The 57311-nt window shown below is 62.3% G+C and carries 52 protein-coding genes (1 of these 52 running past the window's edge); 31 read left to right on the forward strand and 21 right to left on the reverse strand.

Annotated features, from left to right (window positions below; all coding sequences use genetic code 11):
* Positions 1-281 precede the first annotated feature (281 nt).
* A complete protein-coding gene (gene hisB / locus ENJ54_01565; GenBank protein ID HFC08531.1) occupies positions 282-884 on the forward strand; it encodes an imidazoleglycerol-phosphate dehydratase HisB in 603 nt (200 codons plus the stop codon).
* Between the two features lies 1 nt (position 885).
* On the forward strand, positions 886-1335 hold the full coding sequence (locus ENJ54_01570; GenBank protein HFC08532.1) for a hypothetical protein: 450 nt from the start codon (positions 886-888) through the stop codon (positions 1333-1335).
* Here the strand turns inward: ENJ54_01570 and ENJ54_01575 are convergent.
* Positions 1303-2259 carry a DMT family transporter gene (locus ENJ54_01575; GenBank protein ID HFC08533.1) on the reverse strand — a complete coding sequence of 319 codons (957 nt, stop codon included), beginning with the start codon at positions 2257-2259 and terminating at the stop codon, positions 1303-1305. The genes ENJ54_01570 and ENJ54_01575 overlap by 33 nt on opposite strands.
* 104 nt (positions 2260-2363) lie before the next feature.
* Between ENJ54_01575 and ENJ54_01580 the strand changes: the two genes are divergently transcribed.
* The 12 genes from ENJ54_01580 to hisA all read left to right on the forward strand — a co-directional run bounded on the left by ENJ54_01580 (position 2364) and on the right by hisA (position 14588).
* A complete protein-coding gene (locus tag ENJ54_01580) occupies positions 2364-2969 on the forward strand; it encodes a class I SAM-dependent methyltransferase (protein HFC08534.1) in 606 nt (201 codons plus the stop codon).
* Entirely contained in the window at positions 2962-3588 is a 627-nt protein-coding gene (gene hisH / locus ENJ54_01585) for an imidazole glycerol phosphate synthase subunit HisH (GenBank protein ID HFC08535.1), read from the forward strand. The genes ENJ54_01580 and hisH overlap by 8 nt, the downstream gene beginning before the upstream one ends.
* A 27-nt stretch (positions 3589-3615) precedes the next feature.
* Positions 3616-4119, forward strand: a complete 504-nt coding sequence (locus ENJ54_01590) for a methylglyoxal synthase (GenBank protein HFC08536.1) — start codon at positions 3616-3618, stop codon at positions 4117-4119.
* Between the two features lie 148 nt (positions 4120-4267).
* Entirely contained in the window at positions 4268-6070 is a 1803-nt protein-coding gene (locus ENJ54_01595) for a hypothetical protein (GenBank protein HFC08537.1), read from the forward strand.
* Between the two features lies 1 nt (position 6071).
* Positions 6072-7187 (forward strand): CDP-alcohol phosphatidyltransferase family protein, encoded by a 1116-nt coding sequence (locus tag ENJ54_01600; GenBank protein ID HFC08538.1) that lies wholly within the window; start codon positions 6072-6074, stop codon positions 7185-7187.
* A 152-nt stretch (positions 7188-7339) separates the two neighbouring features.
* Positions 7340-8389, forward strand: a complete 1050-nt coding sequence (msrA, locus tag ENJ54_01605) for a peptide-methionine (S)-S-oxide reductase (protein ID HFC08539.1) — start codon at positions 7340-7342, stop codon at positions 8387-8389.
* Positions 8238-10106: a GTP cyclohydrolase II gene (gene ribA / locus ENJ54_01610; protein HFC08540.1), complete on the forward strand. Its 1869-nt coding sequence runs from the start codon at positions 8238-8240 to the stop codon at positions 10104-10106. The genes msrA and ribA overlap by 152 nt, the downstream gene beginning before the upstream one ends.
* Entirely contained in the window at positions 10096-10851 is a 756-nt protein-coding gene (locus ENJ54_01615) for a RibD family protein (protein ID HFC08541.1), read from the forward strand. The genes ribA and ENJ54_01615 overlap by 11 nt, the downstream gene beginning before the upstream one ends.
* A 51-nt stretch (positions 10852-10902) precedes the next feature.
* Positions 10903-11931: a zinc-binding alcohol dehydrogenase gene (locus ENJ54_01620; GenBank protein HFC08542.1), complete on the forward strand. Its 1029-nt coding sequence runs from the start codon at positions 10903-10905 to the stop codon at positions 11929-11931.
* 150 nt (positions 11932-12081) lie between these two features.
* Positions 12082-12468, forward strand: a complete 387-nt coding sequence (locus ENJ54_01625; GenBank protein HFC08543.1) for a 6-carboxytetrahydropterin synthase — start codon at positions 12082-12084, stop codon at positions 12466-12468.
* 259 nt (positions 12469-12727) lie between these two features.
* Complete coding sequence (locus tag ENJ54_01630; GenBank protein HFC08544.1) at positions 12728-13822, forward strand: glycosyltransferase family 1 protein; 1095 nt, start codon at positions 12728-12730, stop codon at positions 13820-13822.
* A gap of 31 nt (positions 13823-13853) precedes the next feature.
* Positions 13854-14588, forward strand: coding sequence for a 1-(5-phosphoribosyl)-5-[(5-phosphoribosylamino)methylideneamino]imidazole-4-carboxamide isomerase (gene hisA / locus ENJ54_01635; GenBank protein ID HFC08545.1), 735 nt, complete (start codon positions 13854-13856; stop codon positions 14586-14588).
* 15 nt (positions 14589-14603) lie between these two features.
* On the opposite strand, the gene ENJ54_01640 is transcribed toward hisA, so the two are convergent.
* The 3 genes from ENJ54_01640 to ENJ54_01650 form a co-directional block, all read right to left on the reverse strand.
* Positions 14604-15446 carry an SDR family oxidoreductase gene (locus ENJ54_01640; GenBank protein ID HFC08546.1) on the reverse strand — a complete coding sequence of 281 codons (843 nt, stop codon included), beginning with the start codon at positions 15444-15446 and terminating at the stop codon, positions 14604-14606.
* Positions 15447-15478: 32 nt separating this feature from the next.
* Entirely contained in the window at positions 15479-18061 is a 2583-nt protein-coding gene (locus ENJ54_01645; protein HFC08547.1) for a penicillin acylase family protein, read from the reverse strand.
* A gap of 134 nt (positions 18062-18195) precedes the next feature.
* On the reverse strand, positions 18196-19269 hold the full coding sequence (locus tag ENJ54_01650) for a hypothetical protein (GenBank protein ID HFC08548.1): 1074 nt from the start codon (positions 19267-19269) through the stop codon (positions 18196-18198).
* Here ENJ54_01650 and ENJ54_01655 point away from each other — a divergent pair.
* Positions 18914-19867: a TetR/AcrR family transcriptional regulator gene (locus tag ENJ54_01655; GenBank protein HFC08549.1), complete on the forward strand. Its 954-nt coding sequence runs from the start codon at positions 18914-18916 to the stop codon at positions 19865-19867. The two genes, ENJ54_01650 and ENJ54_01655, sit on opposite strands and share 356 nt — an antisense overlap.
* Positions 19868-19903: 36 nt before the next feature.
* Positions 19904-20896: an NAD(P)-dependent oxidoreductase gene (locus ENJ54_01660; protein ID HFC08550.1), complete on the forward strand. Its 993-nt coding sequence runs from the start codon at positions 19904-19906 to the stop codon at positions 20894-20896.
* Positions 20897-20951: 55 nt separating this feature from the next.
* Here the strand turns inward: ENJ54_01660 and ENJ54_01665 are convergent, their stop codons facing one another.
* The gene (locus ENJ54_01665) at positions 20952-23696 is read right to left on the reverse strand and encodes a pyruvate, phosphate dikinase (protein ID HFC08551.1); all 2745 of its coding nucleotides are present in this window, start codon (positions 23694-23696) and stop codon (positions 20952-20954) included.
* Between ENJ54_01665 and ENJ54_01670 the strand changes: the two genes are divergently transcribed.
* The 4 genes from ENJ54_01670 to murI all read left to right on the forward strand — a co-directional run bounded on the left by ENJ54_01670 (position 23695) and on the right by murI (position 26010).
* Complete coding sequence (locus tag ENJ54_01670; protein ID HFC08552.1) at positions 23695-23934, forward strand: hypothetical protein; 240 nt, start codon at positions 23695-23697, stop codon at positions 23932-23934. The two genes, ENJ54_01665 and ENJ54_01670, sit on opposite strands and share 2 nt — an antisense overlap.
* Before the next feature lie 25 nt (positions 23935-23959).
* Positions 23960-24328, forward strand: coding sequence for a 50S ribosomal protein L19 (locus tag ENJ54_01675; GenBank protein ID HFC08553.1), 369 nt, complete (start codon positions 23960-23962; stop codon positions 24326-24328).
* Positions 24329-24442: 114 nt separating this feature from the next.
* Positions 24443-25177: a gamma-glutamyl-gamma-aminobutyrate hydrolase family protein gene (locus ENJ54_01680; protein HFC08554.1), complete on the forward strand. Its 735-nt coding sequence runs from the start codon at positions 24443-24445 to the stop codon at positions 25175-25177.
* Positions 25027-26010 carry a glutamate racemase gene (gene murI, locus ENJ54_01685; protein HFC08555.1) on the forward strand — a complete coding sequence of 328 codons (984 nt, stop codon included), beginning with the start codon at positions 25027-25029 and terminating at the stop codon, positions 26008-26010. The genes ENJ54_01680 and murI overlap by 151 nt, the downstream gene beginning before the upstream one ends.
* A 149-nt stretch (positions 26011-26159) precedes the next feature.
* Here the strand turns inward: murI and ENJ54_01690 are convergent, their stop codons facing one another.
* The 4 genes from ENJ54_01690 to ENJ54_01705 all read right to left on the reverse strand — a co-directional run bounded on the left by ENJ54_01690 (position 26160) and on the right by ENJ54_01705 (position 31173).
* A complete protein-coding gene (locus ENJ54_01690) occupies positions 26160-27923 on the reverse strand; it encodes an AMP-dependent synthetase (protein HFC08556.1) in 1764 nt (587 codons plus the stop codon).
* 374 nt (positions 27924-28297) lie between these two features.
* Positions 28298-28666 carry a hypothetical protein gene (locus ENJ54_01695; GenBank protein ID HFC08557.1) on the reverse strand — a complete coding sequence of 123 codons (369 nt, stop codon included), beginning with the start codon at positions 28664-28666 and terminating at the stop codon, positions 28298-28300.
* A 115-nt stretch (positions 28667-28781) separates the two neighbouring features.
* Entirely contained in the window at positions 28782-29600 is an 819-nt protein-coding gene (locus tag ENJ54_01700; protein ID HFC08558.1) for a response regulator transcription factor, read from the reverse strand.
* Positions 29548-31173 carry a response regulator gene (locus tag ENJ54_01705; GenBank protein HFC08559.1) on the reverse strand — a complete coding sequence of 542 codons (1626 nt, stop codon included), beginning with the start codon at positions 31171-31173 and terminating at the stop codon, positions 29548-29550. Before ENJ54_01705 ends, ENJ54_01700 begins: the two co-directional genes overlap by 53 nt.
* On the opposite strand from ENJ54_01705, the gene ENJ54_01710 reads away from it, so the two are divergent.
* Positions 31172-31432 (forward strand): hypothetical protein, encoded by a 261-nt coding sequence (locus tag ENJ54_01710; protein ID HFC08560.1) that lies wholly within the window; start codon positions 31172-31174, stop codon positions 31430-31432. The genes ENJ54_01705 and ENJ54_01710 overlap by 2 nt on opposite strands.
* Before the next feature lie 64 nt (positions 31433-31496).
* On the opposite strand, the gene ENJ54_01715 is transcribed toward ENJ54_01710, so the two are convergent.
* The gene (locus ENJ54_01715) at positions 31497-34565 is read right to left on the reverse strand and encodes a GAF domain-containing sensor histidine kinase (protein HFC08561.1); all 3069 of its coding nucleotides are present in this window, start codon (positions 34563-34565) and stop codon (positions 31497-31499) included.
* A 96-nt stretch (positions 34566-34661) separates the two neighbouring features.
* Between ENJ54_01715 and recG the strand changes: the two genes are divergently transcribed.
* Positions 34662-37208: an ATP-dependent DNA helicase RecG gene (recG, locus tag ENJ54_01720; GenBank protein ID HFC08562.1), complete on the forward strand. Its 2547-nt coding sequence runs from the start codon at positions 34662-34664 to the stop codon at positions 37206-37208.
* Positions 37209-37210: 2 nt separating this feature from the next.
* Positions 37211-37735 (forward strand): pantetheine-phosphate adenylyltransferase, encoded by a 525-nt coding sequence (locus tag ENJ54_01725; GenBank protein HFC08563.1) that lies wholly within the window; start codon positions 37211-37213, stop codon positions 37733-37735.
* Positions 37736-37827: 92 nt separating this feature from the next.
* Here ENJ54_01725 and ENJ54_01730 read toward each other — a convergent pair whose 3' ends face one another.
* Both ENJ54_01730 and ENJ54_01735 read right to left on the reverse strand, forming a co-directional pair.
* Entirely contained in the window at positions 37828-39351 is a 1524-nt protein-coding gene (locus tag ENJ54_01730) for a hypothetical protein (protein HFC08564.1), read from the reverse strand.
* A 46-nt stretch (positions 39352-39397) separates the two neighbouring features.
* Complete coding sequence (locus ENJ54_01735; GenBank protein ID HFC08565.1) at positions 39398-40531, reverse strand: N-acetyltransferase; 1134 nt, start codon at positions 40529-40531, stop codon at positions 39398-39400.
* 177 nt (positions 40532-40708) lie between these two features.
* Between ENJ54_01735 and ENJ54_01740 the strand changes: the two genes are divergently transcribed.
* The 3 genes from ENJ54_01740 to ENJ54_01750 are packed head-to-tail and all read left to right on the forward strand — an operon-like array spanning position 40709 to position 42985.
* Entirely contained in the window at positions 40709-41263 is a 555-nt protein-coding gene (locus ENJ54_01740; GenBank protein HFC08566.1) for a cob(I)yrinic acid a,c-diamide adenosyltransferase, read from the forward strand.
* A 1-nt stretch (position 41264) separates the two neighbouring features.
* Entirely contained in the window at positions 41265-41996 is a 732-nt protein-coding gene (locus tag ENJ54_01745) for a DUF554 domain-containing protein (GenBank protein HFC08567.1), read from the forward strand.
* Positions 41939-42985, forward strand: coding sequence for a peptidoglycan bridge formation glycyltransferase FemA/FemB family protein (locus tag ENJ54_01750; protein HFC08568.1), 1047 nt, complete (start codon positions 41939-41941; stop codon positions 42983-42985). Before ENJ54_01745 ends, ENJ54_01750 begins: the two co-directional genes overlap by 58 nt.
* Positions 42986-43002: 17 nt before the next feature.
* Here the strand turns inward: ENJ54_01750 and ENJ54_01755 are convergent, their stop codons facing one another.
* The 9 genes from ENJ54_01755 to ENJ54_01795 all read right to left on the reverse strand — a co-directional run bounded on the left by ENJ54_01755 (position 43003) and on the right by ENJ54_01795 (position 51983).
* Positions 43003-43131 (reverse strand): pilus assembly protein, encoded by a 129-nt coding sequence (locus ENJ54_01755; protein ID HFC08569.1) that lies wholly within the window; start codon positions 43129-43131, stop codon positions 43003-43005.
* A 101-nt stretch (positions 43132-43232) separates the two neighbouring features.
* Positions 43233-44954 carry a GTP-binding protein gene (locus ENJ54_01760; GenBank protein HFC08570.1) on the reverse strand — a complete coding sequence of 574 codons (1722 nt, stop codon included), beginning with the start codon at positions 44952-44954 and terminating at the stop codon, positions 43233-43235.
* A gap of 48 nt (positions 44955-45002) precedes the next feature.
* Positions 45003-46685: a PHP domain-containing protein gene (locus ENJ54_01765; GenBank protein ID HFC08571.1), complete on the reverse strand. Its 1683-nt coding sequence runs from the start codon at positions 46683-46685 to the stop codon at positions 45003-45005.
* A 63-nt stretch (positions 46686-46748) separates the two neighbouring features.
* Entirely contained in the window at positions 46749-48329 is a 1581-nt protein-coding gene (locus ENJ54_01770; protein ID HFC08572.1) for an NAD(P)H-hydrate dehydratase, read from the reverse strand.
* 92 nt (positions 48330-48421) lie between these two features.
* On the reverse strand, positions 48422-49558 hold the full coding sequence (locus ENJ54_01775) for a phosphotransferase family protein (protein HFC08573.1): 1137 nt from the start codon (positions 49556-49558) through the stop codon (positions 48422-48424).
* Positions 49555-50778, reverse strand: coding sequence for an acyl-CoA dehydrogenase (locus ENJ54_01780; GenBank protein ID HFC08574.1), 1224 nt, complete (start codon positions 50776-50778; stop codon positions 49555-49557). Before ENJ54_01780 ends, ENJ54_01775 begins: the two co-directional genes overlap by 4 nt.
* Before the next feature lie 178 nt (positions 50779-50956).
* Complete coding sequence (locus tag ENJ54_01785) at positions 50957-51331, reverse strand: hypothetical protein (GenBank protein ID HFC08575.1); 375 nt, start codon at positions 51329-51331, stop codon at positions 50957-50959.
* 26 nt (positions 51332-51357) lie between these two features.
* Entirely contained in the window at positions 51358-51636 is a 279-nt protein-coding gene (locus tag ENJ54_01790; GenBank protein ID HFC08576.1) for a hypothetical protein, read from the reverse strand.
* Entirely contained in the window at positions 51633-51983 is a 351-nt protein-coding gene (locus ENJ54_01795; protein HFC08577.1) for a MarR family transcriptional regulator, read from the reverse strand. Before ENJ54_01795 ends, ENJ54_01790 begins: the two co-directional genes overlap by 4 nt.
* On the opposite strand from ENJ54_01795, the gene ENJ54_01800 reads away from it, so the two are divergent.
* The 5 genes from ENJ54_01800 to lysW all read left to right on the forward strand — a co-directional run.
* Entirely contained in the window at positions 51970-53094 is a 1125-nt protein-coding gene (locus tag ENJ54_01800) for a decaprenyl-phosphate phosphoribosyltransferase (GenBank protein ID HFC08578.1), read from the forward strand. The two genes, ENJ54_01795 and ENJ54_01800, sit on opposite strands and share 14 nt — an antisense overlap.
* On the forward strand, positions 53055-54077 hold the full coding sequence (gene mvk / locus ENJ54_01805) for a mevalonate kinase (GenBank protein ID HFC08579.1): 1023 nt from the start codon (positions 53055-53057) through the stop codon (positions 54075-54077). The genes ENJ54_01800 and mvk overlap by 40 nt, the downstream gene beginning before the upstream one ends.
* 259 nt (positions 54078-54336) lie before the next feature.
* Positions 54337-55605 (forward strand): argininosuccinate synthase, encoded by a 1269-nt coding sequence (locus tag ENJ54_01810; GenBank protein HFC08580.1) that lies wholly within the window; start codon positions 54337-54339, stop codon positions 55603-55605.
* 94 nt (positions 55606-55699) lie between these two features.
* Positions 55700-57094 carry an argininosuccinate lyase gene (gene argH / locus ENJ54_01815; GenBank protein HFC08581.1) on the forward strand — a complete coding sequence of 465 codons (1395 nt, stop codon included), beginning with the start codon at positions 55700-55702 and terminating at the stop codon, positions 57092-57094.
* A 131-nt stretch (positions 57095-57225) separates the two neighbouring features.
* Positions 57226-57311 carry the start of a lysine biosynthesis protein LysW gene (gene lysW, locus ENJ54_01820; protein ID HFC08582.1) on the forward strand. It continues 88 nt past the right edge of the window, so 86 of the gene's 174 nt are visible here — the first part of the coding sequence; the start codon lies at positions 57226-57228; the stop codon falls past the right edge of the window.

A 57311-nucleotide genomic window follows, 5' to 3' on the forward strand; every position in this document is an offset into this window, starting at 1 on the left:
ACACGAAAATAGTCCGGGCTGGCTGGTTTTGTGTTAGGATTTCTGCGCATGGCGTAACCTCGCTAAAGTGGTTTTGGGACACCCTTTTTAGCAGGTTACGCCTTCTTTTTCAACTCCTTTCCGATTTTTCGGATAGAGTCTAAGTCTTTTAGGGGTAGTTGTCAAGCAAGGCAACTGGCAGGGGAGCACTCAGATGTTGTATTTTGAATGCTTCCCCTTCCAAGCGGGCAAGCAACGGCCCCCGCTTTTCTGTTATACTCAGCCCACGCCAATCTTCCTCAATGATGAGGTGCCCTATGCGCCAATCTACCCTCCAACGCCAGACCAGCGAAACCACCATCGCCGTCACCCTGAACCTGGACGGCACAGGTCAGCACGCCATTGCCACCGGGCTGCCCTTCCTCGACCACATGCTGCGCCATGTGGCCGTGCACGGGCTGTTCGACCTCACCGTCGAGGCCCAGGGCGACCTGGAAATCGACCCCCATCACACCGTGGAAGACATCGCCCTCACCCTGGGCGCGGCTTTCGACCAAGCCCTGGGCGACCGCCGGGGCATCGTGCGCACGGGCCACGCCTACGTGCCCATGGACGAAGCCTTAGCCTTCGTGGCCGTGGATCTTTCCGGGCGGCCTTACCCTGTGGTGCGGGCCAAATGGCACGCGCCCGCAGTCGGCGGCATTCCCAACAGTTTGTGGCGGCATTTTCTGGAATCCTTCGCCGTAACCGCCCGCTGCAACCTGCACGCCCGCGTGCTCTATGGCCGGGATGACCACCATCAGGCCGAAGCCCTGTTCAAAGCCCTGGCCCGCGCGCTCGACGCCGCCACTATGATGGACCCTCGCCGGGGAGGAGCCATCCCTTCTACTAAAGGTGTGTTGTAAAATGCCCCCAAGCGCGTGGCTGTTTTGGCTGGCAGGCCTGTTGATTTTGGCGGTGATATTCCCCATCGTCATCTCTTTCCTTGCCCCCTTTTCCGGTTGGGAACGGTTGGCCAACCGCTACCCTTTAACCGGCGCCTTCCCCAAAGGGGGGCACCGCTTTCAAAGCATGTGGCTCAACAACATCGCCTACCGCCGTGTTCTGCGAATGGTCGAGACGCCAGAGGGGGTTTACATTGTGCCGATGAGCCTCTTTCGCCTTAACCATCCACCCTTGTTCATCCCCTGGCACGCGATTCAGGTAGAAGAACACCCCACGTGGTGGGGGTGGTACCGGGGACACATTCAATCCACTCCCAGGGAAGAATTCCACATTCCCGCCGGGGTGAAAAAACGATGGGCCTCTTTCTTGAAAAACGCCTCATCCTTGCCTCTGGAGCCAAAGGTACCCTGACACCGTCGCCAGCACGAGGAACGCCCCCAGCCATTGCAACGGCGTGGTCAGGCGTTCCCCCAAAAGCCACCACCCCAAGGCAATGGCCGAAACCAATCGCAAAGGCATCATGCTGGTAATCAGGGCGGCATTGGCACCGCTAAGGGCTGTGATCTGCACGAAATTTCCCAAAGCAAAAATGCCGCCAACCACCCACGCGATGACCAGCCATCCTTCCCAAGAAACATGCAGCCATGCGCCCCAATCCTCGCCAGCGAACACACTAATGACGGCATAAGTCACCGTCATCGCCAGGCCCTGTTGAAACATGATCAGCCCTCGCCCTGCATTCTGCCGGCTGCTACGGCGCACCACCTGAAAATAAACCGCCAGCGAAAGCATAGAAAGCCCCGCCACACCCAGGCCAACGAAATCCCGCGTCGAAAATCCCGCTAAAACATCTGACCAATCGGTCACCAAGGTGAGCACAGCCCCCAACGTCGAAAGCGCCAGGGCTTCATAGGTGTATCGTGGCGCTGGCTCCCCAAAAAGCCCTACACCCAACAATGCCACCATAAAAGGGGTCATCAAATAAACCAGTTGCACCCACGTCGCCCGGGTAAGCGAAATCGCAGAGATGTTGGTCACCGAGCGCAGCACGACGAAAAAGGCCAACGCCCAAAGCGCCTTCTCATGCCACAAAAACGCGACGACCTCCCGGGCCGAACGCTGCTCTTCCCGCCACATAACCCCTAAACCCACCAGGGTGGTGGCAGCCGTAGCAAACAACAACAAAGAAAACTTGGGCACTTCCATCAAAGCCCGCTTAGCCATCGGCGGGTAACTCCCCCAAATCAACTGGCCCAACAATCCCAGGCCCACATACCACGAGATTGCAGGCCGCCGCTTGAGTGTTCTCAATTTGGTTGCCATGCCCCCCATCATAGCATACCCTCCCCCAAAATACGGAGAGCAAAGGCGGCATCTCTCTCATCTCGCCTGACTTTGCAGTACAATGGAGACACCCATCCCGGCCACGGAGAAAAACCATGCTTTCGCTCAAACCCCTTTTTGCCCGTCTACCCATGGCGCGCTCTACCAAGGCCTACGCTTTCGGCCTGGAGCGCCTGCCCCCCCTGAGCGCCGGTCCGGTTCTGGAAATCGGCACCGGTCAAGGCTTTAGCACCGCCTTCCTCAGCCGCGCCCTGCCCAGCCGCCAGATAGTAGGCATCGACATCACCTACCAGTGCTTCAAACCCGAGCGGCTGACCTTTGGGCCACGCCGCCCCTGGTTTGTGCAGGCCAGTGCGCCCGCGTTGCCCTTCAGCACCAACACATTTGCTCTGGCCACGCTGGTCATGACGTTCCACTGCCTGCCCAAACCTCAGCAGGTTTTCCGGGAAATCTTCCGCGTGCTCAAGCCCGGGGGGGTGCTGCTCATGGCCGACGTGGACGGTCATCATCGCATTGCGCCGTGGTTTGAGCGCGTCGAGCACTGGGGTGGCATCAGCCCCATTACGCGAGCCTATACTCCCGAGGAAGTCACCGCCCTGGGGGCTGCGGCTGGTTTCTCGCCGCCGCGCACCTTCTACCGCAAACCCAACGGTTTCATGATTTGGTATCTCTTCCAAAAGGAGCCAGCAAACCATGAGTGACGTGGTGCTCATCGACGCCGGAACAGGCAATTTGCGCTCGGTGCATAAAGCGTTGGAAGCCGTCGGCGCGCGGGTGACGCGCACGGATGATCCTGCGAAGGTGCGCCAGGGCAAGCGACTGGTGCTGCCCGGCGTAGGCGCCTTTGGCGACTTCATGGCAGGGCTGCGGCAACGCGGCCTGGAAGACGCCCTGTTGGAAGCCGTTGGCGGCGGGGCGCTCTTGCTGGGCATCTGCGTGGGCATGCAGGCGCTCTTCGACATCGGCGAAGAAATGGGGCAGCACCAGGGGCTGGGATTGCTGCCAGGACGCGTGGTAGCCTTCCCGGAAAACCTGCGTGCCGAGGGGCTGAAAATTCCCCACACGGGGTGGAACTTTGTGGAATGGGCTCACCCCAACCCCTTGCGCGCAGGGCTGGAAAGCGGCGGCTATGCCTATTTCAATCACTCTTTCTACTGCCTTCCCGAAAACGCACATGATATCATTGGCTATACCGATTACGGCCTTCGCTTCGCCAGCGCCGTATGGCGCGATAATTTACTCGGCGTGCAATTCCACCCCGAAAAAAGCCAGCGCGTTGGCCTGCAAGTGCTGGCAAATTTCCTTTCCTGGCAGCCCTGAGCGACTGCTCCCTCCCCCGAGGAAGCCATGAACGATTATATTAAAATCCCCCTTCGCGCGCACAAACACATCGGGCTGGTTGCCCACGACGGACGCAAACGCGACCTGCTCGAATGGATTGCCTTCAACAAGGGCACCTTGAGCCGCCATCGCCTCTACGCCACCGGCACGACCGGTCTCCTCATTCAGAAGGAAACCGGGCTGCGGGTGATTCGCCTGAAAAGCGGCCCCTTCGGCGGCGACCAGCAAATGGGCGCACTCATTGCCGATGGGGAAATCGACATCCTGATTTTCTTCTGGGACCCGCTGGAACCCCAGCCCCACGACCCCGACGTCAAAGCCCTGCTGCGAATTGCCGTGCTCTACAACATCCCCACAGCCTCAAACCGGGCGACTGCCGATTTCCTCATCTCGTCTCCCCTCCTCGATGAGCCTTATGCGCGGCTGATTCCCAACTACCGGCAGCGCATCAAACGCGCACCTTTCATCGAAGCCGCCTTGCGTGAAACCTCTCACGACGAGCAGCCCTAAACGAACCGTTTGAACAAGCGCGTGGCGGCAGCCTCGCTGCTTTGGAGCCGCGCGTGGCGCCTGCGCGCCCGGGGCGCTACGACGCCATCGCGCCGAACTTTGCCCAAACTCTTGGTCAGAAAAGTAAAAGCGGGTATAATCACCGCCGATGAAATATTTATCATCGCTACAAAACAAGAATAATTTCATTTTCTGGCTGGCGTTTTTAGGGGGCAACCTGGTGCTGTTCGCGCCCATGTATATCCTGACCGCGCAAGGCAGCGCCTTCTTCCCCAGCCTGCACAGTTGGGCTGCGCTACAAGCGCGGGAAAACTACGACCTCTGGCGGCTGGGGCTGGAATGGGTGCTTCTCTTTGCCGTGTGGGTTGCCTTCCCTCGTTTGTGGACGGTGCGCGGACGGCGGGCTTTCCGGTGGGCAGCGTTTGCCCTGTTGCTGGTTTTCCTCATCTACCAGATTTACGAGGCCGTTGACGTTGCGCTCTACCACAACACGCCCAATTTTTATAACGACTGGGCTTTCCTGGGCGGTGGCATTGGGTTTGTCCTCGATAGCCTGACCCTGCCCTGGTGGGCCTATCCCGCTGGCGTGGTTGGGCTGATCGTTGCCGTGTGGCTCATTTATCAGATTGCCACCACACCGTTTACTCGCGTGGTTCCCAACCGACTGCACCCCCTCACGCGTGGGGGCATCCTCGTGTTGGCCGCAGCGGCGCTGGCTTTCACCGTGGCTTTCCCCGCAGAAGCCGCTACCCCCGAAGGCGAAGTTGCCAGCCTGAGCCTTAAACTCGCTGCGAACATCCGGCAAGCGCGCCTCACGCAAGAGCGCGTGCAAGCGATGCAACAGGTTTCGCCTTACAAAGTGTATGACTACCGCCGCTACACTCTTGCAGAGCACCCCAACGTTTACCTCTTTTTCCTGGAATCCTATGGCAGCGTGCTGATCAACGACCCGGTCTTCCACTCGCGCTATGAAGCGCTCATGGACGCGGTGCAGCAGGAACTAAGCGCCGCTGGCTGGCACATGGCTTCAGGATTGAGCCGCTCGCCGGTATGGGGCGGGGGTTCCTGGATGGCCTACACCAGCGCCCTGTGCGGCGTGCGAATTGCCCAACAACCGCAATACCTCACCTTGAAATACAGTTTCCAAAATACGCCCTACCCCAACCTGGGGCGCTACATGCAAAGCCAGGGCTATCGGTTCACCTGGGTGGTTCCCATTGACCGCGAACTTTCTGCATACCTCTGGAAAACCAACCGCCGCTTTTACGGCCCCGATGTCTGGCTCACTTTTTCCGACCTGAACTACCACGGGCCGGAATACAGTTGGGGGCCCTCGCCGCCCGACCAGTACACGCTGGGTTTCCTGCGCGCCTGGCTTGCCAAGCAGCCCCCCAAACCCAACTTCGTCTTCTTCCTCACGCAAAACACCCACTACCCCTTTGCCCCTGTGCCGCCCATCGTGAAAGACTGGCGGGAACTCAACGACCCCAACATCGACCACCCAGACGCCCGGCCCAAGCCTCGCGCCGTCGAAGCCTATATGGAAGCCGTCACGTACGATTGGCAAGTGCTGGCCGACTTCATCCGCACAGCCGGGAAGAACGACGTCTTCATTCTGGTCGGCGACCACCAACCCCCGGCCGTTTCCGGCCCGTGGGATGGTTACGAGACCATCATGCACGTCATCGCGCGCGACCCTGCCTTCGTCGAAAGCTTCACAACCTACGGTCTGGTGCCCGGCATGCTGCCCGACCCCCATGCCGCGCCGCTGCACCACGAAGGGCTGTATTCGTTGCTGGTACGTCAGTTAGTCGCTCGGTGGGGCACCAACCCTAACGACCTGCCAGCCTACCATCCGCAGGGCATTCGCATTCCGGGCATTCTGCCCAAAGTGCGTTCCATTTACCACAAAGCCCAAAAATTCAAACCCCACGCGACGGAGCAGCCCTGAAATGGTCAAAGCGCCACGCGATTTCATCGGCTGGTTGGGCCTTAGTGTGGCCGCCTTAGGTGCGGGATTCCTCTGGCAACGCGCCTACGCCCCTTCGGGGGCATGGTGCTGGTTAGCCCTGAGCGGGGCTGGGGTTGCCTATGTTGCCTTTTATGCCTGGCGGCACCTGGGCGAGAACCGCCCAACCCTCGAAGCCTCGCCCTACCCCTCTTTAGGCCCTGCCAACATGCTGACGCTCACCCGCGGCCTGGCGGTGGCGTTGATGCTGGGCTTCTTCTGCCCCCACACGGCCACAGGGTGGGGGCCGGGGCTGCTTTACACTTTCGTGGCGCTGACCGACTGGTGGGACGGGCTTCTGGCGCGCCTCACCGGCCACACCTCCCTCCTGGGACAACGCCTGGACATGCTGGTAGACAGCGTGGGGGTGCTCGCTGCGTCGGGGCTGGCCGTAGCCCTTGGCCGCCTGCCGTGGTGGTACCTCAGTGTAGGCCTGGCCCGCTACGCCTTCCTGGGGTGGGAAGCCCTGCTACGCGCGCGCGGACGCACCCCGCGGCCTATCCCTCCCGACCCGCAGCGGCGGGCCAACGCCGGCTTGATGATGAGTTTCCTGGCCGCGGCCTTGTGGCCGCTTTTCTCACCGCGTGCCCTTGCCCTGGTCGGCGTCTGGTTTCTCATTCCCTTCCTGGCGCTTTTCCTGCGCGACGGCGCCTGGGAAGCCGGGCTTGGCAAGGCCCCCTCTCCCACCACCGACGCCACGCAGCGCGGCTGGCATAAAGCCCAAGCGCTCCTCCGCCTGCTGGCAGCCCTTGTTTTCCTCATCACCCTGCAACACCCCACGGTAGAGCCTGCCGCCCGCTGGGCGGGCACGCTACTGGCCGCGCTTCTGGTGCTGGGCATCCTCCCCCGCCTGGCCGCGCTGGGCAGCCTGCTGACACTGGGCGCTGCATGGACGGGGGGGCTTCCCCTGGAAGCCGCTGGCATGCTGAGCGCGGCCATGCTCACTACGGTAGCGTTTTACGGCGGCGGCGCGGCCTGCCTCTGGGCCCCCGACGACCGCATTTTCCTCACCCATGTAGGGCCGCGCGCCTCGACGGCGCCACCACAAACGACCGACTGATACCCCCCACCCTTTGAGATTACCCTCTAAGAAGAAGTAAAATACTTATGCCCTCCTCAACCCGCCGCGTTTTCACGGCCCTTGCACTTCTCACCCTCATCGTCGGCGCCGCGCTGTTCTTGCTCAAACCCGCCTCTTCTGGAGACACTGCCATGCTGCCCCCCACCTCTGCTGCTGAGCCCAATTACACCCCCGAAACCATCTGCGAAGCCATCTTCGCCGGGGGCTGCTTCTGGTGCATGGAAGCCCACTTCGAAGCACTGCCCGGCGTGCTGGAAGTGACTTCCGGCTACACCGGCGGCGACGTGCCTAACCCCACCTACGAACAGGTTTCCACCGGCACCACAGGACACTTCGAGGCCGTGCGGGTGCGCTACGACCCCAACCGCATCACCTACCGCCGCCTGCTGGAAGCCTTTTGGCAACCCATTGACCCTACCGACCCCGGCGGGCAATTCTACGACCGCGGCCCTCAATACCGCACCGCTATTTTCTACCTCGACGACGAGCAAAAACGTCTGGCCGAGGAATCCAAGCAGGCCCTGGAAGCCTCAGGCATCTTCAAAAAGCCCATCGCCACCCTCATTCTGCCAGCCAAACCCTTTTACCCTGCCGAAAACTATCACCAGGGCTACTACAAAAAGAACCCCGCGCATTACCAGCGTTATGTCATGGCCTCGGGCAAGGAAACCTTTGCCGAACTCACCTGGCGAGACTACCCAAATTTCGACTTCTTTCCCAACGAAAACAAGCCCTGGAAACACTTTCAAAAGCCCTCAGACGCGGTGCTGCGCCGCAAGTTAACGCCGCTGCAATACGAAGTGACCCAGCAAAACGGCACCGAACTGCCTTTCGACAACCCGTACTGGAACCAGCAACACCCCGGCATCTACGTCGACCTCCTTTCCGGGGAACCGCTGTTCAGCACCCTCGACCAATACGATTCGGGCACCGGTTGGCCCAGTTTTACCCGCCCGCTGGAACCCGACAACTTAGTCGAGCGCCTCGACACCAGCCACGGGATGCAACGCATTGAAGTTCGCAGCCGTTATGCAGATTCTCATCTCGGGCATCTCTTCTTCGATGGGCCACCACCCACTCACTTGCACTATTGCATTGACTCAGCCGCGCTGCGCTTCATTCCCGTGGAAGACCTCCAACGGGAAGGCTACGGCGAATATCTGCCCTTGTTCCAGAAATAGGTTCGCAACGGCTGGGCACGCCAGCCCTCTCTCGCCACACACAGTGGCTGCCTTTCGGCCGATGAGATCCTTTCTCAAAACCCTCAGCTGGCTGCTCCTGGCGGCATTGCTGGGCTGGGCAGCCACTAAAGTGCCGTGGAGCGCAACCTGGGCCACGCTGCGACGCTTTCCCGTAAGCACGCTGCTGGGGCTCATTGCACTCAACGTGCTCATTCTGTGGCTGTTTGCCCTTCGGTGGTGGTGGCTGCTGCGGGTGGCGGGGCATCCCGTCCCGTGGGGGCACCTCACGGCCTACCGGGTTGCCGCTTTCAGCGTCAGTTATTTCACCCCCGGCTCGCAGTTCGGCGGCGAACCGTTGCAGGTTTGGGCGCTCTGGCGGCAAGAAAACGTTCCCACCGCCACAGCATTAGCCAGCGTAGGGCTGGATAAACTGCTCGAACTCGTGGGCAATTTCGGCTTCCTACTGGTCGGCGCGGCAGCCCTTGCTCACCTTGGTCTGCTCTCGCCCGCAATGCGGCGCAGCCTGCCGCTGGGGGCTGGCGGGCTGGCCTTGCTCACCGTGCTCTACCTCGTAGTGGTCTGCCGCGGGGTCAGCCCCCTTCAGCGGCTATCTTCCCACCTACCGCGTTTCCTGCGCCGGGCCGCCCACCACGGGGCAGCCGCCGAAGCCACCGCAGCCAGTCTCTGCCGCCGCCGCCCCGCCCTGGCGCTGATCGGTCTGGCCCTCGCGCTCCCTACCTGGGTCGCTCTGTGGGGCGAATATGCCCTGATGACCCACGGCCTGGGCATGCACCTGACCTTCGCTCAAACCCTGGTGCTGATGACCGCCGCCCGACTGGCTTTCCTGCTGCCCCTCTTGCCCGGAGGGTTGGGGGCGCTGGAAGCCGGGCTGGTCCTGACCCTCGGCACGCTGGGCTATGGGCCTTCCTACGGATTAGCCCTCGCTCTCATCATCCGCCTGCGCGATCTAACCGTCGGCGCGGTGGGGCTGTTCATTGCTCATCGGCTTGGTGTTCAAACCCTGGGCTCCCCCCCACCGCCTTCCTCACCCCAAAAAACCAACACCTCGGAGGTTCCTATGAAAGTCAAAGTTCAACGCATGGTCTGCGCTCGCATTCCCACCCAGGAAGGCACCTTCCAACTCTGCCTCTACCACAACAACAAAGACCAGAAAGAGCATCTCGCCCTGGTGGTCGGCGACGTGGCCGGAGAAGGCGTGCTGGTGCGCATCCATTCCGAATGCTTCACCGGCGACGTGCTCGGCTCGCGGCGCTGCGACTGCGGTGAGCAACTGCACCTCGCCATGCAACACATCGCCGAAAAAGGCCGTGGCGTGGTCGTCTACCTGCGGCAGGAAGGCCGCGGCATCGGCCTGCTGGAAAAACTCAAGGCTTACAACCTGCAAGACCAGGGCTACGACACCGTCGAAGCCAACCTCGCGCTGGGGCATCAGGCCGACGAGCGGGAATACGATGTCGGCGTCGCCATTTTGCGCGACCTTGGAGTGCAATCGGTGCGTCTGCTGACCAACAACCCCAAGAAAATCGAATCGCTGGAAGCCTTGGGCATGCCGGTGGTGGAACGCGTGCCGGTGGTGGCTACCATCCATGACGACAACCGCGCCTACCTCGAAACCAAAGCCCGCCGAATGCACCATCTGCTGGACATGGGTTCCCTGACCTTGCACGCGCAGGAAAAGCCGACCGATGAATCCTGAAAGCGGTGCTGCGCCAGACCCGGTAGCAGACATTCGGGGCACCGTCAAGGCCATTTGCGCCTCGGGGCGGCCGCTGGTGACGCTGACCTACGCCCAGAGCCTGGACGGCAGCATCAGCCATCGCCCCGAGGCGCCATTGGCGCTGAGCGGCCCCGAGACCAAATACCTCACCCACCGCTTACGGGCCGCCCACGATGCCATTCTGGTCGGCGTGGGCACCGTGCTGGCCGACGACCCCAAACTGACAGCCCGGCAGGTGGGCGGCCCCCACCCGCGCCCCGTCGTGTTAGACTCGCGGCTGCGCACCCCGCCCACCGCGCGGGTGCTGCAACACCCCCGCGGCTGCATCATTGCGGCTGCCGAAGACGCCCCCCAAGAACGCGAGGCCGTTTTAGCCACCGCCGGGGCCCACGTGGTGCGTCTGCCGCGAGGAGCCACCGGCGTTTCCCTACCTGCTTTGCTTTCATGGCTATACGAAGCGCAGGTGTGCAGCCTGATGGTCGAAGGCGGACGGCAAGTACTCACCGCTTTCCTTCAGGCGGGGCTGGTCGATTGGGTCTTGCTGACCATTGTGCCTTACTTCGTCGGCGGCGTGCCCGCCCTGGCCCCGCTTTTGCCCCGCTCGCCCCAGCCGGACAGCGTGGAAGCCTTCCCCGGCCTGGCCCCGGGCTGGCAAGTGATGCGCCTGGGCCGCGACCTGGTGCTCTGGGGGCAGATGCCGCCTGCCAACCCGGCCAGCCGCTGACCGCCCTCTCATTACCGCACCGCTTCTTCCTTCCCCCTCCTCACTCCCACCATGCAAAATCTCGCGCTCTATTTCACCGCTCCCCGCCAAGTTGAACTGCGCACCGAAGCCTGCCCGTCCCCCGGCCCCGGCCAGGTGCGCGTGCACACGCGGATTTCGGCCATCAGCCCCGGCACCGAAATGCTCATCTACCGTGGGCAAATGCCCCAGGGGCTGGCCGCCGACGAAGCACTGGAATCCCTCGCCGGGGCGTTAGCCTACCCCCTCAAATACGGCTACGCCGCCGTGGGGCAGGTCACCGACCTGGGCCCGGGGGTGGATGCCGGCTGGAAGCACCGGCTGGTTTTCGCCTTCCAACCCCACCAGCGGTGCTTCGTAACCAGCGTGGAAAGCCTGTTGCCCGTGCCGGACGGCCTCCCGCCGGAGCGCGCGGCCTTTTTGCCCAACATGGAAACCGCGGTCAACTTCCTGATGGACGGCGCGCCCCTCATCGGCGAACAAGTGGCCGTGCTGGGGCAAGGCGTGGTGGGGCTGCTTACCACGGCGCTGCTGAGCCGCTTTCCGCTGGCCGCGCTGGCGGTCTTCGACCGTTACCCCCGGCGGCGAGAGGCCGCCCAACGCCTGGGCGCCACCTTAGCCCTCGACCCCGCCACGCCCGACGCGCTGGAAGCCGCCCGCGCCCATCTTCACGCTCGCGACCTTTACGACGGCGTTGACCTGGCCTTCGAACTTTCTGGCAACCCCGCAGCCCTCGATTTCGCCCTGGCCCTGACAGGCTTCGCCGGGCGGGTGGTCATCGGCTCATGGTACGGCAGCAAACGCGCCCCCCTCGATTTGGGCGGGCGCTTCCACCGCAGCCGCATCCGCCTGCTGAGCAGCCAGGTCAGCACCCTGGCGCCCGAACACGCCGCCCGGTGGAATAAAGCCCGCCGCCTGCGCACGGCCTGGGATATGCTCCGCACTTTCCCAGCAGAGCGCCTGATCACCCACCGCTTTGCCTTTGCCCAGGCCGCCGAAGCCTATCGGCTGCTGGATGAGCGTGCAGGGGAAGCAATACAGGTGATTTTCACCTACGAATGAGCGGGTTGCGAATAGTGACTTGCGAATGGCAATTTGCGATTAGCAATTAGCGGCGCAACCACACGCATGGAACCACCAGGCAACCAGCCAACCCGGTAACCAGGCAGCCAGGCAACCAAGTAACCACTCCCCCCTCACGAGGTAACCACCATGTACCAACTCACCGTCATCCGCGATTTCATCGCCCAACACTATCTCATCGGCGGCGACTGGGGCGCCGAAAACAACCCCCACAGCCACCACTACCGCGCCGAAGTGCAACTGGAAGGCGAAAGCCTGGATCAGCACGGCTATCTGGTCGATATTGTGGCCGTAGAAGCCGCCTTAGAGCGCCTCATCGCCCGCTACCGCGACCACACCCTCAACGACCTGCCCGAATTTGCCGGGCTGAACCCCAGCCTGGAGCACTTCGCCCGCATTTTCGCGCAGGCGTTAGCGCCCGACATCGCCGCGCCCAACCTCACCCGCCTCACCGTGCGCTTGTGGGAACACGAAACCGCCTGGGCAGCATACACCCTGCCGCTGAACGCGGCCTGAAGGCGCCTTCGCAGCGGTTGCGGTCATCTGAGCACACGCAAAACGTGCAGAAACGCAACCGTGCTTACGGAAAGCGCCCTCACCCCTCAAGCCGTCCCCTTCGACTCCGCTCAGGGAGCGGCTTTCTCCCCTCTCCCAGTGGGAGAGGGGAGAAATGGCGAGCGAAGCGAGCCAAAGTAGGGTGAGGGCGGAGCACCGCTTCAACAACTTTTGCTTGCCCTCAGCCTCCCCTTTCCTTGTCCTCGGCTATACGAAATCCATGTTCCCTTCGCTTCGCATCGGCCTTGTCATCTACGGCTCGTTAGACACCCTCTCCGGCGGCTATCTTTACGACCGCCTGCTGGTGCACCACCTGGAAGCCCACGGCCATCGTGTCACCGTGCTCTCCCTGCCGTGGCGCGACTACCCGCGCCACTTGGCCGACAACTTTTCAACCAGCCTCGCCCGGCGCATCCTGACCACGCCGGTTGACCTCTGGCTGCAGGACGAACTCAACCACCCTTCGCTCTTCTGGCTCAACCGCCGGGCGCGGCCTGCCGTTCCCATCGTGAGCATCGTCCACCACCTGCGCAGCGACGAGCGCCATCCACGCCCCTGGCTTCCGCTATATCGCGCCGTGGAACGCGCTTACCTGCGCAGCGCGGATGCCTTCATCTTCAACAGCCGCACCACCCAGGCCGCGGTCGCCAGCCTGCGGGGCGAACCGCTGCCGCCCCACATCGTGGCCTACCCCGGCGGCGACCGCCTGCACCCCCAGGCCGATGCCGCCCTCATCTGCACCCGCGCCCACGAACCCGGGCCCCTGCGCGTCCTCTTCCTGGGCAACCTCATCCCGCGCAAGGGGCTGCACGTGCTCTTGCAGGCCCTCGCCCGCCTGAACCCCGCCAAAGCCGTGCTGGACGTGGTGGGCGGCGAAACTTTCGCCCCCGCCTACGCCCGCCAGATGCGCCGCCTGGCACAACGCCCCGGCCTGCAGGGGCGGGTGCGTTTCCACGGCAGGCAGGACGATGAAGCCCTGCGCCGCCTGCTCAGCCGCGCCCACGTGTTGACCGTGCCTTCCCGCTATGAAGGTTTTGGCATCGTGTATCTGGAAGCCATGGGCTTCGGCCTGCCGGTGATCGCCGGCGAGCGCGGCGCGGCGTGGGAATTCGTAACGCCCGGGGAAAACGGCTTCCTGCTGCCCGCCAACGAAACCGCCGCCATTGCAGCGTTAGCGAAGCACCTGCGCGCCCTGCATCGGGACCGGGAGCGGCTGGCTGCCATGGGGCTGGCCGCCCGGCAACGTTACGAGCAACACCCCACCTGGGAAGCCAGCATGGCGCGCATTCGGGGTTTCCTGGAAAGCCTGCTCTGACCACTTCCTTACCCCCACTTTCAGGAAGGCGCTGATGTTCACCCTTTACCCTGCCATCGACCTCCACCAGGGGCAAGTGGTGCGCCTGAAGCAAGGCGACCTTGCCCGCCAAACCCGCTACGCCACCAACCCGGCTGTCGTTGCCCGCCGATGGCTCGCCGAAGGCGCCCAGTGGCTGCACGTGGTCAACCTCGATGGCGCATTCGGCCAGGACGACGCGGCCAACCGCGCCGCATTGCAAGCCATTCTGCAAGAAGCCGCCACCCATCAGGCCCGCGTCCAGTTCGGCGGCGGCCTGCGCAGCCTGAAAGCCGTAGGCGAGGCCCTGCGGCTGGGCGTCAGCCGGGTCGTGCTGGGCACCTTAGCCGCCCGCCAGCCTGAAGCCGTGGCCGAAGCCCTGCGCCGCTGGGGGCCGGAACGCGTTGCCGTGGGCATCGACGCCCGCGGGAGGCGCGTGCAGGTGAGCGGCTGGGCCGAAGCCACCGACCTGGAAGCCACCACCTTCGCCCGCCGTCTGGCCGCAATGGGGCTGCGCACCGTGATTTTCACCGATATTGCCCGCGACGGCCTGCAAACCGGCCTGGCGCTGGAAGCCACCGCCGCCCTGCAAGCCGCCAGCGGGCTGGAAGTCATCGCCTCGGGCGGCGTGGCCTCGCTGGACGACCTGCGTGCCGCCCAAGCCACCGGGCTGGCAGGGGTGATTGTGGGGCGGGCGCTTTACGAGGGGGCGTTTACCGTGGCCGAGGCGCTGCGGGCGCTGACCTGACCCCCCGCCTTTCGCCTACGCCAGGCCGGTCAACCTCTCACTGACTTCCCAAAGCCGCCGCGCCAGGGCATCGTCGCGCGCCGCCTCCGAAGGCTCTACCTGCTTGCACTCGACGAAATAGTGACCGCTGACCGACACCACTTCCGGCGACGTCGCGAGATAAAGGATCGTATCGGCGCCTTCTTCGGGCGTCAGGGCAAAACGGGCCACCACCCACTGCGCCAGGCGGTCGAGGGGCGCAAAACCCGCCTTCCAGATGCCGGTCGCTACCATGCCGGGGTGCATGGCGTTGACCGTAAGCGGCGTTCCGGCTTCTCGCCGCGCCAGTTCACGCGTAAAGAGGATGTTCGCCAGTTTTGAGCGCCCATAGGCCTTCATGCCCGAATAGCCGTGCTCAAACGCCAGGTCGTCCCAATCGAGCGTGCCGGTGCGGTGCATGGACGAAGCCACGTTGATCACACGCCCGGCCGGTGCGGCCCGAAGCATATCCAAAACCAGATTGGTCAGCAGGAAGGGGGCCAAGTGGTTGACCAAAAAAGTCTTTTCCACGCCGTAGGGGGTCATCTCGCGGCGGAGGAAGAAGGCGCCAGCGTTGTTGACCAGCACGTCCAGGCGGTCGAAGCGCGCATGCACCGCCGCAGCCAGCCGCCGCACTTGCTCCAGGTCGGAAAAATCGGCCAGGAAGGCCGCCACGCGCGCATTACCGCTTTCCGTGCGAATTTTCGCCACCACGCGCTCGGTTTTGGCTGGATTGCGCCCCACCACGCCCACTTCCGCACCCAATGCTGCCAGCGTCGCCGCGGTCACCTGCCCAATGCCCGAAGTCGCCCCGGTGACCAGGCAAATTTTGCCATCCATACGGGGGAAATCGCCCATCATGCTCATTCTCCTCACGGTTCCAGCCGCAAATGGTCGGCAGCGTGGGCTTCCACAGCCGGTCGGGTCCACCACATGGGGTAGTACTTTCCCCCCGCCCAGAGCGTCATCATATCGTCGTAGTGGGGGTGGTAGGCATGGCCGGATTCCCCGGTGGTGTGCACGGTCAAAGAAGCGTCCAGGTTGCTCAAGTCCACGATCATCCGCATGGAAGGCAGCCAATAGACCTCGAAGGAATGCCCTACCTTCCAGCCAGTGGCGTTGACCAGCCCTTTGCTGCCCGTGGTGCGCACGGGGCCGCGGTTGAACATCGCCTCAATCGGCCCAATGCCCGACTCACCGAGGGTCTGGTTGCGGAACACGGCGACATGCAGGTCGCCCCAGCGCGGCCACTTTGCCATATCCTTTCCGTACTTTGCACGCATCTGTGCCACCGTTTCCTGCCACGCCCGCAGGAAAATGTCGTCACGGCTTTCCACCGCGGGGGTGGCTTTATCATCCCAGAAGAAGTTGTGGGGATCGTCATCCAGATTGCGCATGACTTCCATCCAGCGCTCGCCGCCGGTCGGCCAGTAGGCTTTCGGGAGGTCGTCTTTGAACGTATCCAGCAACAGGTTTTGCCAGAAATAGGCGAACACTGCCGCCGGCTGAGAATTAGCATCGTAGCGGTCATCCCAGTTTTGCAGAAAACGGTCGCGGGCAGCAGTCAGGTCAGCGTCCTTCATGGGCAAGCCCAGCAAAATATGCACCTGCCTGGCCGCGTTGGTGCTGTAAGCGTCGAACTGCATGGATTCCAGCGTGGTTTTGTCGATTTTGCCGGGGGCCTCTTTGAGCATCTCGATGATGCGCTCGGCACGGAAGCCGTATGTCCAATCGGTGGTGATGAGGTAGGGGTAATTCCACGGCGGCACCCGGTTGTTGGCCGTGACGATGTAGCCTTCCGGCGGGTTGAAGGCATAGGGCAATTCCTCGAGAGGCACGTAGCCCACCCAATCATAATCGCCCGTCCAGCCCGGCACCGGCAGCCGCCCATCGCCCGCTTTCCGAATGGGAATCAGCCCCGGCATTTGGTAGCCGATATTGCCGTCCACATCAGCATACACCAGGTTTTGAGCGGGAACGTAGAACTTCAACGCCGCAGCGCGAAATTCCTCCCAATTTTGGGCAGTATCCATGCCCCAAATAGACGCGAAGGGTGTGGAGGGCGAGAGCGCCGTCCAGGCCAGGGCAATAGCATAATGCTCCGGCAGGGAAATGCCGGCGCGATCTTTGAAGGGTGTGGCCTCGGGATGTTTTTCGGGGTCAATGTTATCTTTGAGAGGGCCGTAAGTATCCGAAATGATAGGCCCATGCCGCGAGATGCGCACGGTAATCGTAACCGGTTCACCACCCGCGACGTTGATGGTTTCCTGGCGGGTTTCGAAGTTCACCCACTTGCCTTTGTATTCGTATTGCATGGGGTTGTCAGGGTTCACCTTTTCGATGAACAAATCCATGACATCAGGCCCCACGTTGGTAAAGCCCCATGCGATGCGGTCGTTGTGTCCAATGACGATGCCTGGCACACCGGCAAAGGAGAACCCGCCGACGGAGAAGGGGCACGCGGCGTTCACCGGCTGGCAGTGCAAGGACATCTGGAACCAAATCGAGGGCATCTGGATGCCCAAATGAGGGTCGTTGGCTAAATACGGCTTTCCGGTATCGGTCAGCGCGCCGGAAACCACCCACGAGTTGGAACCCACCCCCATACCCGTTTCACCGATAAGGGCATCCACCGCCCGGAAGCGGTCGGCCACCGTCAACCAGGCGCTGGCGGGCAGGTCACGCGCCGCAGCCAAAGGCGGGCTTCCCTCGCTGCCACTGCTGGCGCCGCTGAAAGGCTGCGTCACAATGGTCGGCTCATCCTTGGGGTAAGGCGGAAACAGTGTGCCCACCTGCTCTGGCGTGAGATGGGCAAGCAGCACGGCACGCTCGATTTCCGCGCCAATGTTGCCGCGCAAGTCCCACGCCATCGCCTTGCCCCACACCAACGAATCCACCGGCGTCCAGGGGGCAATCTGGTAGCCGCGGTTGAGAATGCCCTTCAGAATCAGGTATTCCAGGCTCAACTCGGTCGGCTGGCGGTCGGCGATGTAAGCGTTGACGCCCTCCGTGTAGGCTTCCAGAATGGCTTTGGATTGCGGGGAAAGTTGTTCATATTCCTGCTCGGCGACCTCCCGCCACCCCATCGTGCGCAGGAATTCGTCGGTTGCCAGTTGCGACTTCCCAAACATCTCCGAAAGTCGCCCGCTGCCGACGTGCCGCCAGAAATCCATTTGCCAGAAGCGTTCTTGCGCATGGATATATCCCTGCGCAAAGAAGAGGTCATGGAGATTGGAAGCATACACACTCGGCACGCCCATCGCGTCGCGGTAAACATCCACCGGCGCGCGCAATCCTTTGAGGTGCAGCGTGCCCGTGGTTTGCGGAAACGACTTGGGGGCAACCACCCGCGGCACATACACCTTGAGCCAGAAAGCGCCGCCCGCCGCCACGGCCACAACCACTACCACGACGGCCAATACCACATATTTCAAAACCCGCGCCCACTTGTTCATCAATTGCGCTCCTCGTCTTACTCAATCTGTTGACAACTTACGCCCATTATACTCATGCCTTCATCAACCACCGCCTCCAAACCCCCATTTTCGCCAAATTCCCCCACTGCACCTGCGAGCGCTGCCGGCGCGCGTCACGACGTCCCAGCCAGGGCTTCCCGCAACTCTGGTAAAACCTCTTTTGCTGCCTCTCGCCCCAACGCGATGAGTTCCGCCGCGTGGTCATAACCCGAAATCACCGTGATCTGCGGGGGGATAGGCGGCTTGAGGAAGAAATCGGGGGGATACTTCTCAAACCGCTCAACGCTGTGGGCGCGAATGACGAGGTTCAGCGCATCGCCCAGGTTGGCGATGATGCCGCCAAAGGTGCTCGCAATCAGCCGCTTGTGCGCCAAATACTGCCAAAACGAGGCTGCATTGTCGGAATAGACATCCACCCCAATGACCACGTCGGCGCCCATTTTGCGGACCACATCCACTGGCAGGTTGTTCAACAAGCCGCCATCGACCAGCCGCATACCGTCCCGCGTCACAGGGGCCAACAAGCCAGGGATTGACATCGTCGCCCGCACTGCCGGCGCCAGGCACCCCTCCGTGAGCCACACCTCTCGCCCTGCATTCAAGTCGGTTGCCATCAGGGTGAGGGGAATGCGCAAATCGGCAAAGGTCTTGCGCCCCAGCACGCCGCGCACCCACGCCTCGATTTCCTCCCCCCGAATCAGCCCCTGACGATTGCGGCCTAAATCGAAAAAGCGCCACAGCGAGCGCAGCCGCAAGCCATGCGTTTGCGCCATTTCTGCCATCTCGTCGGCCGAGAGGCCCGCGGCGTAGCCTGCGGCAATCAGCCCCCCCATGCTGGTTCCTGCAAGAAAATCCACGGGCAGTCCCGCTTCGTCGAGCACTTGCAACACGCCAATATGCACCAGGCCTCGCGCGCCCCCTCCACTCAGCGCGATGCCTAACCGTTTCCGTTGGATTTCCATCACCACAGCCTCCCGGGAAAAACATCTCGCGCAATTATACCGCCCACAACCTTGCGCCAACACCCCACCCGCGGTAAAATCATACCGACCAGTCGGTATGATTTTGAGCCTTCCCACAAAAAGGGAAGCCACACGAACAAAACCTTTCGCACGGCCCAAGGCAGGCCGCAAGCACATCGCCAAAGGGCGAAAGCCTTCCCTGAGATTTCCTCTGGAGCACATCATGCCCAAACAAGCCCGCAGCGAAGCCACCCGCCGCGCCTTGCTGGAAGCCGCCGAGCGCCTGTTCGCCGCCCGCGGCTACCTCGCCGTGAGCGTGGATGAAATCTGCCGCGCGGCAGGCGTGAGCAAAGGCGCTTTCTACCACCACTTTGCCTCCAAGCAAGCGGTCTTCCTGGCACTGCTGGAAGCCTGGCTGCAACGGTTGCAGAACGCGCTGGAAGCCGAGCGCGCCGCGACGCCCTCCCTGCCGGAAGCCCTGCAGGCCATGAGCCGCCAACTGGCCCCCATTTGGGAGACAGGCCGCGCCCAGTGGCCGCTGCTGCTGGATTTCTGGAGCCAGGCCATCCGCGACCCCGCCGTATGGCAGGCGACCGTCGCCCCTTACCGCCGCTTCGAAAACCTGTTTGCCGAATGGCTGGGCGAGGCCGCCCAACAGGGTGCGCCCCTGAACACCGACCCGCTCACCGCCGCCCGCATTTTACTTGCCTTTGCCACCGGCGTGCTGCTGCAGGGGCTGTTGCTCCCCGGCGATGCCGACTGGCCGCAGGTGGCGCAGCAGGGTGTGCTGACCATGCTGCAGGGGTGGGGAATGCAGAGATAGCGATTAGCGATTGGCGATTAGCGAAAGGAGTTCAAGATGAAAGTGCTCGTTACCGGTGCGATGGGCAACATTGGGCGGGCCGCGGTGGAAGCCCTGCTCGCCCACGGTCACCGCGTCACCACCTTCGACGCTCCCACCCGGCGCAACCGCCGCGCCGCCCGCCGCTTCCGCCGCGAGGCCCGCCTGCTGTGGGGCGACATTCGCGACCCGCAGGCCGTTGCCGCCGCCGTGGAAGGCCAGGACGTCGTTGTCCACCTTGCCTTCGTCATCCCGCGGCTTTCGGCCACGGGGCAGGGCAGCGAAGAAGCCCCCGAATGGGCATGGGAAGTCAACGTCGGCGGCACCCGCAACCTCATCGCCGCGCTGGAAGCCCAGCCCCGCCCGCCGCGGCTGCTGTTCACCTCCTCCCTGCACGTCTACGGCGCCACCCAGCACCTCCCTCCGCCCCGCCGGGTGGACGAAAAGCCCCATCCCATGGAGCATTATTCCCGCCACAAGGTGGAAGCCGAAGCACTGGTGCGCGCCTCGGGGCTCCAATGGGTCATCTTCCGCTTGGCCGCGGCGCTGCCAGTGAGTTTGATTCTGGATGCCGGCATGTTCGACGTGCCCCTCGACAACCGCATCGAGTTCGTGCACCGCAAGGATGTGGCCCAGGCCATCGCCCACGCGGTGGTGAGCGACGCGGTGTGGGGCAAAACCCTGCACATCGGCGGCGGCCCGCGCTGCCAGTTCCGCTACCGGGAAGTCGCCGCCCGCATTCTGGAAACCGTGGGCATCGGCATGTTGCCCGAAGCCGCCTTCAGCCGCGAACCTTACCCCGTGGACTGGTTAGACACCGAGGAAAGCGAGCGCCTGCTGCGCTTCCAGCAGCGCACGCTGGACGATTACCTGGAAGACCTGCGGCGGCTGATGGGCTGGCGGCTGCCGCTGGTGCGGCTGTTCCGCCCGTGGGTGCGGTGGCATCTCCTGCGCCGCTCGCCCCACCTCGACCGCCGCACCGCCTGGCGGCTGGCATGGCAAGCCATCTAACGCCAAAAGGCGACCGGTTTCCCGGTCGCCTTTGCATTTAAGCCTGTGGGCTTTCCTATGCCCGGTGCTTGAGTGCCGCCTGCGCCGCGGCCAGGCGAGCAATGGGCACCCGGTACGGCGAGCAACTCACATAGTTCTGGCCGATGAGGTGACAGAACTCGATGGTCGCGGGGTCGCCGCCGTGTTCGCCGCAGATGCCCACTTCCAGTTCGGTGCGGGTGCTGCGGCCTTCTTCCACCGCAATCTTCATCAGGCGGCCGACGCCGTCCTGGTCCACGGTCTGGAAGGGGTTGGCAGGCAAAATACCCTGCTCGACATACAGCGCCAGGAAGTTGCGCTCAGCATCGTCGCGGCTGTAGCCGAAGGTCATCTGCGTCAGGTCGTTGGTGCCGAAGGAGAAGAACTGCGCGACCTCGGCGATTTCCTTGGCGGTCAGCGCGGCCCGCGGAATTTCGATCATCGTGCCGAACTTGTATTCCACGGTGACGCCCTTCTCTTCCATCACCTTTTTGGCAATTTCCTCCAGCCGCGGCTGGATGCGCTTCAACTCGTTGACGTGGCTGGTGAGCGGAATCATCACCTCGGGCTTGGGCGTGCCGCCGGCGGCTTTGCGGTTGCAGGCGGCCTCGAAAATCGCCCGTACCTGCATTTCCACGATTTCGGGCATCACGATGCTCAAACGCACGCCGCGCAAGCCCATCATCGGGTTGCTTTCGTGCAGGGCGCGCACTTTCTCCAACAGCGCCTCTTTCTCCGCCAGCCCTTCGGTTTCGCCCTTCGCCTTCATCGTGGCGACTTCCTCGATGAGGCTTTCCAGCGAGGGCAGGAACTCGTGCAGCGGCGGGTCGATCAGGCGGATGATCACGGGCAGCCCATCCATCGCCTCGAACAGACCCTCGAAGTCTTCCCGCTGGAAGGGCAGCAGTTCGTCTAAGGCAGCCTTACGTTCCTCGGCGCTTTCAGCCAGAATCATGCGCTGCACGATGGGCAGGCGCTCCTGCTCGAAGAACATGTGCTCGGTGCGGGCCAGGCCGATGCCCTTGGCACCGTAAGCGCGGGCGCGACGGGCGTCTTCGGGGTAATCGGCGTTTGCCCAGACCTGCAAGCCGGTGGTCGGCCAGCCTTCCGGCGCCTTGCGAATGCCGGGGGTGGCGGCAATTTCGTCGGCCCATTCCAGCAGGGTGAGCAGTTCGGTTTGCTCTTCCAGGCTGGGTGCCACGGTGGGCATCTGGCCGAGGAAGATTTCGCCCGTGGTGCCGTCAATAGACACCCATTCGCCTTCCTTGATGACGGTGTCGCCGATGGTCATCTGGCGCTTGTCGAGGTCAATGCGCACCGCGGAAGCACCCACCACCGCGGGAATGCCGAACTGGCGGGCAACCACCGCAGCGTGGGAAGTCGCGCCGCCTTCGCTGGTGAGAATGCCCTGGGAAGCAATCATGCCGTGGACGTCATCGGGCTTGGTGAACGGGCGCACCATGATGACCTTTTCGCCGTGTTCCTTTGCCATCTTCTCGGCGGTGTCGGCGTCGAAGTAAACCTTGCCCACGGCAGCGCCGGGCGAAGCGTTCACGCCCTTGGCGAGCAAACGGCCATCTTTCTTGGCCTTTTCCACCTCGGCGTGGTCGAACTGCGGGTGCAGCAGGGTATCCACCTGGGTGGGGGTGATGCGCATCACGGCTTCCTCTTTGGAAATCAAGCCTTCACCCACCATATCCACCGCGATTTTGACCGCAGCCTTGGCCGTGCGCTTGCCGGTGCGGGTCTGCAGCATCCACAGTTTGCCCCGCTCAATGGTGAATTCCACGTCCTGCATATCGCGGTAGTGCTTTTCCAGTTTCTGGGTGATGTCCACAAACTGCTTGTAGGCCTCAGGCAGTTCTTCGGCCATCTTCTCGATGGGGGAAGGCGTGCGGATGCCCGCGACCACATCTTCACCCTGAGCGTTGAGCAGGTATTCGCCCCAGAGTTTCTTCTCGCCCGTGCTGGGGTTGCGGGTGAAGGCCACGCCGGTACCGCTATCCCAGCCCATGTTGCCGAACACCATGGTCACGATGTTGACCGCAGTACCCAGGTCGTGGGGGATGCCCGCCGCGTTGCGGTAGTCAATGGCGCGCTTGCTGTTCCACGAGCGGAACACGGCTTCAATGGCCAGGCGCATCTGTTCGATGGGCTCCTGCGGGAATTCGAAGCCCTTGTGTTCCTTGACCACCTTCTTGAAGCGTTCCACCAGTTCTTTCAGGTCGTCGGCGGTGAGGTCGGTGTCTTCCTTTGCGCCGCGTTCCTCTTTCATGGCTTCCAGCACGTCTTCGAAAGCCTCGTCGGGAATATCCAGCACCACCGAGCCGTACATCTGAATCAGGCGACGGTAAGCGTCGTACACGAAGCGCTCGTTTTGGGTCAGGGCTACCATGCCCTTGGCGGTCTCGTCGTTGAGGCCAACGTTGAGCACGGTATCCATCATGCCGGGCATGGAAAACTTGGCGCCGGAGCGCACAGAAACCAGCAAGGGGTTCTTCGGGTCGCCGAATTTCTTGCCGGTCTGCTGCTCGACGTCTTTCAGGGCTGCCAGCGCCTGCTCCCACATGCCCTCGGGGAACTTGCCGCCGCTTTCGTAATAGGCATTGCACGCCTCGGTCGTGATGGTGAAGCCGGGGGGCACAGGCACGCCGATGCGGGTCATTTCGGCCAGGTTGGCGCCCTTACCGCCCAAAAGGCCGCGCACGCCGTCCCAACTGCCGCCGACGTATTTCTCGGCTTCTTCAACCTCTTTGAACAAATACACCCATTTCTTGCTCATGGCTACCTCCTTAAAAAACGCAAAAGGCGTTGACAATCATCGCTTGCAACCACCGGCAAGTTTACCACAATTGGCCTTGGGCGGATGGTGGTTCCTGCCCGAATTGCAGCGTTTTCTTCTTTCTCTTTGTGTTTCTCTCTCACCGTGGTATAATCGGCGCGCCGCCTTTCCGGGCGGCGCTCTTGTGCCCGGCGAATGTGTCTGGCAACGCAGCACGGCACCGCTTCGTCAGGGCTGAATTTCACTTACGGAAGGTAAGCGCCATGAACTCCGAACTGTTAAAGGCTGTGGAAGCCCCCAAGAACCCCAATGTGCCCGACCTGCGGCCTGGGGACATCGTCAGTGTGTTCCTGCGGATTAAAGAAGGCAATCGTGAACGCGTGCAAGAGTTCCGCGGCACGGTCATTCGCGTGCGCGGCGGCGGCAACGATGCCACCTTCACCGTGCGCCGCATCGCCAGCCACGGCATCGGCGTGGAACGCACTTTCCTGCAGCGTTCCCCCCGCATCGAAAAAGTAGTGGTGCAGCGTCATTCCAAAGTGCGCCGCGCCCGCCTGTACTTCCTGCGCGAGCGCCGCGGCAAGAAAGCACGCCTCAAGCAAAAGTTCGTCCGTCGCGCCGAGGAAAAGTAACTTCCCCACCCGGCCCCCGAAAGGTGCAGTCCGCTTCGCGCGCTGCACCTTTTTTGTTAGCCCTGGCGTCATGCCGGGAACCAAATCCCAGCGCCCTTGCGAAAGGACTCCCCCATGCCTCACCTTCCCCCTCGCATTGGCCTGACGGCCACCTTTTGCACCCACCCCACCTACGACATGCGCATGGCCGCGTTAGGGCAACGCTACATCAGCGCCGTACGCGCCGCGGGCGGTTTGCCGGTGCTCATTCCCAGCGACACCCCCCCCGAAGACGTGCCAGCCCTGCTGGACACTTTCGACGGCCTGCTGCTGACCGGCGGCGGCGACATCGCCCCTGAACGCTACGGCGGCTCCCCGCACCCGGCGGTCTACGGCCTGCGCCCCAGCCGCGACGCGCTGGAAATCGCCCTGGTTCGGGAAGCCATCACGCGCGGCAAACCTTTCTTCGGCATTTGCCGCGGCGTGCAGGTGCTCAACGTCGCGCTGGGCGGCACCCTCTACGAAGACCTGCCCAGCCAATACCCTCATGCCTTGCGGCACCGCAGCGATGCCAAAACCGAGCGCGAAATGCTGGCCCACGGCGTCCGTCTGGCGGCAGGCAGCCGCCTGGCCCGCCTGTTCGGCACCGAGCGGCTGGAAGTCAACAGCCTGCACCACCAGGGCGTGCGCGATGTGGCCGCCGGCCTGCAAGCCACCGCATGGGCCGACGACGGCCTGGTCGAAGTGCTGGAAGTCCCCGGCCACCCCTTCGGCCTCGCCGTGCAGTGGCACCCCGAGTGGCTCTACCAGAAATACCCTCAGCACGCGGTGGTCTTCCGCGCGTTGGTGGAAGCCGCCCAGGAGGCATAACGGTGGCCGATACGCGGCCGATTGGTGTGTTCGATTCCGGTGTGGGGGGGCTTTCGGTATTACGGGCCTTGCGCGCTCACTTACCCAACGAGCACTTCATCTACATCGCCGACCAGGCGCACGTGCCCTACGGCTCCCGTTCCCTCGACGAAGTGCGCCGCTTTGCCGAGGGCATCACCCGCTTCCTGCTCACCCGCGAAGCCAAAGCCGTGGTGGTGGCCTGCAACACGGCCTCCGCGGCAGCCCTGCACGCCCTGCGGGAAGCCTTCCCCGAAACGCCCTTCGTGGGCATGGAGCCGGCCGTCAAACCGGCTGCCGAAACCACCCAGAGCGGTGTGGTTGGGGTGCTGGCCACCCCGGCCACCTTCCAGGGGGCGCTCTATGCCTCGGTGGTGGAACGCTTTGCCCACGGCACTCGCCTGCTGGAACACACCTGCGACGGTCTGGTGCAGTGCATCGAAAGCGGTGACCTGCACGGCGAGGCCCCGCGGCGCATTCTGGAAACCGCCCTCCGCCCCATGCTCGCCGAAGGCATGGACACCGTGGTCCTGGGCTGCACCCACTACCCCTTCGTGATTCCCCTCATTCAGGATATTGTCGGGCCGAGCGTGCGAGTCATCGACCCCGCGCCGGCCATTGCCCGCCAAACGCGGCGCGTGCTGGAAGCCCGCCACAGCCGCAACGCGCTTCAGGCCCCAGGGGGCGTGACTTACTACACCACCGGCAACCCTGCCGAAGCCGCGGCCGTCATGGCCCGGCTTTCAGGGAAACCCGTGAAGGTGGGCGCACTCACGTGGGAAGGGCCTACCCTCCAGGAGCGCCCAACCCCTTAGGGCCGGACGCTACTTCCCCAACCCCGGCGCCCCTTGGCCTCAGGCGTTCCCCCGCTCGCGGCGCGAGGCGGCAAGGGGTTTTCCAAAACAGGGGAAAAAACAAACAGGGCGGCCGGAAATGGCCGCCCCGCACGGCATTAAGGGGAAGGCTACCGCCGCTGCCCCAGCCCAAGTTCTTCCTTGAATTCCTTTTCCCAAAATTCATATTCGCCGCGCTCGCCCTTCTTCCGCATCTCACGGTCGTAGGCCCGCAACTCGCGGCGCATCACTTTCATGCTGACGGTCTTGGGGAAGGCCTCGAGGAATTCGATCACCCGTGGGCGCTTGTAAGGCGCCATGTTGTCGCGGATGAAGCGGAAGATATCCAGCGCGGCCTCGCGCGAAGGCTTGTAGTCAGGCTTGAGCACGATGAACGCCTTGGGCACAATGCGGTCACGGTCGTCCACCGTGGGCACCACCGCGGCTTCCATCACCGGCTCGGCGACCATCAGTTCGCTTTCCACCTCGAAGGGGCTGATGCGGTAGTCCAGGCTCTTGAAGACATCGTCCGTGCGCCCGACGAAGTAGAAGTAGCCATCTTCGTCCTGATAGGCCGTATCGCCGGTGAAGTACCAGCCCGCCTTGAAAATCTGGGCATTGCGCTCGGGGTCGTCATACCCTTTCATCAACCCGAGGGGATAGATGGGGTACACTTCGACGGAAATCTGGCCGTCCTGCCCGGTCGGCACAGGGTTCAACTGCTCATCCAGCAAGGCCACATTGTAGCCAGGGGCCACCTTGCCCATCGAGCCTTCCCGGCGCTCCATGCCTTTGAACGTGCCTACCAGCGCCGTGGTTTCGGTCTGGCCGTAACCCTCGCGCACCTTCACCCCAAAAGCGGCTTCGATCTTGCGCACGACCTCGGGGTTGAGGGGTTCACCGGCACTGACGAAGTCGTGAAGGGCAAACTTGTACTGGCTCAAGTCTTCCAGCAAGAAGAGCTTCAACACGCTCAGCGGCGCGCAGAGGGTATTGACCTGATATTTCTCGATGGCGGCCAACACCTTCCTGGCATCGAACTTGGTGTAGCGGAAGGTGAAAATCGTGGCGCCAGCGTTCCAGGGAGCGAAGAACGAACTCCACGCATACTTGGCCCAGCCGGGGGCGCTGATGTTGAAGTGGACGTCGCCAGGCTGCACCCCCACCCAATACATGGTGGTCAAGTGCCCCACAGGGTAGGAAGTGTGGGTGTGGATGACCAGTTTGGGCTTCGAAGTGGTGCCGGAGGTGAAGAAGAGGAACAGTTCATCGGTCGAGTAAGTGATAAAAGGCACGTGATACGCTTCGGGGTATTTCTGCGATTCGGCGAAGCGAATCCAGCACTTCTCGGCTTCGGCTTCCTCATCGCATTGCTGGGAAAACTCGTCGCCAACGACGATGCGTGCCTTGAGGCCCTCCAAAGCCGACCCGGCCTTGTTGAATTTCTCAACAAAAGGTGCGTGCACCACGGCGAACTTGACATCACCGCGCTGGATGCGGTCGGCAATGTCGTTGGGCGGCAACGACGTTGCGGCAGGGATGATCGCCCCACCCGCTTTCATAATGCCCAACATCAATTCATACAGTTCGACCGAGGTCTCCATCATAATGATGACACGGTCGCCTTTGGTGAGCCCCAAATCACGCAGGAAGTTGGCTACCTGGTTAGAACGGCGATACATCTCGTCGAAAGTGACTTTACGCTCGTTGCCGTTTTCATCGGCCCAAATGAGCGCCAGTTGATCGTTGCCCTTCGCCATGCCGTCGAAATAATCCAGCGCCCAGTTGAACTTGGTCAGGTGGGGCCACTGGAAGCCAGCGCGAGCCTCTTCATAACTGGTCACTTTCAGCAGGAAGTCACGAGCAGCAAGGAACTTTTCAAGATCGGTCGTCATGGTTACTTCCTCCTTACGAGAATGGGATGGGTATCAAAGGGAGCCACACAAACGCTTTGCAAGCAACCGCCGCCGCTCCCGCCCACCATGATATATCCGCCGCGGCGGGAATGTCAACAGGGTTTCTCGGGGTTTTGAAAAATTGGTCGCGCTTACTTTTCCCCGCTGTTGCACCCAGGCCACGCGGCAAGGGCACCATCTCCCTAAAAAACACAGCCTGCCGTGAGACGAAATGCTCACGGCAGGCTGTATTTACCCTCAGTGTCAGCGCTTACAGCGTTTCGCGCTGTGCTCAGCGCCGCTACTTTGGCGAGGCCCCACCCACTCAGTGCGTCAAAGCAAGGACACACTGATGAGAAATTTCCAGGAAGGCGCTAATGATGCGCCGCAGGCGCAGCGGGTGCCGAGGCAGGCGCGTTAAAGGCAGCCCACATGCCAAACACAATCCCCAAAAAACCTACCAGGACGTCGTTCCAAAAAGCCACCCCCAACGCCTCGTAGCCCAAAAAGGCAGGGGCTACAACCAGCCCCAACCCCAGCAACGCGCTGAGCCAGCCCAGCAGTTTAATGGCTTCGCCTTTGTCGGTCAGCGCAATCCAGAGGCCAAAAGCCACCCAGGCGAGGCCCAACACCACGTCTCGCACGAGGGCACTGCTGCCCGCGCAGCCCCACACGAAAGGAGCGGCGACTTCCCACGCTCCCAACACAAAAAGCACCCATCCAAGAGTCTTTGCCCTCTTCATTGTTCACCTCCAATGTGCCGTAGCAGCGGTCGAAGTTGCTACCTCAATTTTACAACGTTTTCGCGCGGAAGTTCTTTCCCGTCGCGCCAGGTCGCGCAATTGATGACAACCAGCACTATTGCGAGCGTTCCAACAAATAGCCCACCCCGCGCACGTTGACCAACCACCCTCTGCCACCCGGAATATGCCCTAACTTGGAACGCAGCCGACTGACCAGGGGGCGCAACATCTCTGAGGCTTCGGCGGCTTCCACCTCGTAACCCTGGACCAGCCGCACGAGTTCCTGATGGGGAATGACCTCCCCTTCGCGCGCGAGCAAAATCTTCAACAAGCGGGCTTCCGTGGGCGAAAGAGGCACTTCTTCTCCCCCGACGTGCAACTGACGCCGTTTAAAGTCCACCCATGCATCGGCGGCCAAAGAGATACGGTCAGCCGGTTGATGTTCACCCGACTTCACACGGCCAGCCTCTTCGCCGTGCATCGTGCGCATCAGTTCTTCCAACAAATGCCGTTGTTTCAAACGCTGACGGCGGCGCTCCAACGCCTTGCTGACCGCTGCCCGAATTTCGTCAGGGTGTGCAGGTTTGATAAGGTAATCTGCCGCACCATGCCGCAACGCGCCAATCGCCGACTCGACCGAACTGTGCGCCGTCAGTAAAACCACCTCCACATCCCACCCTGCTTGCCTGACGCGCGCCAACACCTCCAAGCCGCCCATGCCCGGCATTCTCAAATCGAGCAGCATGACGTCGTATTCCTGCTGGCTTAGTTGCTCCAATGCCGCCAGGCCATCGGCCACCGGCACCACGGTATAGCCTTCCAACCGCAGAATATCGGCCAGTGTCGCGCGCGTCGTGCGCTCATCATCTACCACCAATACACTACCCCGACTGTCCATCACGACCTCCCTCCGTCTCTGGCGACGCCTTTTCATCCCACACAGGCAACACAATGCGGAAAGCCGCGCCGCTTCCGCGCGTGGGCTCACTCAGTTCCAGTTGCCCCCCGTGGTCAGCGATGATATTGTAACTCACCGCCAGCCCTAACCCCGTGCCGCTTTCTTTGGTGCTGACCAGTGGCTCGAAAAGCCGGTCGCGGACTTCCGAAGCAATGCCCGGCCCGGTATCTTCCACTGCCAGCACCACTTTCTCACCCATAGCCCAGCCCAGCACAAACAACCGCCCTCCTTCCGGCATGGCTTCCATCGCGTTCAGCACCAGGTTCAACACCACCTGCTGCAACTGGTCTTCCACGCCATACACCGGCGGCAGCGTGGCCGGCACATCGAGCGTGACCTCGATGTGATGCTTTTCCAACTGGGCAGCCAACAGGCCAACCACCCGCTTCGCCAGCCCAGCCAGCGAAACCGCCTGACGCTCCACCTTCCCCGGGCGGTAGAAATTCAGCATCCGGTGCACCAGCGCCGAAAGACGCTCGATTTCCTCGGTTGCCAAATGCAGATATTGCTGCCGCCGGTCCTCCTCAATTTCAGGGTGTGTTGCCAGGTAAAGGCTGTTGCGCACAGCCTGGATAGGGTTGTTGACCTCGTGCGCCAACGAACCGGTCAACCGCCCCACCGCGGCCATTTTTTCAGCCTGGGCCAGGGCCTGTTGAGAACGCCGCAGTTCTTCCAACGAGTGATGCAAATCTTCGTAGAGACGGGCGCTTTCCAGCGCCGTGGCCGCCAGCCGTGCCAGAATGCCCAACGCCGTGGCGTCCACCTCGTCGTGGAAAAAGGGCATTTGCTCCCGGGCAACCAGCAAGGCATAACGGCGTTCTTCGCGAGGCACCACAGCCAGCAATACACTGCTCCAGCCGTAGGCTTCCAGCAATGCCCGCTCCTCACCTTCGCTGCTCTGGATATCCAACCGCACAGGATGCCGATGCGGTGGCACGTTCTTCCACAAAGGGGCGTTGGCTGGCAACACTTTCCCAATAGAAGCCAACACACAGCCTTCATCGCTATCCCGTGTCCACAAATACAGGCCCACGGCAGAACTGGGCAGCACTTCCTGCACTTTTTCTACCACAAGGGCTTGCAACGGCTTGAGGCGCCGCTCGGAGATAAGCGCCTCGGCCACATCGAACAACGGCCGCAGGGCAGCCATGCGAGCCGTCTCTTCCTGCCGCTGGCGGTGGGCCACCGCGCGCCACACACTTTCTACAAGGGCCATCCGCTCAAAGGGCTTAAGCAACAAGCCATTGGCGCCTTGATTGAGCGCCATTACGGCATTTTCTATCGTATCGTAACGGCTCATGATGACCACGGCGAGATTAGGTTGCAATAATCGCGCCTGCTCCATCAAAGCAAAGCCGCTCATCGCAGGGGTGTCTGAGTCGGCAATGAGCACATCGGCCATCCTCTGCTCTAAGTAATCCAGAGCATCATAAGCCTGATCGAAAACAGCCACTTCGAAACCGGCGCGTTCCAACACCCGCTGGCACAAGCGCAATACACCTTCGTCAGGGTCCACCACAACAACCCGCCGTGGGGGGCGTCCTGCCATGCTGCCTCCTCGGAATCCTGCCGCGAATTACCGTGAACTCACTTTGACTTCGGGCAAAGCAGAAGCCAATTTTAACGCGGGCGAAAGGCCCTTCAACCTCGCTTTCGCCCTGCCCGGCTTCCTGCTCAACGGCGAAGCGGTCTTCCACCAGGTTGGGGAAACCGCCTTCACAGGCGCCTCGGCGCTAAATCGCGCCAGCGGCACCCTGGAACGCTCAGGCAGGCACTCAACCGTGCGCGACACGGCCTCCGCCTGCTGAACAAGCCTTCACTCCGGCGCAAAAGGCTGTTGGGCGCTTCTCCGAAACTGAGGTTGTCATCGCCTTACATTGCCGGTAAATATACCGCAAACACATTACCTAACGGTTCCCGCTCCGCGTCGCCCACTGTGAACGTGCTTCGGTCTTCCTGCACTACACCATAACTCATCGCCGTCCGGCGTCCCTGGCGGTCCTTGGGCGCCACATAAAAAGGCTCAAAAAGTTTCTCCATTTGCTCAGGCTTGATGGCCTCCCCCGTATCGGCAACTCGCACCACCACCCAGCGGCCGGTGTCATCCTCTTCGACCGAGGTTGTAATATACAACCGGCCACCGTGGGGCATGGTCTGAAGCAAAGTGTGGATCAGGTTGAGGAAGACATATTTCACTTCGCCCGGATCAACCACCACGAAAGGCAAATCGTCTTGCAAGGAAAGGTGCAGCGCCACGCCCCGTGAGGCCATATATTGGGAAACAAGCGACAACGTCTCTTTCAAAAGCGTGTTGGCATCAGCCACAATCTGGTATGGCTCGGGGTAACGCGCGAAGTCCAAAAGTTCCTGCACTGCATCGCGCGCCCGGCGGGCTTCCCGAAGAATGATCCGCAAATCTTCGCGGGCGGCGCTTTCAGGGGGGGCGTCTTCCAAAAGAAGTTCGGCAAAGCCTAACACGGTGGTCAGGGGAGCGTTGAGTTTGTGGGCAATGGAAATGGCCGTCTCGCCCATGGCTGCCAAACGCCCTGCTTTCATCAATTCCTCTTCCGCGCGCCGTTGCCTCGCCATCTGGTCAGAAAGTTCACGGTAAAGGCGTGCGTTCCGCAACGCCACCGCGATTTGCGGGGCCAGGGCTTCCAGCAGCCGCACCTCGTCAGGGGCAAACTGACGTGCCGGGTCATCATCGTACACCGTCAACACCCCCAACACTTCATCGGCAAACTTCAGCGGCACACTCGCTGCGGCACGGAAAACCCCGGTGTTTTGCCCTTCCTCGCGCCCTGACCACCTCGCGTAATCATCCACCACCAGCGTCTGACCGCGAACGGCCACCCACCCGCCAATGCCCCGCCCCAAAGGCATGCTGACATGGTCGCATTCCCCTTGCGGCGTCTCGGCTGCTGCAATGCGCAGTTCGCCCTTTTCCCGGTCCACCAAGCCAATTTCCACCCCGCGCACCCGCAGCAGATGTTTCACGCGCTTGACAATCCGCTGCAACAGGGTTTCCATTTCCAAATCGGAAATGATATCCAGCGCCGTCTGGCGCGTGGCTTCCAGGTGGCGAATGGTGCTTTCCAATTGTTGATAGCGGAAAGCACTGCTCAAAACGGCAGAAAGCGCGCCGGCAATGGCTTCCATCGCCATTTTGTCTTCTTCGGTGAAGGCATATTTGCGCGCCCGCTCGATGTTGATGAAACCGACCACCGTGCCCCCGCCTTCGTGGGAAAACAGCGGCACGCACAGTTCCGAGCCAGCCTCAAAGCCGGGGACAGAGCGATAAAGCGGCTCGGCCTCGGTATCTACCACCAGCCGGCTGCGCCCGCTTTTCAACACATGGGCAATGACCCCGTCCGGGGGCCACGTAGCCGCCTCGGCAGCAGGTGCAAACTGTTCGGCCTTCACCCCTGCCACGCCGTAGAACAAGGGGCGTTTCAGTTGTTCATCGGCTACGACGACCATCGCGATTTCATAGCCGAAATAAGCCGCAATCCGGCGCGCTGCCACCTCGACCACCTGCTGGGCATCCAGCAGCCCAATCACCTCTTTGATCACCTGGTGCACCAGTTCCATCCGCTGGGCGCGCGCCGCCGTTTCTTCCCGCAAGCGCAACACTTCCAGCATCAGCGCCAAATGCCCGGCCACGGCCATCAACAGGCGCTGGTCTTCTTCGGTAAACGCATCCGGTCGGGTGCTTTCCAGGTTCAACACCCCAATCACCCCGGTTTTGCTCTTCAACGGCACACATAGTTCTGAGCAAATATCCTCAGAAAAAGGGAAATAAGGCGTCACCTGGTGCACATCCCCCACACGCACGGCCTGGCCGGTTTGCAGCGTATGCCCACACAGCGAAGCGTCAATCGGCACGGGGGCCGGAAGGGGCCCCGCCGGGCACATGCCGACCGGCTCTAACACGCCATCGGCTGTGGGAAGCATGACCATGGCGACATCGGCCTGCAACACCCGCCGCAAATAGCGAGTCGCGCTCTGAACAGCCTCTTCGACATCGTCGCTGGAAAGCATGGCCAGCAAGACATCGTTCAACACCGCCTTGCGTCGCAAGTGCTCCGTGGTCTGCTCAAAAGCCAACGCCTGTTCCAACAGCCACACGACGCGGTGCGCGAAGGTCGTCAATGTCCTCTCCAGCGCGGGCGACAGCGAAGCCTGGGGCTTCAGCCTGATGCCCAGGAAGCCAATCAGCCGCCGCCCCTGCCGCAAAGGGATGCCAACCCACAGCCCTCCAACAAGCTGCGGCCCCTGCGGCCACGGCTCGTCCTCCAGGACCACCAGACTGCCTTCTCTCAAAGGCTCTAACACAGAAAGGTGTTCACACGTCGTGCTCTGGGGAACCCACTTTTCTAACAGCGCCCCATCCGCGGCCAGCACGCGCCAACTGCGCCCTTCCAGCACCGCGAGATAAGCATACAAAGAAGGGGCTTTTTCGCGCGCTGTTTCGACAACCGCCTCCGCCACCTGCGCCACCTGGCCTTTGCTTTCCGAAAGCCGGCTGATGAACTGCTCACAAATGGGCTCTGCCGCGTCGGGAGAAGCCTTCTCAGGCGCGCCCAACGCCACCACGCGCCACATCTGTCGCGCCGCGGCATCCAGGGCTTCCGCGCCCACGAGCAAAACTCCCCGCTGCTCCAAAGGGAAGGCGTGTATGCGCGGCCCCAACACATCCACATCGCCCTTGAGCACGGCGCGGCTGCGCCTTCTCCCCTGCACCAGGGCGCCGCTTAGCCAGGCGCGCCACCGCTCGGTTTCCAGGTAAGGCGTCAAAACCGCCCGGCGCTGCGCTGTGAGCCCCCACGCGACCTCGATCTGCCACTGCCCCCTTGAAGGCACCACCCAGGCAGCCCATTTTGCTGCTGTCAAACGCCCGACGCGCCGCAATTGTTCCCGAAATCGACCCTTTGCGTCCATCAACGCCTCCCACCCCCATTATACAGGAAATTGCTCCAAAGGCCACCCGCTTCACCAGGGCAACCTGCAAGATGCCAGCGCCCCGCGCCCCTGCACATGGTAAAATACTTCCCTATGAGCATTCAACCCAGTGTGGAAAAACTGCATAAATTCTTCAGCCTGGAAGCCCAACGCGGCTACGACAATGGCGCGGTGATGGGCGGGCTGGGGCGCATGTTGGAAAACTGGGAAGCCGAGGCACGCGCCGATGGCTTGCCAGAAGACCTGATTCGCGCCGTAAGCGCCCGCCTGCGCGATTATGGCCGCCTTTCGCCCGCTTCACGCGCCGAAGTGCTTCATGGGCTATGGGCGCGCATCCGCCGCACGCTGGAACTGGAAAACGGGATGAGCCTGGGGGCAGCAGCGCCGCCCGCCGCAGCCACAACAGCCCAAGCCCAGCAGCACCAGGCCGCCCCCGCCCGCCAGGCGCAGCCTGCCCCGGCAGCCTCACCACCGCCCGCGGCCGCCAGCGCGCCCCCCGCGGCGCGGTTGCCTTCCCGCGCAGCGGCAGAACCCGTCTCGCCGGAAACGCTACAAAAGCCCGTCACGGTGGTGCCCGATGTCGGCCCGCGACGAGCCAAAACCCTTGCCCGGCTGAACATCGCCACCCTCGAAGACTTGCTCTATCACCTGCCGCGGCGCTACGACGATTACAGCCAGTGCAAGCCTATCCGCCAGTTGCGCTACGGTGAGCAAGTGACAGTGCTCGGCACGGTCGACAAAATCATGGTGCGCTCACTGCACGGCGGCAAGCGAAAGATGGTCGAAGCCATCGTTTCCGATGGCAGCGGCGCGCTGCGGGTGACCTGGTTCAACCAGGTGTGGGTGGCCGATCGGCTGCGCAAAGGCATGGCTGTGGCACTGGCCGGGAAAATCGACCAATACCTGGGCCGACTGGTGCTCACCAACCCGGAATGGGAGCCGCTGGACGCGGAGCAGTTGAGCACCAAGCGCATTGTGCCGGTGTATCCGCTGACGGCCAAAATCACCCAGCGGTGGATGCGTCGCGTGATGCACCAGGTGGTGAGCCAGTGGGCGCCGCGCGTGCCCGACCCGCTGCCGCCGGCGCTGCGAGAAGAAGCCGCATTGCCCGACCTGCCCACTGCCCTCCAACAGGTGCATTTCCCCGATTCGTGGGAAGCCCTGCGGGCGGCGCAACGGCGTCTGGCCTTCGACGAAGTCTTCCTCTTGCAGTTGGGCGTGCTTCGACAGCGAGAAGCCTGGCGCCAGCGGACGGCGCGCACCTTCCCGGTGGACGATGCCTGGCTGGAAAGCCGCCTGGCCCGCCTGCCCTTTAGCCTGACAGGTGCCCAGCAGCGCGCCCTCGACGAAATCCGGCGCGATCTCACCTCCGGCCATCCGATGAACCGCTTGCTGCAAGGCGACGTCGGCTCAGGCAAGACGGTGGTCGCCGCGCTCGCGGTGGCCATGGTGGTGCAACATGGTGCCCAGGCTGCCATGATGGCGCCCACAGCCATTTTGGCCGAGCAGCACTACCGCAGTTTACAACGCCTTCTGGCCGAAGAAGAAGGCGTGCTTGCCCCAGAGCAAATTCGCCTGCTGGTCGGCAGCACACCAGCCGCGGCGCGGCGGGAAATTCTCGCCGGGCTGGCCTCTGGCGAGGTCAAAGTGCTGGTAGGCACCCACGCCTTGCTGGAAGACCCCGTCGCGTTTGCCGACCTGCAACTGGCGGTCATCGACGAACAACACCGCTTTGGGGTGCGGCAGCGCGCCCGTCTGCGCGCCAAAGGGGAAAACGTCCACATCCTCGTGATGACAGCCACCCCCATTCCGCGCTCGCTGGCACTGACCATCTACGGCGATCTGGACCTGACCGTGATGGACGAAATGCCGCCCGGACGCCAGCCAGTGGGCACCTATTTGCTCATGCCCCGCGAGCGGGAACGCGCTTATCGCCTCATCCGCCGCGAGGTGGAAGCCGGTCACCAGGCCTTCATCATTTACCCCCTCATTGAAAGCAGCGAAGTCCTGGAAAACACCCCCGCTGCGGTGGAAGCCCATCGTCGTTTGCAAGAAGAGGTGTTCCCCGACCTGAAAGTAGGGCTGCTGCACGGGAAGATGACGCCCGCGGAGAAAGACGAGGTCATGGCACGCTTTCGTAACGGTGCGTTCCACATTCTGGTCTCCACCGCGGTGGTGGAAGTTGGCGTTGATGTGCCCAACGCCACGGTGATGATCATCGAGGGGGCCAACCGCTTCGGGCTGGCGCAACTGCATCAATTCCGCGGGCGCGTGGGCCGCGGCGGAGAACAAGCCTACTGCATTCTGATTCCCGAAACCGAAAACGCCGCCGAGGAAAACGAGCGCCTGAAGGCGCTGGTGGAAACCACCGACGGCTTCGTGCTCGCCGAGAAAGACTTGCAACAGCGCGGGCCGGGCGAGTTCTTCGGCACCCGGCAGGCCGGCTTCGAAGATGCCCGCCTGCGGATGGCCAACCTACTCGATGTTCACCTCATCGAGCAGGCGCGCAATCTTTCGCAGAAAGTCATTGCCGCCGACCCCGACCTGAACGCACCCGAACACCGCTTGCTTGCCGAGCGCCTGGCGCGCTTTTGGCGCTCTGGCGAGGGAGAGATGAGTTAACCATGGTCAAAGCCATTTTCCCCGGCAGTTTCGACCCCATTCACTACGGCCACATAGATATCGCCCTGCGGGCAGCCCAACTGTTCGACGAGGTCATTGTGGCCGTGTACGACCGCCCACTCAAGAATTTAATTTTCTCCCCCGCAGAACGCATTGCTCTGGTCGAAGAAGCCTTTCACGGGCAAAAGCGCATTCGCGTGATGGGCTACAGCGGCCTGACGGTAGACTTCTGCCACCAGGTCGGCGCGCAAGTGATTGTGCGCGGCCTGCGGGTATTCTCAGACTTCGAGAACGAGTTCCGCATGGCCCTGGCAAACCGTCGGCTGGCGCCCGACATTGAAATGGTGATGCTCATCACCAACGAGGAACACACCTTCCTCTCTTCCACCACGGTGCGGGAAATCGCCTCGCTGGGCGGCGATGTGAGCACGATGGTGCCGCCACATGTGGATGCAGCCCTGAAAGCCCGCTTCGCCCAGATGAGCGAAAGCCAGCAAATGAACCACATGAAATCCCTGCGCGATTGATCTCGCGGGCCAATGCCCCACAATCCCCAAAACACCAACACCGCTCACGGCCAGACGCTTTCCTCGCCCGTGAGCGGTATTGCTTTCCCCGGTCAGGGGGCAAAATAACGCGCCACGATGTCCTGATAAGACTTGGTGGTGTGGGTATCGAGAATGCGGAAGAAATCTTGCGGTGTGGCAATGCGCCCCTGCATTTGGGTATAGTAATCGCGCAAGAAAGCAAAGAAAGCCTGGTCGCCAATGCGTCGGCGAAGGGCTTCCATAAACCGCGCTCCCTGCAAATAAGTGGCATTGACGTAAGGACGGAACGAGGGATAATCGTAAATGCTGCGGTTGATGTAGCCCTGCGGCTGGAAGTAATTGACCCGGAACCCCCACCACAGCCGCACATCGGCGGGATAGTTTCGCTGATAAAACAGCCATTCGCTGTAAACCGCCAGCGCCTCGTCCATCCAGGGGTGCAACGCCTGGTCGTTCCCCACCTGGTCATACCACCACTGATGCGAAAGTTCATGCACCCCCAAACTAACCAGGTTGCTAACAAGCGCCTGGTTGTAGGTGCGGTAGAAATTAGCACTCAGGAAGACCAGTCCGCTGTATTCCATGCCGTCGGGGGCATCGGTGGCGACAATCGCGAGGTGCCGCCGCGGCAACGCGCCATAAACCTGAGTGTACGTCGCGACGGCTTGCGAAGCATACGTGGGCAAGGCTTTGCCCCCCGCAGCCAAATCCGGGAAATAATAACTGGTGATGGTGATGTCGCCAGCCTTCGCGGTGGCAGTTTGGAAATAAGGGCTGAGAGAAAAAACAAACGTCCGCGCCGCCCGGAGCCGATAATGTCCATTGGCATCTGGCGGCGCGCTGGCCGCGATGCGGGTGCCCGCGGCGGCATGTTTGAGCGTCAAAACAATGTCGTAATCAGCCGAAGGATAAACCAGATGGTCGCCAAAAGGCCACGGTTTCTGCCACAGCCACCCTTGTTTGGGGTCATAAGGCACCACGAAAGGATACCAATCGACCAAATTGGTCTGCCGGGCGTCCATCCCGAAAATGCGGCTACCGGTACGGTAAGGGAGCACAAGCCGGTAATGGATTTCCAGCACAAGGCTTTGCCCCGGGCGTAGCGGCTGGGGAAGCGGCAGGACCCAGCGGGTGCCGTTGAGGGTACCGCGCACAGGTTGACCGTCGAGGGTCACCGACTCCAGGTGAAAAACGTTGGGCCACTGGGCCGGTTCCACATTGAGCACCAGTCGGTCGAGCGCGCTGGGGCTGGCGTTGGGGTAGACAATGCGCTCATCGACCGTCAGGGTACGGGCCCAAAAATCGAGCACGGCGGTAAAGTCGTAACGCGGCCGTGCGGGAGGCCGGGAAGTTGCCGTGGGGGAAGGGGTGGGCGACGCAAGAGGCGTGGCCGTCGCGGCAGGCGTATTCGAGGGTGTCATGGTGGGGGGGAACGGCGTATTGGTCACCGGTGCAAAAGGCGTGGCCGTTGCCGTAGCCGGGGGTGTTGCCGTGACTGGCGCCGTAATTGGGCGCGCGGCATAAACACAGCCCCCCAGCCAAAGGCTCAGGGCCGCCATAACCAATCCCACCAGGTCGTAACGCAATCTTCGCATGAAAAAAAGCGCCCGCGCTGGGGGCGCGGGCGCGAGCAAGGAGAGCTTAAATGGCCTTTCGGAACACGCGATGGTTCTTGTATTCTTTCGCCCCGATGTTGATGAGATCCTTCCGCATCTGGCGGGCAGTCTCGGCCACCTGCGTCAGTTCGGCGTGTTCATAGCGGCCTTCCGATTTGACCGTCTGGTACATCTCTTCGTAAAGCAGCACATTCGCGCCGCGCCCGTGATATTTCGGCAGCACCCCTGCGCCGTTGAGCGAGATCCAGTTCGTGCGGGCACGCTCGATGAGCAAGTCGGCGATGCTCCAGGGGTAAAGATGGCCCTTGGCGCGTTGCATGGCTTTCGACACATCGGGGAAGCCGAACAGGAAACCAATGATCTCATCATCGCCGTGCAGAATGACCTTGATGTAACGCGGCACCGCCACCAGCACCAGGGTATCCACGATGTATTTGATTTCCCGCTCGGTCAGCGGGTAGTATTCCCAGTTGTTGACAAAGGTGTTGTTGTAGGTTTCGCCGATTTTGTTTGCCCAGCGGCGAATTTCGCGGGTGCTCTTGAAGGTGTGCACCCGGAAGGTGCCGCGTTCCTGCACACGCCGGGCAATGCGGTGGATGCGTTCCGGCAATTCGTAATCGGGGGCATGCACATAGGTCGAGACGAAATCCACTTCCTTTTCAAACCCCATTGCTTCCATGAACCTGGGGTAGTAAGGGAAGTTGTAGTTCATCATGTCCATCATCTGACGATGCTCAAAGCCCTCAATTTGAATGCCATAACCGTTGAAGGCGCTAAACCCTTTCGGCCCAACCAGCGTATCCAGGCCGCGCTTGTGAGCCCACTCCTCCACACGGGCAAAGAGCGCCTTGGCGACTTCCAAATCTTCAATCACATCGAAGAAATAAAAACTGGCAGTCTTCTTGCCGTGGTATTTGTTGTAGGGCTTGATTTCCAGCGCCGAAATGCGCCCCACAACTTCGCCATCGCGCTCGGCAATGAAGAAATCGGCATCGGAATGTTCGTAGAAGGGGTGCTTTTGCTTGTTGAGGGCAAACTCGATGTCACGGATAAAAGGAGGCACCCACTGCGGCGTACCGCGATAAAGGTCGTAGTGAAACTTGACGAACTTGCGCACGTCGGCGCGATTGGTGGTATCGATCTGACGGACGGTGAGCATAAGAACACTCCTTGAATGGGAATAAGAACCACGCTAATAAGTATACACCTTTCCGCGCCCTGCGTTGCGGTGGAAGATGGGCGACCACCCTCCCCTGCGCGCATCCAGCGGCCACCGCGCGCCCCAAGATACGCTTCGTCGCGCCAGCCATCGCCAACTTGTGCTAAAATTCCTCCCATGAGCATCCAAAAATTCTACACCACCACCGGCGACGATGGCTCAACCGGCCTGTTGGGGGCAGGGCGTGTGCCCAAAGACCATCCTCGGCTGGAAGCCATCGGCACCATCGACGAAGCCGGGGCGTGCCTGGGGCTGGCCCGGGCCCATGCTCGCGCTCCCCAAACGCGCGCCTTCCTCGAAGAAGTGCAGCGCCACCTTTACCAATTGATGGCCGAAGTCGCCGCCACGCCCGAAAACGCGGCGCAGTTCCGCAGCATTGGCAGCGAGCAGGTGGCCTGGGTGGAAGCCCGCATCGCCGAAATTGGCGAAATCGTGCCGCCTCCGAAAGCATTCATCCTCCCTGGCGACACGGTAGGCGGGGCTTACCTCGACCTGGCGCGCACGGTGGTGCGCCGCGCTGAGCGCCGCCTTGCGACCCTCGTGCGCAGCGGTGAGGTCGAGAACCGCGAACTGCTCCGCTATCTCAACCGTCTTTCTTCCCTGTGCTACGCCCTGGAACTGCTGGAAAACCACACCGCGGGCGTCACCCCCACCAAAGCCAAAGAAGGCTGAAATGACGGGCACCCTCATCAACATTGCCACCATCATTCTCGGGAGCACCTTAGGGCTGTTCATCGGCGAGCGGCTGTCGCAACGCACGCGCGACACCGTGGTGGCCGGGCTGGGGCTATTCACCGCGGCCATTGGCCTCCAAATGTTCTTCAAAACCGAGAATGCCATCATCGTCTTGCTCAGCCTGTTGTTCGGTGGGCTGCTGGGCGAGTGGTGGCGTCTCGAAAGCCGCTTAGAGCACCTGGGCGCATGGTTGGAAGCCCGCTTTGCCGGCAATGGCGATAGCGCCCGCTTCATTCAGGGCTTCCTTACCGCGTCGCTGCTGTTTTGCGTTGGCCCGATGAGCATTTTAGGCTCCATTCAAGACGGCTTGCTCGGCGATTACAAACTGCTGGCCATCAAAGCGGTGCTCGATGGCTTTGCTTCCCTGGCCTTTGCCTCTACACTGGGCATTGGGGTGATGTTCTCTATCATCGTGGTGCTGGTGTATCAGGGCGGCATCAGCCTGGCAGCCGCGCAACTGCACGGCTTGCTCAACCAACCCGCAATGATCAACGAACTCACGGCGGCTGGCGGCATCATCCTGCTGGGGCTGGCTATCAGCAGCCTGCTGGAAATCAAACCCATCCGCAGTGGCAACCTCTTGCCCGCCCTTGCCATTGCCCCGCTGCTGGTGTGGCTGGTCGGCGCTGCGCCTCACTGGTGGGCGCTTTTCGTGCAGGTGGTGCGGTGAACTACACAACGAAAATCGATGCCGAAGTGGATGCCGTCGCGTGGGAAGCCTTCCTGCAGGCCCATCCCGATGCCCACATCTTGCAAACAGCGGCCTGGGGCACGCTCAAGTCGGCTTTCGGCTGGTACGCTTTTCGCCTGATCGCGGGCGAAGCCGGCGCGCAAGTGCTCTTCCGCCCGCTGCCAGGGGGCTTTACGGTGGCTTACATCCCCAAAGGGCCAGTTGGCCCCCCCGAAGCATGGGAAACCCTCTGGCCCGAGGTGGATGCGCTCTGCAAGCGGGAACGTGCCGTTTTCCTGAAAGTGGAGCCCGACCTGTGGGAAGACACCCCCACCGCGAAAACGCCACGCGGTTTCCGGGAAAGCCCTCATGCCATCCAGCCCCGCCGCACCCTCGTGGTGTCTCTGACGGGCGACGAAGACGCCATTTTGGCGCGCATGAAACAAAAAACGCGCTACAACATCCGCCTTGCGGCGCGCAAGGGCGTCACCGTGCGCCCCTGGGAAGACATTCAAGCCTTCTACCGCCTCATGGCCGAAACCGGCGCGCGGGATGGCTTTGGCGTACACGCGGCGAGATATTATCAAAAAGCCTATGAACTTTTTCACGCAGAGGGGGCTGTTGAACTCCTGGTCGCCGAGTACGAAGGTGAGCCGCTCGCTGCGCTCATGGTTTTCGCTCGCGGCCAACGCGCGTGGTATTTTTACGGGGCTTCCACCGGAAAACAGCGAAACAAAATGCCCACCTACCTGCTGCAATGGGAAGCCATGCGATGGGCCCGCAGCCGCGGCTGCAGCGAATATGACCTCTGGGGCGTGCCCGACGCCGACGAGGCTACCTTAGAGGCCGAGTTCACCACACGGCGGGAAGGGCTGTGGGGCGTGTATCGCTTCAAGCGCGGTTTTGGCGGGGTGCTGCGCCGCGCCCCGGTCTGGGACCGGGTGTACCGGCCGGTGCTTTACAGCCTCTACCGGGCCTGGCGCTCGTAAACCACGGCAGCGGCGGCTCAGAAAGTCGTGAGCACATTGCTATATAAATTGCCCGTGCTCTGCCCAAACAAATAAACCACCGCGATCACAATCAGCGCCACCAGCATGAGAATGAGGGCGTATTCCAGCAAGCCTTGACCTTTCATGGCAATCGCTCCTTCAAACAATAGGCGTCTCTCTGAACCCGGGTTTTGGATTAGCGCGTTCCCACGAAGTATTACGCAGGGGGCATAGGGGCGCGGCGGCCCTATAATCGGGCAATCTTGGCCTTCAACTGTTCCATTGCCGCGAGAATTTCCTTCAGGCGCTGGTGCAGTTCAGCGGCGCGTTTGTGCTCAGCACGCACGAAGCGCGTGTAGGGGGCCATGGCTTCGCGAATTTGTTCCAGGTTGTTTTCCATCGTGGTTTCGAACTGCTGACGCAATGCGTGGGAAAGGGAGCGCCGCAACTGGGTCACTTTGCGGTGCATTTCGGCGGTGGCTTGTTTGCGTCGCGCCGGAATGACGAACAAACCCAACACCGCCACAAACGTGGCGGCGGCAATGCCGGTAATATCGGCCGTCATGGTCGTGGCGATAGCGGTAATCACTGCCCCCAGGCCAATGGCGCCGACTTCCAGCGCCGCCGCGGCCGCCACCGCGGCTTGCGTGCCTTCGGCGAGCGCGCGGGCCTCCTTTTCCTTGTCGTAACTTTCCACCACTGCCTGCGCCCGCTGCCCCACCGTCTCCACCAGTCGGTCGCGGTCATAGCGAAAGCCGGTCGGGGCTTCCAGCATCTTGCCCTGATATTTCTCGCGGTGCCGGGCAAGGTATTCGTGCACCGCCTGCCATTGCCGCAGGTCGTTTTCCACCAGCCAGTCAATGAGTTTTTCCACCCGCTCTTCAATTTGCTCCGGCACATTGCCGATGACATGCGTCTGAAATTCCTCTTGCAGGCGCTTCTTGCGGAAGAGATCAACCACCCTCCCCAGCCGGATAGTTTCCTCAAAGTAATCACGCGCCCGTTCTTCCATTTGCAGCAAAATGTTATCAATTTCGGCCATGCGCAGTTCAAACCCGCGCTGCATGTCGGCCTTGTACTCTTCCAACTGGCGCTCAACATGGGCTATCACTTCCAAATCGCCGGAAAGCACCTCCAGTTCACGCTCCAGCGCGGCGGCGTGTTCTTCCGCGAGGCGCATGCCCACCCCCAGGGGGTTGAGCAGTTTCAGCCGGATGCGCTCGGTCTGGTCGAGCGTGTCGCGGATGTAGGTTTCCAGCGGCTCGAAGTGGCTGGCTTCCCAGAGCGGCTTTTCGCCCTGCTTCGCCCGTAACGCCAGTTTGGCGCTCACAGGGAAAACCTCGGGCGTGGTGCCCAGCAAAAGGCGCGCGTTGTCGCTCACAAAGGAAATCACCTGCTCCAGGTCTTCAGGGCGTTCCAGCAGGTCGGCCTTGTTGATGACCAGCACGATTTTCTTGCCCCAGGCGCGCAGTTTCTCGAGGAAGGCGCGCTCGCTTTCGCTAAAGGGGCGGTCAGCAGAGGTGACGAAAAGCACCAAATCGGCGCGCGGCGCAAAGCGCTGGGTGATGAGTTCGTGCTCGCGGATGATCGCGTTGGTGCCGGGGGTATCCACAATGCTCAGGTCACGCAGCAATTCCACCGGCGCGGTGATTTCCAGCAAATGCTCACCGAGCGGTTTCTGGCCTATCATCTCGCCATAGCGCAAGATGTTGACCTGGGTAGTGGTGGGGGTCACGCCTTCCTGAAGCACCGATTGCCCCAAGAGGGCATTGATGAGCGCGCTCTTACCCGCGTTGAACTCACCCACCACCACAATGAGAAAGAAGTCGTCCAGTTGCAGAATGGACTCTTCGAGCGTCCGGCGCGCTTCAGCGTCAATGCCTGCCTGTTGTAAGGTTTCGCGCAAGTTACTGAGCAAAGTGCGCTCTTCCTGCAGCAGCGCATCGGGTTTGTGTTTGAAGAAAGGCATGGAAGGCTCCCAGAAGGGGGGATAGGCTGTCGTGTCAGGTGTCAGGTGTCAAACGGTGTGACGGTGGCGTAGCCACGCCAGCAGGCGGTCGGTTTCCCAGGTGTTGATGATGTTTTCAGGGGAAGCCCAGCCGCGGCGGGCCGTCAGCACACCATAGAAGAGGTAGTCGAAGTCGGCAGGGCGGTGAGCGTCGGTATTGATGCTGATGAGAATGCCGCGCCCAATGGCCTGCTGCACCAGATGGTCGGCCAGGTCCAGACGGCGGGGGTGGGCGTTGATTTCCAGCGCAACGCCATGCTCCGCCGCGGCGGTGAGCACGGCTTCCCAATCCAAATCCGCGCCGGGGCGGTAGGGTAACAGGCGGCCCGAGGGGTGGCCGATGATGTGCACGTGGGGATTGCAGATGGCGCGCAGCAGGCGCGCGGTGATTTGCTCACGCGGCTGGCGCAGCGAGGTGTGCAGCGAGGCCACCACCACGTCCAGTTCGGCCAGGACGTCGTCAGGGTAATCCAAACGGCCGTCGGCCAAAATTTCCACTTCCGCGCCTTGCAAAAGCAGAATGCGGTCGCCCAGTTCGGCCTGCACGCGGCGGATTTCTTCCCGCTGGGCGCGCAGGCGTTCCGGCGTGAGGCCGTGCGCGACGCCCAGGCTTTGGGAATGATCGGTAATCGCCAGCACCTGCAACCCGCGGGCAAGAGCGGCCTCGGCCATCTGGCGAATGGTGGAATGCCCGTCGCTCCATTCGGAATGGTTGTGCAGGTCGGCGCGAATTTGCCCGGCGCGCACCAGCACAGGCAAACGCCCCGCGCGGGCGGCTTCCACTTCACCGCGGCCTTCTCGCAGTTCGGGGGGAATCCACGGCAGGCCCAGGGCCTGGTAAAAGGCGGCTTCGGTGGGCGCATCGTTGGGCAGCGCGGCGCTACCACCGAGGGCCTGCAAATGCCCGGCACTGCCCGTGCTCAACACCCACGCGCTGCCCCAGCGTTCCGGGCGGGCAGCGATGAGGTGCAGTGGGAAGCCATCGGCCAGGCGGGTTTCGGTTTCGGCGTAATCGGCATGCAGCACCACCTCGCCTTGCAGTCCCAGATGCTCCAGTGCTGCTTGCAGGGCTTCGGCGGGCTGCTCCGCGGCGAGAAGCAGGTCCATATCACCAACCAGCGCCCTTCCCCGACGGGTGCTGCCTGCCAGTTCGGCGCGCCCAACCAGCGGCAGGCGGCGCAGGCGCTCCAGCACCTGCTGCGCTCGCGGGTAAACCTCACCCAGCAAGAACCCCGTGGGCTGCTCGCGCCGCGTCTGGATGGCTTCCAAAATGCGGGTTTCGGTCTTGGCCCCAAAACCAGGCAAGGCGCGCAAGCGGCTCTCGCGGGCGGCTTGCTCCAAGCCGGCAACATCTTCAATGCCGAGTTCCTGCCAAAGCCGCCGGACTTTCTTCACGCCCAGGCCGGGCAGCGAGAGGATTTCCAACAACGACGGCGGCACTTCGGCTTCCAGGCGCTCAAGGAAGCCCAACTGCCCCGTGCGCAGATATTCGTCGATTTTCTTGGCGATGGCCGCCCCCACGCCCGGAATTTCGGTCAGCCGCCCCGCTTGCCAAAGGGCCTCAATGGGTTCTTCCAACGTCTCGATGGCATCGGCGGCACGGCGGTAAGCGCGCGTCTTGTAAGCCGACTCGCCTTTGAGTTCCAACAGCGTCGCAATGCGACGGAAAAGTTGTGCCACAGCCCGGTTCATGTCGGTATTGTACCCGATTTTGGCACGGGTTGAAGGGCCTGGCCCCCCGGCGTCGGCGCGCCTCTACACGACCGTGATCTGACCGTAATGGTCTGCCGCCATTGCCGCGCCGTGCTGACGCAGATGGCGCAGGGCATGGGGCAGGTAGGCCAGGATGTCGCCCGCGACCACACCGTCTTCGCCCAGGCTGGCGGCGGCCAAATCACCTGCGAGGCCGTGCACGAACACGCCCATGCGAGTGGCTTCGGGCAGAGGGAAGCCGTGGGCGGTGTGCATGGCCGCGATGGTGCCGGTAAGCACGTCGCCGCTGCCCGCGGTGCCCATGCCGGGGTTGCCGCTCAGGTTGATGAACACCTGCGCTTCGGGCGTGCCGATGAGGGAATGGGCACCCTTGAGCACGATGGTGGCCTGCCATTGGGCCACGGCGGCTTGCAGCGCAGCAATGCGATCGGCCTGGATTTCAGCAGTGGCTCGACCAGTCAGGCGCGCCATCTCGCCCGGGTGAGGCGTGAGCGCGGTGGGCGCCGTGCGGCTTCGCACCAGTTCAGGGTGTCCGGCAAGGGCGGTCAGGCCGTCGCCGTCAACCAACAACGGCTTCTCCAACTGTTGGGTGAGGCGGCGGGCCAGTGCCTGGCTTTCGGGGTGCAGGGAAAGCCCGGGGCCGAGCACCACCATATCCATCGGCGCAGCGGCTTCCAACAGGCCGTCGAGGGCTTCCAGGGCAAGGGTGCCTTCATCGGTCGCGGGCTGCGGCAGGACCACGATTTCGCTGCCTTTGCTGGCGATGAACGGCGCTGCCGGGGCCGCCGTCGCGAGGTAGGCCAACCCGCCGCCCGCCTTCAGGAAAGCCATCGCGGCGAAATAGGGCGCGCCGAGGTAGCGGCTGCCGCCCGCGATGAAGAGCACTTTGCCAAAAGTGCCTTTGTGGCCGTCGCGCGGGCGCGGCGGCAGGGGCAGGGGGTCGTTGACGGCCAGGTTGAGGCTTTCCTGGGTGTAGAGTTCCAGCGGGAAGGAAATGTGGGTCACGAAAAGTTTGCCGCCGTAGCGAAAGCCGGGGTAGAGGAGGTTGCCTGGTTTGGGCAGACCAAACGTGATGGTCGCGGCGGCTTCCACGGCAACGCCGAGCACTTGCCCTGTATCACCAGCAATGCCCGAAGGAATATCGAGGCTGAACACCGGCTTGCCGCTGGCGTTGAGCAGCCGAATGGCTTCAGCATAACGCCCGGCAACCGGGCGGCTCAAACCGGTGCCAAAAATAGCATCGACGGCGGCATCGGCAGTGGCAAGGGCGCTCCGCAAGGGCGTGAGGTCATCGCCCAAGGTGGTGAAGGGCAGGCCGATATGGGCCAGCATCTCGTAATGGAAACGGACGGTGTCGTCGAATTTCTGCGGGCTTCCCAGGCAAAAAACATGCACCCGCGCGCCGGTGGAATGCAGTTTGCGGGCGACCACCAGCCCGTCGCCGCCGTTGTGCCCGTTACCGCACACCACGACGAACGTTTTGCCGCGCACGCCGAGTTCCTGCAGAATAACGTGGTAAGCGGCCCCTCCGGCGTTTTCCATCAGGATAGTGCCAGGAATGGCGTATTTTTCGATGGCGGTGCGGTCAAGTTGGCGCATTTCAGCCACGCGAGAGACTTTCATGGCAACCTCCGGGAAATGGCAAGTGATGCAGGATGCAAAGATGCAAGTTGCGTCTTGCATCTTGCAACTTGCAACTTGCAACTTGCAACTTGCTACAATCCCCACCCCTCCATCGCCCGTTTGGCGGCGCGTTCCAGGCCGGCCACGGCTTTGTCGAAATGGCGGAAGCGCTCGTCGCGGGTTTGGCCGTGGTAGTAGCGGTAGTAAATCTGCTGGGCAATGCCCGCGAGGCGGAAAAGGCCGTACACGAAATAGAAGCGCAGGTCGTCGGGGGTGAGGTCGGTGTCGGCAATGTAACGCGCCACCACCTCGCGGCGGGTGAACGCGCCGGGCAAATGGGTTGGCCCAAGGCGGATGGCCTGCATCTCCGGCGGGTCGTCGGCCTGCACCCAATAGGCCAACGACGCGCCCAAATCCATCAGCGGGTCGCCCACGGTTGCCAGTTCCCAGTCCAGCACACCGACGACGCGGAAGGAGCTCTCCCCACCCCCCGCCCCCCTCCCCTCCCTTACTAAGGGAGGGGAGGGGGTGTCAGGCGCTTGCGCCGGACGGGGGAGGGGTGAGATCTCAAAGACGACATTGTCGAACCGATAGTCGTTGTGGATGAGCGCCGCACCGCGTTCCGGCGGAAGGTTGGCCTCCAGCCATGCGATGACGTCCTCGAAATCCGGCACGTTGGGGGTGCGCGCATCGCGATAGCGCCGCGCCCAGCCCTGCACCTGCCGCTGGACGTAGCCTTCCGGGTGGCCGAAATCGCCAAGGCCGAGGGTGCGGTAATCGAGCGCGTGCAGGCGGCGGTGAGTGTCGATGAGCCGTTCGCACAGCAGGCGGACGCGTTCCGGCGGCAGGTCGAGGTCGGGCGGTGGTTCGCGGCGCAAAATCAGGCCGTGGAGCCGCTCCATCACATAGAAAGGCGCGCCCAGCACCGCGGGGTCGTCGCAATAGGCCAGCGGCCGCGGCACGGGGAAAGCGCCGTAAAGGGCGTTGAGCAGTACCCACTCGCGGTGCATGTCGTGGCCGCTCTTGGGCTTCTTGCCACGCGGCGGGCGGCGGAGCACCATTTCAGTTTCACCCATACGCAGCAAATAGGTCAGGTTGGAGTGGCCGGAAGGGAATTGCAGGACTTCCAGCCTGCCCTCCAGGCCCGGGATGGCTTCCTTGAGGTAGGCTTCCAGGCGGGCGAGGTCGAGTTCCTCGCCGGGGCGGGGCGGGCGGACAGCGTCGCTCATTGCAGCACCTTCCTTCCGGCTTCCATGACGTCGCGATAAGGGCGCAGCAGCCGCTTAGCAAGGGAAACCTTGTGCACTTCGTCCGCGCCGTCGTAGATGCGGGCCGCGCGCTCGTGGCGGTAAAAATAGGCCAAGATGGTGTCGTCGGTCATGCCCAGGCCACCGTGCACCTGCAGGGCGCGGTCAACCACCTTTTGCATGGTGTTTGCCACGAGGAACTTGATCATGGAAATTTCCTGGCGGGTTTCCTTCCAGCCCAGATGCTCGATGCGCCAGGCGGTTTGCAACGTGAGCGCGCGGGCGGCCTCGATTTCGGCGGCGCTTTCGGCAATCCACGCCTGGATGATTTCCTTGTCGGCCAGCACCTGGCCGGGAGCGATGGGACGGCGGGCGGCGTATTCAATCATCAAATTCAGCGCGCGGCGGGCGACGCCCAGCCAGCGCATGGTGTGGTGAATGCGCCCTGGCCCTAAGCGTTCCTGCGCAATGCGGAAACCGGCGCCTTCCGGCCCCAGCAAGTTGCTTTGAGGCACGCGACAGGAATGGTAAAGGATTTCGGCATGGCTGAAATAGCCGCCGCCTTTGTGCCCCATGATGTTGATGTTGCGCACGATGTCGAAGCCGGGCGTGTCGGCGGGCACGATGATCATGCTGGCGCGCTGGTAAGGCGGCGCGTCGGGGTCGGTCACGGCCATCACAATGGCAAAAGCGGCTCCGTCCGCGGCGGTGGTGTACCATTTCTGGCCGTTGATGACGTAATCATCGCCGTCCTTGACCGCGGTGGTTTCCATGTAAACCGGGTTGGAGCCAGGCATTTCCACCTCGGTCATGGAAAAGCAACTGCGAATTTTGCCTTCCACCAGCGGGCGCAGCCAACGCTCCTTCTGTTCCGGCGTGCCGTATTTATGCAGAATTTCGATGTTGCCCGCGTCGGGAGCCTGGGTGCCAAAGATGTAGTGCCCCAGGGGGCTGGCGCCCAGAATTTCGGAAACCAGCGCAAAATCGGTCAGTGGCAGTTCCATGCCGCCATATGCCTTGGGCTGGGCAGGCCCCCATAGCCCCATTTGCTTGACCTTCTCGCGCAGAGCGTCGAGGCGGGGCTGGAAAACGTCAGGCGGCTCGTTGAGGAAGTGCTGCTCCAGCGGGTAGACCTCTTTTTCCATGAATTCCCGAATAAGGTTGAGCATCAGTTGCGTGTCGTGAGGAATGGTGAAGTCCATGCGGGGGCTCCTGAATGGGATTGGGCGCGATGGCCGCAGACTCGCACGTTTGTTATAGCACATTCGTGAAGGCTGGTCAAAGGGCGTGGGCATTGCACGGCCGCGGAAGGCAAAAAAAAGCCCCTCCGCGCGGTGGCGGAGGGGTAACGGAGAGGGGAAGCAACGGTGCCCGGCAGCGTCAGGCCTTGCGCAGAAAATGCTGATCAACGATGAGAATGCCCACAATCACCACCCAGGTGACCGTGCGCACCGTCATCGCGCGCAGGCTTTCCCCCGCGACAACCTGGTGATAGGCCGTTTGGAGGATGATATACACTGTGGAATGGGCTGCCAGGGTTGCCAGCGCCAGTTTGGGCGCAATGGGCCGGTCTTGCCACAGCAACACGGATGTGACGACCACGGTCAGAATCCCCATGGTGAGGTTGTAAACCGGTAACCAACTGATGACGTAGTAATCGACGGGCTCGTGGAGGATGACCACTTTGGTGCCTGCAAAGACAGCCATACCGCCGATGATGAAAGCCAGAACGGCAGCGATCTTATTGAGTTTCATGTTTTGCTCCTCGTTGAACGTGAAGGTCAGGAAGACTGTGAAGCCTTGGTGGTACGACGGCGGCCAGCGTCGCGCCGCGTGCGGCGACGGCGCTGCCACTTTGCCAGGTAAGGCAAAAAGTAAAGATAGGCACCGCTAATCGCCAGCAAGAGAATCAGCAAAGATTGAATTTGCTCGAATTGCGGGGGAAGCAGTTTAACACCCATCACGAGTTTCGCCGTCACCGCGACGGGAATGATGATAAGGGTGGGCACTGCTAACCAACGGTGGAGAATGCGGGCCCATTTGTTGAAGAATTTGCTCATGGGTTTTTCCTCGAAGAAGATTGGTCCGAGGCAGGGGGCACCTCGGCTGCTTGCAGCGTGCGTTCCAGCAGGGTGAGCAAAGTGTTTCGCTCGGTGGGCGTCAGCCCTTGCAACAGCCGCTCGAATTTACGGCGGTGCGTCGCCACAGCCTGCTGGTAAACTTTCCGGCCTTCTGCGGTCAGATAGCACTGGAAGGCCCGCCGGTCTTGCGGGTGAGGGCGTCGCTCCACCCACCCCGTGCTTTCCATCTGGCGGATGGCAATGCTCACGGTAGGCGGGGAAAGCCGGAGGGCATCGGCAATGTGTTGGAGGTTGCTGCCCGGCATCTCGGCAATGGCTTCCAGCAAAGTAAAGTGGGAAGGTGTAACAGCGATTTCCTGGGCTGGACTGCGGTCACCTAAACGGCGCAGTCGCGTTGCCAGTTGCAGAAAACGCTGGGCATCATCGGTTAGCGATTGCTCCAAAGGTGTTCTCCTTTCGCGTCGCGAATATTTAGTTAACCTAACTAAATATACCGCGCGACCAGAAAGGCGTCAAGGTTTAAAGCAAACTCGAAAGCCCCACTCTTGGTATAATCTCTCCATGCGCATCCTTTGGGCTTTCATCCGTGCACTGCGGCCACGACAGTGGACCAAAAACGCTTTTGTATTTGCCGCCCTGGTCTTCGACCGGCAACTGACCCATCCCCAGGCCTTTGCCCGCACCCTGGCAGGCTTCGGGCTGTTTTGCCTGCTTTCGGGGGCAGTTTACCTCATCAACGACATTGCCGACCGGGAAAGCGACCGTAAGCACCCCGAGAAGCGCCACCGTCCCATCGCCAGCGGCGCGCTGCCCGTCTCGATCGCTGCCGGCGGTGCCAGCGCGCTTTTGGTCTTTGCTTTGGGGGTCTCGTGGTTGCTCTCCCCCGCCTTTTTCCTCGTTGCGGCTTCATACCTGCTTCTCAATCTGGCCTACTCCTTCTACCTGAAACACATTCCCATCATTGACGTGCTCATCATTGCTGCGGGTTTCGTGCTGCGGGTGCAGGCAGGGGTTGTGCTTATCCATGTGCAGCGGTTTTCGCCCTGGCTGTATGTGGTCACCACGCTGCTGGCGTTGTTCATCGGCTTTGGCAAACGCCGCGCCGAACTTAGCCTGCTGGCCGAAGGTGCAGGCCGCCATCGCCGCGTGCTGGATGGCTACACCATTCCGTTTTTAGACCAGCTCATCACCATCACCTCAGCCACGACCATCATTGCTTACAGCCTTTACACCTTCTCCGCGCCCAACCTGCCGGCCAACCACGCGATGATGCTTTCCATTCCTTTCGTACTGTATGGCATCTTCCGCTACCTTTATCTGGTGCAGGTGGAAGGCCGCGGCGGCGCGCCGGAAGAGGCCCTGCTGACCGACCTGCCCCTTCAGATGACCTTGCTGCTGTGGGGGGTGACCATCCTGCTCATCTTTTACATCTACTGACGGGGGTGCGCGTGCCTGCCACAACTGCCACTGCACCGGGCAAAATCATCCTGTTTGGGGAACACGCCGTCGTGTACGGCCAGCCCGCGCTGGCCGTGCCGGTGCCCGCGGTGCGCGCCCGCACCGTGGTTTCGCCCGCGCCTGACCTGCCCGCAGGGGAAATCCGCATCACCGCCCCCGCCGTGGCGCTGGAAAACGCCCCACTGGAAAGCCTGCCGCCCGAGCATCCGTTGGCGAAAGCCGTGGCGCTGACTTTAGAGGCCATTGGCGTTCCTCACCCTCCTGCCCTGCGCCTGCGGTTGAGTTCCACCATTCCGGTCGCGGCGGGGTTGGGCAGCGGTGCAGCCGTGACGGTGGCCCTCGCCCGGGCGCTGAGCGCCTTCCTGGGGCGCCCCTTGGGCAACGACACCGTCAACGCCATTGCCTACGAGGTGGAAAAAATCCACCACGGCACACCCTCGGGCATCGACAACACCGTCGTTACCTACAACCTGCCGGTGTATTTCGTGCGCGGCCAGCCGTTGCGCACGTTTCGGGTCAGGTGTCCCTTCACCGTGGTCATCGCCGACAGTGGCATTCCGGCCCCGACCGCGCAGGCCGTGAGCGATGTGCGCCGGGCCGCGCAGGCTGAGCCGGAACGCTTCCAGGCGCTCTTTGCCGCTGTCGGCCGGGTGGTGGAAGCCGCCTACCGCGCCATCACCACGGGAACGCCGGAAGCCTTAGGCCCGCTGATGGACGAGAACCACGCCCTGCTGCAACAAATGGGCGTTTCGTGTCCCACGCTGGACCGGCTGGTGACGGCCGCGCGGCAGGCAGGCGCATTAGGGGCCAAACTTTCCGGCGGCGGCCGCGGCGGGAACCTCATTGCGCTGGTGCCTCCTGATGCCCCTGAGGCTGCTGAAGCCATCGCCCGCGTGCTGGAAGCCGCCGGTGCCGTCCGCACCATCGTCGCGACTATCGCCCCCGCGCACCGTAACCCCTGACCGAGCACCGGCGCACAGGGCACCCATCTTTCGCCCATTTTTTCACCAAAGGTTGACAGTACAGCCTCCCTTTGGTATAAACGCCGCCAATGGAAACCAAGCCGTTTGTTGCCCGTCGTAGCCGTCGTGCTTACGCCCCCCATGCGGAGGGCGCTCGCGGGCGCGCGGCTTAGCACCACCCCATCCATTCCTTGCGCTCAAAAGCCCTCCCATAGCGGAGGGCTTTTTGCGTACCCATCCCCCTCAAGGAGTTGCCCCCATGTCTCCCAAAACCAAACCCCAGGTCAAAAAAGTCGTGCTGGCCTACTCTGGCGGCCTCGACACCTCGGTCATCGTGCCCTGGCTGAAAGAAAACTATGGCTGTGAAGTGGTCTGCTTCACCGCCGACCTCGGCCAGAGCGGCGAACTGGAAGGGCTGGAAGAGAAAGCCCTCAACAGCGGCGCCAGCCAGATCGTCATCAAAGACCTCAAAGAAGAATTTGCCAGCGAATACCTCTTCCGCATTGTGCGCGCTGGCGCCGTCTACGAGCGCAAGTACCTGCTCGGTACTTCCGCCGCCCGGCCGCTGATTTCCAAATACCTGGTGGAAGTCGCCCATCAGGTGGGCGCCGACGCGGTCGCCCACGGCGCCACCGGCAAGGGCAACGACCAGGTGCGCTTTGAACTCACCGTGATGGCCTTGGACCCCCGCCTGAAGGTCATCGCCCCGTGGCGCGAGTGGGAAATCCGCTCCCGCGAAGACGCCATCGCCTACGCCCAGGCGCACAACGTGCCCGTCACCGCCACCAAGAAGACCATCTACAGCCGCGACCACAACCTGTGGCACATTTCCCACGAGGGCGGCCCGCTCGAAGACCCGTGGTGGGAGCCGGACGAGTCGGTGTTCATGCTCACCGCTGCGCCGCAGGAAGCACCCGACGAGCCGGAATACGTGGAAATCGAGTTTGAAACCGGCACCCCCGTGGCGGTGAACGGCCAGAAGATGAGCCCCGGCGAGTTGGTCGCCTTCCTGAACGCCCTGGGCGGCAAGCATGGCATCGGCCGGGTCGACATGGTAGAAAACCGCCTCGTGGGCATGAAATCCCGCGGCATCTACGAAACCCCCGGCGGCACGATTTTGATGGAAGCCCACCGCCAACTGGAATCTCTGGTGCTCGACCACGCCACCATGCAATACAAAGACACCGTGGCGCTGAAATACGCCGAACTGGTTTACAATGGCCTCTGGTTCAGCCCGCTGAAAGAGGCACTGGATGCCTTTGTGGACGCCACCCAGGGCCCGGTCACCGGCGTGGTGCGGCTGAAACTCTACAAGGGCAACATCATTCCCGCCGGGCGCAAGAGCCCCTTCAGCCTCTACCGCGAAGACTTCGCCACCTTCGGCCAGGAAGACGTCTACGACCAGTCCGACGCCGAGGGCTTCATCCACCTCTTTGGCCTGCCGCTGAAGGTGCGGGCGCTCAACAAACTGCCCGTGGCTGGCATGAACATGCCCAAGCCCGACTACTCGCGCTTCAAGCGGGATTAACGCAAAAGCGAACCGCAGATTTCGCAGATGACGCAGAAAAAATCTGTGAAATCTGCGTAACCTGTGGTTTCCAGCGGTTTTCAAGGAGCATCCGATGACGAAATCGGCAGGCAACACCCTCTGGGGCGGGCGCTTTAGCGGCGGCACCGACCCGCAAATGTGGGCACTCAACGCGTCCATCATGACCGACCGGCGGCTGGCGTTCCACGACATCCGCGGCAGCAAAGCCTGGGTGCGTGCGCTGCAGCGCGCCGGCGTGCTTACCGAGGCCGAAGCCCAAACCCTGCTCGACGGCCTCACGCAGGTCGCCACCGAGTTTGCCGAGGGGCAGTTCGTCTTCGCCCCCACCGACGAAGACATCCACACCGCGGTGGAACGCCGCCTGCGCGAACTGGTGGGCGAGGTGGCCGGAAAACTGCACACAGGCCGCAGCCGCAACGACCAGGTCGCCACCGATTTCCGCCTGTGGATGTTGGACGCCATCGACCACCTCACCGCCGCCCTCGCCGACCTGCAAAGCGCCCTGCTCGCCCGCGCCGAAGCCGATTTCGGCACCGTGATGCCCGGCTACACCCACCTGCAGCAGGCCCAGCCCATTTTGCTGAGCCACTGGTGGCTGAGCCACTTCTGGCCCCTCCAGCGCGACCGCGAACGCCTCGCCCAGGTGCGGGAACGCACCGCCGCCCTGCCCCTGGGCGCGGCTGCCCTCGCGGGCACGGCCTACCCCATCGACCGGCAAGCCCTCGCCGCCGACCTCGGCTTCCTCTCGGTCATCCCCAACAGCATCGACGCGGTCTCCGACCGCGACTTTGCCGCCGAATTCCTCTTTGCCGCCGCGCTGCTGGGCGTGCACCTCAGCCGCTTAGCCGAGGGCGTGATCCTGTTTTCCAGCGCGGAGTTCGGCTTCCTCACCCTGAGCGACGCCTACAGCACCGGCTCCAGCCTGATGCCGCAGAAGAAGAACCCCGATGCCTTTGAACTGACCCGCGGCAAGAGCGGTGCGCTCATTGGCACGCTCACCGGCCTGCTGGCGACCCTCAAGGGGCTGCCCTCGGCTTACGACAAGGATTTGCAGGAAGACAAAGCGCCGGTGTTTCGGGCGTTTGACGACCTCGCGGCGCTGCTACCTGTGCTGGCGAATGCCCTCCGCACCCTGGAAGTCCACCCCGAGCGCACCGCGGCGGCCATCGGCGCGGGCACGTTAGCCACCGACCTGGCCGACTTCCTCGTGAAGCAGGGCGTGCCTTTTCGGGAAGCCCACCACATCGTCGGCCACTTAGTGCGGGAAGCCGAGCAGCGCAGCGTGGGGCTGGACGCGCTGCCCACCGAAACCTACCGTGCCGCGCACCCGGCCTTCACCGCCGAAGCCCTGGAAAGCCTGCTTTCCCCGCAGGCCAGCCTCGCCCACCGCGCCGTGGAAGGCGGCACCGCCCCCGAAGCCGTGAAAGCGCAAATGGCGCTGGCGAGGGAGGCGTTGAAGAGCGAATAGCGAGTGGCGAATTGCGAATGAGGAATTGCGAGTTGCGAGTTGCGATTTAGGATTTGCGATTTGCGCCACAGCCCTCAATACCCCAATACCTCAATTTCCCAACCAACCAATCCCCCCTCAGGAGGTCTCCCATGTCTCAAACCGTCACCTGCCCTGAATGTGCTGCCGAATTCGAACTCGACCCCGGCACCGAAGTGAACGAAATCGTGGTCTGCCC

The sequence above is a fragment of the Chloroflexota bacterium genome, assembly GCA_011322445.1.
Classification (GTDB): Bacteria; Chloroflexota; Anaerolineae; order Anaerolineales; family DRMV01; genus DRMV01.

Coding starts and splice junctions, on each gene's coding strand:
- ENJ54_01725 (HFC08563.1), top strand. CDS start 37,211: ATGGTCAAAGCCATTTTCCCCGGCAGTTTCGACCCCATTCACTACGGC.
- ENJ54_01600 (HFC08538.1), top strand. CDS start 6,072: ATGGTCAAAGCGCCACGCGATTTCATCGGCTGGTTGGGCCTTAGTGTG.
- ENJ54_01695 (HFC08557.1), bottom strand. CDS start 28,666: ATGAAGAGGGCAAAGACTCTTGGATGGGTGCTTTTTGTGTTGGGAGCG.
- recG (HFC08562.1), top strand. CDS start 34,662: ATGGTAAAATACTTCCCTATGAGCATTCAACCCAGTGTGGAAAAACTG.
- ENJ54_01770 (HFC08572.1), bottom strand. CDS start 48,329: ATGAAAGTCTCTCGCGTGGCTGAAATGCGCCAACTTGACCGCACCGCC.
- ENJ54_01630 (HFC08544.1), top strand. CDS start 12,728: ATGTTCCCTTCGCTTCGCATCGGCCTTGTCATCTACGGCTCGTTAGAC.
- ENJ54_01775 (HFC08573.1), bottom strand. CDS start 49,558: ATGAGCGACGCTGTCCGCCCGCCCCGCCCCGGCGAGGAACTCGACCTC.
- ENJ54_01785 (HFC08575.1), bottom strand. CDS start 51,331: ATGAAACTCAATAAGATCGCTGCCGTTCTGGCTTTCATCATCGGCGGT.
- murI (HFC08555.1), top strand. CDS start 25,027: ATGGGCCGACGACGGCCTGGTCGAAGTGCTGGAAGTCCCCGGCCACCC.
- ENJ54_01615 (HFC08541.1), top strand. CDS start 10,096: ATGAATCCTGAAAGCGGTGCTGCGCCAGACCCGGTAGCAGACATTCGG.
- ENJ54_01620 (HFC08542.1), top strand. CDS start 10,903: ATGCAAAATCTCGCGCTCTATTTCACCGCTCCCCGCCAAGTTGAACTG.
- ENJ54_01675 (HFC08553.1), top strand. CDS start 23,960: ATGAACTCCGAACTGTTAAAGGCTGTGGAAGCCCCCAAGAACCCCAAT.
- ENJ54_01765 (HFC08571.1), bottom strand. CDS start 46,685: ATGAACCGGGCTGTGGCACAACTTTTCCGTCGCATTGCGACGCTGTTG.
- argH (HFC08581.1), top strand. CDS start 55,700: ATGACGAAATCGGCAGGCAACACCCTCTGGGGCGGGCGCTTTAGCGGC.
- ENJ54_01650 (HFC08548.1), bottom strand. CDS start 19,269: ATGATGTGCTCCAGAGGAAATCTCAGGGAAGGCTTTCGCCCTTTGGCG.
- hisB (HFC08531.1), top strand. CDS start 282: ATGATGAGGTGCCCTATGCGCCAATCTACCCTCCAACGCCAGACCAGC.
- ENJ54_01655 (HFC08549.1), top strand. CDS start 18,914: ATGCTGGTTCCTGCAAGAAAATCCACGGGCAGTCCCGCTTCGTCGAGC.
- ENJ54_01670 (HFC08552.1), top strand. CDS start 23,695: ATGGCTACCTCCTTAAAAAACGCAAAAGGCGTTGACAATCATCGCTTG.
- ENJ54_01790 (HFC08576.1), bottom strand. CDS start 51,636: ATGAGCAAATTCTTCAACAAATGGGCCCGCATTCTCCACCGTTGGTTA.
- ENJ54_01660 (HFC08550.1), top strand. CDS start 19,904: ATGAAAGTGCTCGTTACCGGTGCGATGGGCAACATTGGGCGGGCCGCG.
- ENJ54_01710 (HFC08560.1), top strand. CDS start 31,172: ATGCTGCCTCCTCGGAATCCTGCCGCGAATTACCGTGAACTCACTTTG.
- ENJ54_01800 (HFC08578.1), top strand. CDS start 51,970: ATGGCTTCCAGCAAAGTAAAGTGGGAAGGTGTAACAGCGATTTCCTGG.
- ENJ54_01595 (HFC08537.1), top strand. CDS start 4,268: ATGAAATATTTATCATCGCTACAAAACAAGAATAATTTCATTTTCTGG.
- ENJ54_01745 (HFC08567.1), top strand. CDS start 41,265: ATGACGGGCACCCTCATCAACATTGCCACCATCATTCTCGGGAGCACC.
- ENJ54_01690 (HFC08556.1), bottom strand. CDS start 27,923: ATGACGACCGATCTTGAAAAGTTCCTTGCTGCTCGTGACTTCCTGCTG.
- ENJ54_01735 (HFC08565.1), bottom strand. CDS start 40,531: ATGCTCACCGTCCGTCAGATCGATACCACCAATCGCGCCGACGTGCGC.
- ENJ54_01640 (HFC08546.1), bottom strand. CDS start 15,446: ATGGATGGCAAAATTTGCCTGGTCACCGGGGCGACTTCGGGCATTGGG.
- ENJ54_01575 (HFC08533.1), bottom strand. CDS start 2,259: ATGATGGGGGGCATGGCAACCAAATTGAGAACACTCAAGCGGCGGCCT.
- ENJ54_01625 (HFC08543.1), top strand. CDS start 12,082: ATGTACCAACTCACCGTCATCCGCGATTTCATCGCCCAACACTATCTC.
- ENJ54_01680 (HFC08554.1), top strand. CDS start 24,443: ATGCCTCACCTTCCCCCTCGCATTGGCCTGACGGCCACCTTTTGCACC.
- ENJ54_01580 (HFC08534.1), top strand. CDS start 2,364: ATGCTTTCGCTCAAACCCCTTTTTGCCCGTCTACCCATGGCGCGCTCT.
- ENJ54_01705 (HFC08559.1), bottom strand. CDS start 31,173: ATGGCAGGACGCCCCCCACGGCGGGTTGTTGTGGTGGACCCTGACGAA.
- ENJ54_01780 (HFC08574.1), bottom strand. CDS start 50,778: ATGGACTTCACCATTCCTCACGACACGCAACTGATGCTCAACCTTATT.
- ENJ54_01760 (HFC08570.1), bottom strand. CDS start 44,954: ATGCCTTTCTTCAAACACAAACCCGATGCGCTGCTGCAGGAAGAGCGC.
- ENJ54_01810 (HFC08580.1), top strand. CDS start 54,337: ATGTCTCCCAAAACCAAACCCCAGGTCAAAAAAGTCGTGCTGGCCTAC.
- ENJ54_01730 (HFC08564.1), bottom strand. CDS start 39,351: ATGCGAAGATTGCGTTACGACCTGGTGGGATTGGTTATGGCGGCCCTG.
- ENJ54_01700 (HFC08558.1), bottom strand. CDS start 29,600: ATGAAAAGGCGTCGCCAGAGACGGAGGGAGGTCGTGATGGACAGTCGG.
- ribA (HFC08540.1), top strand. CDS start 8,238: ATGCAGATTCTCATCTCGGGCATCTCTTCTTCGATGGGCCACCACCCA.
- ENJ54_01715 (HFC08561.1), bottom strand. CDS start 34,565: ATGGACGCAAAGGGTCGATTTCGGGAACAATTGCGGCGCGTCGGGCGT.
- ENJ54_01645 (HFC08547.1), bottom strand. CDS start 18,061: ATGAACAAGTGGGCGCGGGTTTTGAAATATGTGGTATTGGCCGTCGTG.
- msrA (HFC08539.1), top strand. CDS start 7,340: ATGCTGCCCCCCACCTCTGCTGCTGAGCCCAATTACACCCCCGAAACC.
- ENJ54_01590 (HFC08536.1), top strand. CDS start 3,616: ATGAACGATTATATTAAAATCCCCCTTCGCGCGCACAAACACATCGGG.
- ENJ54_01570 (HFC08532.1), top strand. CDS start 886: ATGCCCCCAAGCGCGTGGCTGTTTTGGCTGGCAGGCCTGTTGATTTTG.
- hisH (HFC08535.1), top strand. CDS start 2,962: ATGAGTGACGTGGTGCTCATCGACGCCGGAACAGGCAATTTGCGCTCG.
- ENJ54_01665 (HFC08551.1), bottom strand. CDS start 23,696: ATGAGCAAGAAATGGGTGTATTTGTTCAAAGAGGTTGAAGAAGCCGAG.
- ENJ54_01740 (HFC08566.1), top strand. CDS start 40,709: ATGAGCATCCAAAAATTCTACACCACCACCGGCGACGATGGCTCAACC.
- ENJ54_01755 (HFC08569.1), bottom strand. CDS start 43,131: ATGAAAGGTCAAGGCTTGCTGGAATACGCCCTCATTCTCATGCTGGTG.